Genomic DNA, 51865 nt, shown 5'->3' with positions numbered 1-51865 from the left:
TTGTGTGTGCCCGGCATGGGCGTCATCTCTAGGGTTCAAGTCCCGAGTGGCGAAGGCAGTAGTAGCCATTAGCTTGTGGCAAGGGTGTCGACCGTGAGGTCGAATCTGAAGGAAGCCGGCGGCAAACCTCCGGCCTGAGGAACACGAATCTCATATAAGGCCAGCGTTCGTTGGATGAGCCTGCACAACAAGGCGAAGTTCATACTGCCGAAGGCGAGCGAAGGTAAATGAGGCAGGTAGATGGAGGGGAAGATGGCGCTCTTACCCGGGGAGGTCTGTCTGATAAGCCGAGTATCCTCGGTAACCTCATTCGCGACAGAGGTCATAGTACATGCCATGTGACGACATGACATGGAAGGGCCGAACATTATGGAGAACGAAAGACCAGGCGTTCGAAGACACGCGATGAAGGCAGACAATCCGTATGGACTTATCCGAAGGAGGATGTGGTGAATTCCACGGGGGACTTCGGAAGGGCAGAGTGTGCCTTCGGCACAAAAGGAACCTTTCGCTCACGCAAGGATCCGTCGTTTCCTCCAATCTGGCATTATGGTGAACGGTGTAGTTCTTAATCCTACAGAGGGAACACCGCAAGGTGGCCCACTGAGTCCGCTTCTCTCCAATATTGTATTGGATGAATTGGATAAAGAACTTGAAAAGCGGGGACATAAATTTGTTCGCTACGCGGATGACTGTAATATCTACGTACGAACCCACAAAGCAGGTGAACGGGTGAAACAGTCTGTCACTGCCTTTATCAAAGGGAAGCTAAAATTGAAGGTCAATCAAGAAAAGAGTGCTGTTGACCGACCATGGAAACGCAAGTTTCTCGGTTTCAGCTTTACTTCTCTCCTTGAACCAAAGATTCGCATTGCAAAACAGTCACTACAGCGGGTGAAGCAGAAAATCCGTCAGATTACATCTCGACGCAGACCTATTCCTATACAATGGAGAATCGAGGAACTTAATGAATATCTGATGGGATGGATAGGATACTTTGCGCTGGCAGATACGCCAAATGTATTTCAAAATCTCGACGCATGGGTGCGCAGGCGACTGCGTATGTGTTTGTGGAAAGAGTGGAAACTTCCCCGAACAAAAGTGAAAAGGCTTCTCGCTTTAGGCGTGCCTAGAGGAAAAGCCTATGAGTGGGGAAATTCCCGTAAGGGATACTGGCGTATCGCCAAAAGCCCTGTTTTACATCGGACTCTTGATAAACGATTCTTCGAATCGTATCAACTTAAGAGTCTAAAAGGACGATATCACGCCTTGCGGCGTACATAATGAACCGCCGTATACCGAACGGTACGTACGGTGGTGTGAGAGGACGGGGGCTAGTCACCCCCTCCTACTCGATTTTATGCATCAATTTTTAATATAACTATAATAATTACCATATTTAACTTTAACATAGCACAGTGCACACGCGTTAGTGTAATCGTTTGCAACATTTCAAAAAACAATGTATCATTTCAATAGTCCAATAACTCATAAAAAAATAAATATTTATACTAAAATAATCAGTTATATGTAGGAGGGACTCTGATGGCTAAAGAACTGTTTGAAGTAAAAAAAGTAGAGAAAAAAGAGCTTTTTCCGGTTCAGGACATTCATCATGTAGAGATTTATGCGGGTAACGCCAAGCAGGCAGCTTATTATTATTGTCGCGCCTTCGGTTTTAAAGTAAAGGCTTACCGGGGGTTGGAAACAGGCTGTCGTGACCGTGTATCTTATATGCTGGAGCAAGGGAACATCCGCCTAGTAGTTACCGGGGCGTTGGATGATCAAACGGATGTTGCAGAGTTCGTAAAACTACACGGAGAAGGGGCGAAAGATATCGCCCTCAAAGTAGAAAACGTGGAAGAAGCGTATAGAGGAGCGTTGGAAAGGGGAGCGATCGCTGTCCGCGAACCGTGGACGGAAAGCGATGAAAACGGTATCGTAAAAAAAGCCGTTATTGGTACATACGGCGATACCGTACACACATTGATTGAAAAAGCAGACTACAATGGTATTTTCTTGCCAGGCTATGAACCGAATGATTTTGAAATTCCATCTGTTTCTACAGGACTTGTAGGTATTGATCATATCGTTGGAAACGTAGAACGTATGGATGAATGGACTGAATATTATGAAAAAGTGTTCGGATTCACTGTATTCAAGCATTTCGACGACGAGGATATCTCCACTGAATATTCGGCGTTAATGTCTAAAGTTATGACGAATGGAACAGGCCGAATTAAGTTCCCGATTAACGAACCGGCGGATGGAAAGCGCAAATCGCAAATTCAAGAATATCTGGATTTCTACAAAGGTCCTGGTGTCCAGCACTTAGCGTTTCTGACCAATGATATTGTCGCAACTGTGAGCGCGCTAAAAGCAAATGGAGTGGAGTTCCTTTATACACCGGACACATACTACGAGAATTTGACAAATCGTGTGGGTGAAATTGACGAAGATCTGAAGAAACTGCAAGAGCTGAACATTCTTGTAGACCGCGATGACGAAGGATACCTGTTGCAAATCTTTACAAAACCTGTTGTGGATCGTCCAACGCTCTTTATCGAAATCATTCAGCGTAAAGGTGCGCTCGGATTTGGCGACGGAAACTTTAAAGCACTGTTCGAATCAATTGAGCGCGAACAAGAACGTCGAGGAAATATCTAAATGAAGCTTATCAGTTATTATCTTAGGGACAACAAAACGGTGAGAGCAGGCTGGATTCACAACGGAAAAGTATACGACATGGAAGAAACATACCGCTATCTGGCAGAAACGAGAGGGGAAGCTATTTCCCCTCCCGTTTCTCTGCTTGACTATCTGAATCTTCCGCAAGATAAAAAAAAATGGCTTTATGTGCTGACAAGGGAAAAGGAAGCTAAGATACCTGAGGTATGTGAGGAAAAGGGGGTAAAGCTGGCCGCACCTATCCCACGTCCGCCGAGCTTTCGTGACTTTTACGCGTTTGAGGAACATGTCAAAACTGCGCGGAGAAAACGCGGACTTGATATGGTACCAGAATGGTATAAATTTCCTGTTTTTTATTTCTCGAATGCAAGCGCCATCAAAGGATCGGGAGAGCCGGTAGAAAAGCCGAGCTATACCGAATGGCTGGACTACGAGTTGGAAGTGGCCTGCGTTATTGGGAAGGAAGGCCGAAATATTAAGCGCGAACAGGCGCTGGATTATATTGAAGGCTTTATGATTCTTAACGATTGGAGTGCACGTGATGTCCAACGTGAAGAGGTAAAAGTTGGGCTCGGACCGGCGAAAGGAAAAGACTTTGCTACTTCGATGGGACCGTACCTTTTGACGAAGGACGAATTGGAGGATCGTCGCAACGGCGAACATTATGACCTGGAGATGAAAGCATTTGTTAACGGAAAATTGTTGTCCCAGGGAAATATGAAGACACTTTATTTCTCTTTCGCACAAATGATTGAACGTGCCTCACAGGATTGCACGCTGTATCCTGGCGATGTTATTGGCTCCGGAACGGTCGGAACCGGTTGTATCCTTGAGTTGGGTGCCGAAGTGCATCGTTGGCTGGAAAAAGGGGATACAATTGAACTTTCTATCGAAAGATTGGGCGTGCTTCGTAACGAAATCATTTAGAAGTAGAGTGGAGGAAGCGATATGACAGTGGCAGGACACCCAAAAATTACGGCAAAAAAGCAGCTGGAAGGACTTGGTGTCTATAAGCCGGGTAAACCGATTGAAGAGGTAAAGCGGGAACTAGGTTTAACCCAGATTATTAAATTGGCATCTAACGAAAATCCGCTAGGCTATTCGGAACGCGCTAAAGAAGCGATGATTCGCGAAATGGATAATATTACATTATATCCGGAAGGAACGGCACCAATGCTTGCGCAGAAGTTGGCTGAGCGGCTTCAGGTAAAACCGGAACAAATCATTGTAGGTAACGGTTCGGATGAAATTTTGCATTTGCTAACCCGTAGCTACATTCGCCAAGGAGACGAAGCAATCATGGCGGATGTCACCTTTCCCCGCTATGAAACAAATGTCAGAATCGAAGGTGGCGTTCCGATACATGTTCCTTTGGTAAACGGCGTACACGACCTTGATGGAATGCTGGCGGCCATTACTGAGAAAACTCGAATGATATTTGTATGTAATCCGAACAACCCAACTGGCACCATTGTTGGAAAGGCGGAAATGCAGTCGTTTATCGAAAAGGTTCCGGATCATATTCTGTTAGTTATTGACGAGGCATATTTCGAATATGTCACGGACGAAAATTACCTAGACTCCGTTTCACTTATTGGCTCACATCAGAACTTGGTTGTATTGCGTACTTTCTCCAAAATCTATGGACTGGCTGCGCTTCGTGTTGGGTATGGCGTCATGAATGAGGCATTCGTTCAGGAATTGATGAAGGTAAAAGAGCCTTTCAACACTAACCGGCTAGCGCAGGCTGCTGCACTTGCTTCGCTTGACGACGAACAGTTTTTGCAAAATTGTAAAAAGAAAAACGAGACAGGCCGACGTTACATAGAAAACGAGGTTGAAAAGCTCGGGTTAGGTTATTTCTCTTCTCAGGGAAACTTTGTAATGGTGAAACTTCCTTGCTCTGGCGATGACGTGTTTAAAGCGCTTCTGAAAAAAGGCATCATCGTCCGTTCTGGAACCGTGCTTGGCTATCCGGAAACCATTCGGGTTTCCGTAGGAACGGATGAAGAAAATCGGGCGTTTATCGCAGCTTTGCGTGAAATTATTGGATAAAAGGGGGAATATGAATGCCACATTACGTAAAAATGGGAAACATTCCGCACAAGCGTCATACGCAATTCCGCAAGCCGGATGGCGGACTGTATTATGAACAGCTTATGGGAACAAAAGGTTTTTCAGGAATCCAATCACTTATTTATCATATTAATCCACCAACCCAAGTACGAGAAGCAAAAAAGATTAAAGATATTCGATTTGAATTCGAGGAACAGAACACGCTTAGGCACCGTCATTTTCGTACGTGGAACGTAGAGGCGGGTGGCGATTTCTATGAAGCGAGAAAAATATTACTTGCCAATGATGACTTGGCAATCGGTATTGCCCGTCCGACAGAGCAGATGTCTTATTTCTATCGGAACGGGGAAGGTGATGAGCTTCTGTATGTTCATGAAGGAAAAGGGAAGATTGAAAGCCTTTTCGGTGAGCTTTCCTTTTATCCGGGAGATTATATCGTGATTCCAATTGGTACTACCTATCGTGTTCATCTGGAGACGGAGGAAGCACGTTTCCTTGTTGTGGAATCCAACTCAGCAATTGTGCCACCGAAGCGCTACCGCAACGAGCATGGGCAACTGCTGGAGCATTCCCCTTATTGTGAGCGTGATTTTCGAACGCCGGAGAAGCTGGAGCCCAAAGATGAGAAAGGCGAGTTTGAAGTGCGTGTGCGTGCGCATAGCATGCTGACGTCCTATTTGTTCGATTTCCATCCACTTGATGCGGTTGGCTGGGACGGTTATCTGTATCCGTACGCTTTCAGCATCCATGATTTTGAGCCGATTACGGGACGTATTCATCAGCCACCGCCTGTACACCAGACGTTTGAAGGGCACAATTATGTTGTTTGCTCGTTTGTACCGCGTCTGTATGATTATCATCCAGAAGCGATTCCGGCTCCGTATATTCACAGTAATGTGGAGAGCGATGAAGTGCTATATTACGCGGATGGGGATTTTATGAGCCGGCGCGGCATTGAAGAAGGGTCTATTACGTTGCATCCGAGCGGACTGCCGCACGGGCCGCATCCAGGCAAAATCGAAGAAAGCATTGGCAAGAAAGAAACAAAAGAACTGGCGGTTATGATCGATACATTCCGCCCGCTTTATGTCGTAAAGCAGGCGCATGTTTACGAAGACGAAGGATACATGTATAGCTGGCTACCGCAAGAATAAAGGAGGGCTCTATCATGAATATCGAACCGAGTACATTACGCTGGGATGAAGCATACAAATTGATGACCGGTTCCATTCTTCCACGCCCGATCGCGTTTGTATCAACGGTAAATGAAACCGGACAGGCCAATTTGGCTCCGTTTAGTTTTTTCACGGCGATCTGTGCTGATCCGATGATGATCTGCTTCGCTCCGATGCGCAGAGGAACAGACGGCGCGCGCAAAGATACATTGAACAATATCGAAGCTACGCGCGAGTTTGTTGTTAATATTGTTGGTGAGAAAATCGTCAAGCAGATGAACGATTGTGCAGTTGAATATTCGCCTGATGTAGACGAATTTGAAGAGGTCGGCTTGACGAAAGCATCGAGCCGTATCGTAAAACCGCCGCGCGTAGCAGAAAGCGACGTACAACTTGAATGCGTGCTTCATGATATACTGCACTTTGGAGACAAGCCGGGCGGCGGAAGTCTCGTAATCGGTCAGGTAGTTACTATTCATATTAAGGATGAATTATATTTTGACGGGAAAATTAACACAGAAAAGTTAAACCCAGTTGGCCGTCTGGCCGGTCCTGTATATACTCGGGCTGTTTCTGATACATTTGTGTTAGAGCGCAAAAAACAACCGGCTAAATAATTAATCCGCTTAAGGAGAGGACACTATGGATTTTTTTCGCAAAAAAAGTCTTTCTCAACAATTCACCAGAAAAAAAGATAGCGATTTAAAGAAGGCATTAGGTGCTTGGGACTTAACGATGTTAGGGCTTGGTTGCATTATTGGAACGGGAATTTTCGTAGTGACGGGGGTAGCGGCGGCGGAGCATGCGGGCCCTGCCCTCGTTCTCTCCTTTGTTCTTTCTGGACTTGCTTGTGTGTTTGCAGCTCTTTGTTATTCGGAATTTGCTTCTTCTATGCCTGTAACTGGGAGCGCTTACACTTACAGCTATGCAATATTTGGAGAAGTAATCGCCTGGATTATCGGCTGGGCGATGGTATTGGAATACGGGCTTGCCGCTTCGGCTGTAGCTAGCGGATGGTCCGGATATTTTCAGGGATTAATAAAAGGGTTTGGTGTCGAACTTCCAACTGCTATCACCAGTGCCTATAATCCAGAAAAAGGAACATATATTGACATCCCGGCAATTGCGATCGTGTTATTAATTACTTTTTTATTGACCCGTGGTATTCGTGAATCCGTGCGAGTAAACAATATTATGGTCATCGTAAAGGTAGCTGTCATTTTTTTGTTTATTGGAGTAGGTGTATGGTATGTCAAACCAGAAAACTGGACACCGTTTATGCCGTTCGGCTTCTCCGGTGTAGCTGCGGGTGCAGCGAGCGTATTTTTTGCGTACCTTGGCTTTGATGCAGTCGCTTCCGCCGCCGAAGAAGTAAGAAATCCACAGCGTAATATGCCCATTGGTATCATTGCTTCATTAACTATTTGTACGTTGCTGTATATCGTTGTTTCTATGGTTTTGACAGGGATTGTGCCTTTTACCCAACTAAACGTAAAGGAGCCGGTTGCTTTTGCGCTGAGATATATTCATCAAGACTGGGTGGCCGGGTTTATTTCTGTCGGTGCAATTGCAGGAATTACGACAGTATTGCTTGTTCTTTTGTACGCACAAACTCGTTTATTCTTTGCCATAAGTCGTGATGGTTTGCTGCCGAAAGTGATGTCAAGGGTTCATCCTTTCACACAAACACCTATCGCGAACACATGGATTACCGGCATAATTATAGCTGTATTTGGAGGGCTTGTCCCGCTGCATCGATTAGCTGAACTTGTTAATATTGGAACACTTTTTGCTTATATTGTTGTGTCTATTGGTGTTCTTGTGCTGCGTAGAGCACAGCCCGACTTGCCGCGTGCATTCAAGGTACCGTTTGTGCCGGTCATTCCGATTTTAGCGGTTTTGCTCTGCGGTTATTTGATTTTTAACCTCCCATCTCTTACATGGATAGGATTTGGTGTATGGTTAGTACTTGGCCTTATCATATATTTTGCATATGGATATCGAAATAGTGTACTAGCTAAGCAGAGCGTGTTATCGTCAGAAGAAGCTTTGGACGAGCCATATGAAGCAAAGAAAGGAGCACTGTAAATGAATGGATTCGGGCGGCGAATTGGCCCGAAAAATCAATAGGCTGTACGATAAATTTAAAGGACAAAAAAGGCCGCAGCCCTAAAGAGTAAGCGCTGCGGCATATTTATTTTAGCCATTGTGTAAGAATATTCCGTTGCTCTTCCGGGATGATAAAGTGAAACCCAAGATGGGCTAGCACAGCAGAAATTATTGTCCAAATGCTTAGACTAATTCCCATCCAGGCCAGAATACGCTGGCGGGAAGCGCCGAAAGAAATTCCCATCAGAGCGGTGAGATGGCTGCCAACCAGAATGGGTCCAAGCAGAGAAAGGCCGGGAATACCGTAGCGGTTCCATAGTTTTTTGGCGCGTAGTTTACGTTTAGAGTCTTTTTCTTCCCCTTCTGGGCCCCCTCTCTTTTTTTTCCACCAGAGCTTCAAACGTTCGATAAATACGATTAGCAAAAATACTGTGAGAGCGTTGCCCAGAAAGGCAACAATACTGACGGGAAAAGAAGGCAATCCAGCGAGGATTCCCAGCGGAACAACAGTAAAGACTTCGAACATTGGGGTGGCCGCCAGCACAAACACCAAAAGATAGATCCATAAATTGCTCAAAATTATTTCCTCCTCATAATAGTATATTTAAGCCTATTGAAATTATGAATTTCCGGTTGGATTTGAGACTAAGCAAAGAGGATATCATCGCTTTAATCATTTACAAATAAATACAAAAGTGATATCATTATGATATCAATATGATATCTAAAAATCAAGTAAAGGAGGAAGATAATATGACGGAAAAAAGGGCATGGGCAATTGATGGTTTTTTAGGATTGTTACTGCTTGTCGCATTATTTTTAGGCGGCGTATATTGTATTGGTAAAGCGGAGAATCCACTGCTGGGTATTCTGCTGATTTTGCTTGCGGCCATTGGAGCGAGCGGTATATTTATCGTACAGCCGAATCAGGCGGTGGTACTTATTTTCTTTGGCCATTATCTAGGTTCCGTACGGAAGAGTGGGCTGTGGCTTGGAATTCCGCTTACCGTACGTCGCAAAGTATCGCTAAAAGTGCGCAACTTTAACAGCAAGCGCCTAAAAGTGAATGATGTTCAGGGAAATCCGATTGAAATTGCGGCTGTGGTTGTATTTAAAGTGGTAGAATCAGCGAAAGCGATGTTTGATGTAGATAACTACGAACAGTTCGTGGAGATTCAAAGCGAGACAGCGCTTCGCTATGTAGCTAGCCGTTATCCATACGACAACTTTGATGAGGAAGGCTATTCTCTGCGTGGTAATCCAGAAGAAATTGCAGGTGAACTGGCGCGGGAGTTACAGGCCCGTCTTGAAGTGGCGGGAGTAGAGGTGTTGGAAGCACGTTTGACGCATTTGGCGTATGCTACGGAAATCGCAAACGCCATGCTTCAGCGCCAGCAGGCTTCCGCCATTGTGTCTGCAAGACAGCGCATTGTGGAAGGGGCTGTTGGTATGGTACAGATGGCAATTGAAGAGTTGCAGCGTGAAGGGTTTGAACTTGATGAAGAACGGAAGGCTGCCATGATTAATAATTTAATGGTGGCGATTGTGTCCGAACGCTCAGCCCAGCCGGTCATTAACTCGGGGTCTATTTATTAATCTTAGTCTATGTCGCAGAAGAAGAAGTTTCTCTTGCGCATCGATCCGAAGCTGTATGAAGCGCTGGAAGGCTGGGCGGCGGATGAGTTTCGGAGCGTAAACACGCATATTGAATTTCTGCTCCGGGAAGCGGTGCGGAAAGCGGGGCGCCTGCCTTCAAAAACGGGGGCGAAAAAGGAGAATCAAAATTCGGAAAAAGAGGAGGAATAGTGGATGTGGAGAATGGAGCGGACAATATTGTACCGCTCCATTTCTGTATCAGAAGCATTACTCAGCAAAGTATTCTTTTTGTAATTCTTTCAATTGTACAAGAGAGCGTTGTGCCCATTCGGACGTATCTTCTCTTAGTTTAGATATTTGTTCTTCAAGAGCTTTTTTTAACGAGGCTTTATATTCGGGAACTTCACCGTCATAAGGACGTACGGAAGCAAGTGGTGCTGACGCTTTCTCCCCATAGGCTAACGCGCGGCGTTGATGGAACAGCGGAACATTAGCTGCAAATGGATGGTGCAAATCCCCCTGTGTTGGATGGACCAATACGGCTAGTATTTTGACGACAGCTACGCGAGGTGGATACAGTTCTACTAACTCACCAACATACTCTCCCGATTTATAAGCAGCGGTTACCAAATCTCCAGACTTTAGCTGAAACTCGCTCATCGCAATCCCCTTTTCCATCAGATTTGGAAAAACGCGCGGAGTTGCGCCACGCCTTCGCTTCTACTGTATGAAGCGGGCGCAGTACGCGGGTTTTTCTTAATTCAGCATAGCATATCTCTAGGCTGTTTATGCAACGACATTAGCGTATATACATCTTTTTTTGATATTTATTCATTTGCCTGCTAACACGTCAAATGAATAAAAACACTAGCGGATCTACTTTGCTCCGCTGTTCCCTTCTATTTGTTCTATAAACTCGAAAAATCCAGGAGTAGCCTCCAGATCATAATTATATATAGCCTCTATGATTTTTAAAGTTAACTCTTGTGCTAAATCTTCACGCTCACCTATAGATGTTTGGTAAAGGGAAGACTTTAACTTTGGCTTAAATGTTTGGATGAAAAGTAACATAGCATCTAAGTTTTTATTTTGTGCTTCTTTAAGCAAAGAAGGTAAATCTCCTATTTTAAACGACATCTCTTTCCTCCATGTAGCTTCGAATTTTAGCAATAGCTCTTTTACGTGTTTTACTTACGGCTTGATGTGATATACATAATTTTTTGGCGATTGTACGATCTGACATAGCATGAACATAAGCAAGTTCTATTATTAATTTTTCTTTGGGTGTTAATCTTTTTATAGCTTTACTTAGGAGAGGATCACTTATGATTTCCTCTAAAACGTTATTTTTCTCGATAATTTGTCCATCAAAAGGTTGTTCATTAGAAGGAATCAAATCAACAATTGTGATTTCGTCGTCCTGTGATGCATTTTGAACCGGTTTATCCAGTATCAAAAGATACCTTTGATTATGTTTGCGAATCTTTTTATCGTAATCAATCGCACTGTAATAAAGGAGTTTAGACATAAAGTTAACTAATCGAATTTTCAGATAATAATTTTTAAATGATTTGTCCAATTTCTTTTTACTTTCTTTTGTAGAAGAACTTACCGCTTGAATAAAAAGGAGCAGATTTTTCTTTTCCTTAAGGAAATTTTTAAGGATGGGATTTGAAAGTAAAATTGGATGATCGTTGATAAATTGAACGACATCTTTTTTGAAATGAGAATCTTGTCTCAAAAATTTTGTGATAGACACTTCTCTTACCCCCTCTTTATGTATAAAGAGGAATTAAAATCCAAATTGGCAACCCTAAAATTAGTTTCAATATCATGTTTTATAAATAAAACGACTAAAGAGGGAGCGTTTTTATTGCCTATTATTATTTATTGAAGATAGTTGTGGTGGGTATGTTTCATTTTTTTTATTTGTCACACAAAAGAAGCTTGACACTCTTTACACGTCATACGAATGGCAGGAAGATGAAGAAATACGATATGCCCAAATGTTGAAAGGTGACGGATCTTTCATGTGTAGGTAACGTCGCATCATATTAAAAACAGAGTTTGGTGTGGAGCCGAAATTTTTATAAAGAAATTTTTCAATTCTGGTTGCCAAAAATAATCTGTCTTTCTCTTTATCATCATAGAACGAAACAGGGAAACAAGGTTAGGGGGAAATCTTGGGACTCTGTCCTCCTTTCGTTCTATAAAAGATATCTAAAGGAGAGAGTAGAAAATGGCAACCAAAACGTATAATGTGGATTTGAAAACGCAAAGCTGGAAACAAGGTGATTCTCAATGGGGATCTTTAAAAACGAGTTGTGGCGGTACGATGAGTGCAGAAGGGTGCATTATTACTTCCGTTGCTATGATTTTTAAAAGTTTTGGTGACAATGTTACTCCTAAAACCATGCTGGAAAAACTAAAGAAAAGTAAGGCTGACTGCCCCTTTAACTGGTTGTCCGCTGCTAAAGAATATAAGCATACGTATAAAGATAAAACTTTTGGAAGCTTTGATAAGCTAAAAAATAGTATCTTTAACCTTATCGTCAATAGTAAAATTCCGATTATGGTTCGTGTTCCGGGGCATACTGTAGTTGCAAGAGGCTTTAACGGAACGCTTCCTGTTGATGCAAAAGGAAATCCTGATTTATCCAAAATTACTTCTAACATGATCCTCGTTAATGACCCAGGTAGTTCTAAAAATAAAACATTGGCTGACGTGATTAATCAAAAAGGTGCCGTAGAGTATATCAATTACTACACGAAGTAAACATATAAAATCCCCCTGATTTTTTAGGGGGATTTGTTTAGTCTGTAATAGTATGATCGGAGATCTTTACTTTCTTGGGTAATAAATTTATTCCTTTGATTTGTTTCTTATCTACAAGTAGAATTTCTAATTTATCCGATTTAGTTAATGGCGTAACAGACTTTACCTTTGAACCGCGTATATCCAAGTTAGATTTTTTAATGCTTTACAGGGGGATATGTCTTTAATTTGATGATTACTTAGGACTAGGGTATCAAGTTTAGTTAAAAGTTTAAGGAAGTCAAGGGTGGAAATGTCATCTTTCATAAAATCATCTTTTCGAATTGCATTCGCTGGTTTATTAAGGGTCTGCCTCATGTCTTCCAAATTATCACTTCATTTATACACATTTTGGTAAGGATAAATTTGCCATATATATTTTGTAATGTTACTCCGAAAAATGAAGAAAATCAAATAGTATATTCTCGTTTTTATAAATTCAATGAAAAATTGGCTCATACAAAAAACCCGAACAACGGGCTGTTTTAAAGTGTCCATTATTCGGGTTATGGTTCAGGTTCTGTCCGGTAGTATTATTCTTCATGATTTAATGCATCTTGATGCCGGCGATCATTTGTATCTTGTTGGATTTGTGTGGCGTGGAAACTATTGACTTTAACTTGTTCAAGATCCTTGACCACATTCTGAAGATTTTTATCTGTTTTTAATCTTCCTTTATTTTTCATGTATAACCCCTCTTTCTTAGTTGCGAATTGGCTAGAGGATGAAGAGTTTGGGCGCATTCGTGAGTATTGCGCATATAATCTTTTGAGAGATCGTGGATATCCGGCGTCTGTTCAACCGAAAGTCCTTGCCGTTTAATGCTTAGTAATGTACATTCGACTTTGTCGGTCTTGTCAAAGGTGGAAGGTAAGGTTCGATTCCAGGCTTTCAGCAATTCGTCTTGGTTAACAAATATATGGGTTTGTTTGCTCGCTGTTAACATCTCCGCTTATCTTAGCGTGCGAAGAAGAGTATGCTTTTATACTGCATATTTTGACGAATCGAACGGGTGAATATAGGTACAGAGGGATAATATTTGAAATAATGAATGTTTATGCTAAAATGTGTGCAACATAGTTTGCGGAATGAGGTGTGAAAGGTCGTGAGCTTCTGCAACCAGAAGGTATTACCTGCTATTCGCCAGATGAAGGATTTTGAATTGCTGTTGCAAAGCCCCTTTGAATATATGGTATTGCTGGACAGTCACATTGGTCAGCTCAAAAGTATCGTGGAAACGGCCAGAAGGCATAACAAAAAGATGCTGGTGCATGTCGATTTAATCCAAGGACTGCGAAACGATGAATATGCCACGGAATTTTTGTGCCGGGAAATCAAACCGGCTGGCGTCATTTCCACGCGTAAAAGTGCCGTACTGACTGCAAAGAAAAATAAAGTGCTTGCTGTTCAGCGTTTCTTTCTCCTAGATACTACCGCGTTGGAAACAAGTTACCGATTGGTAGAACAGACGCAGCCCGATTATATTGAAGTATTGCCTGGCGTGATGCCTCATATTATTTCTGAAATTTATGAGAGGGTAAAAATTCCCGTACTAGCCGGAGGTCTAATCCGTACGATCCGAGATGCGGAATTGGCTTTAAGCGGAGGAGCTATTGCGGTCACTACATCGCGCAAAGAAATTTGGAATCACTTCCTAGCCAATCCACTTTAAAAGAATACAAAATTTGAAGAAAACGCATTCACAATTTTTTGTTGATATGATATATTGGACCTACAGACATAAAATCATTGCTAGAAGTTAATAGGCGAATTTGGTTGGAGATTTTGAGAAAAAAACCATAAAAAACATGAAGGTATTTCTTCCTTCTTATGTTTTTTATGGTTTTTTTTATTTTGTGATGCCGAAGACTATACCTTTGGCAATGAAAAGGAGGGATTCCCAAGAGATTTGCTTATTTTATTCATACTTTATTTGCAGATTATAAAAACTATAACAAGAGAAAGGAAGGGACAAGAATATGTGGCAGAAAATTGTTAACCTTTATCGTCCTGCTCCTCATATTGAGCGATTGCCAGCCGATAAAATTGATGCGACGTATCGTCGGCTTCGGCTGCAAGTATTTTTGGGAATTTTTATCGGGTATGCTGGTTATTATCTGGTAAGAAAAAACTTTTCATTGGCTATTCCGTACTTTACAGAACAGGGATTTTCCAAGGGTGAGCTTGGGCTTGTACTTTCGGCCGTATCTATTGCTTATGGTATCAGCAAATTTGTGATGGGAATTGTGTCTGACCGATGCAATCCGCGTTATTTTCTTGCAACGGGCCTTATTTTGTCCGGGGTGCTGAATATTTTGTTCGGTACGGTACCTTTTTTAACGTCAAGCATTGCTATTATGTTTGTTTTAATGTTTATTAATGGCTGGTTTCAGGGAATGGGATGGCCTCCAAGCGGACGAACGATGGTACACTGGTTCTCGATTAGCGAGCGGGGAACGAAGATGTCGATTTGGAATGTTGCCCACAATGTAGGGGGCGGTATTACAGGTCCGCTTGTCGGATTGGGCATTTTATTGTTTGCTACATGGAAAAGTATTTTCTTTTTCCCTGGCATTATTGCCGTTTTAATCGGTATATACGTTATTATGACGTTACGTGATACCCCGCAATCGGTTGGGTTGCCCCCGATTGAGGAATATAAAAATGAGTATCCTGATGATAAGGATAAAGTTCAGGATAGAGAAAAAGAGCTTACCGCTAAAGAAATTTTATTTAAGTATGTATTAAATAATAAATTTTTATGGTTTATTGCGCTGGCTAATGTGTTTGTGTACTTTGTTCGCTATGGGGTAGTGGACTGGGCTCCTACTTATCTCACTGAGGCTAAAGGATTCAGTCACGATAATTCTCGCTGGTCTTATTTTCTTTATGAGTATGCGGGCATACCCGGAACGCTGTTATGTGGCTGGATGAGTGACCGTCTGTTTAAAGGGCGCCGGGCGCCGGCAGGCATTTTGTTTATGGTGGGCGTATTGCTTGCGGTAATTGTTTATTGGGTAAACCCGCCGGGCAATCCGCTTATTGATAATATTGCTCTTATTAGTATAGGTTTTCTCATTTATGGTCCCGTGATGTTAATCGGACTCCATGCCCTTGACTTGGCTCCTAAAAAAGCGGCAGGTACCGCTGCAGGACTTACTGGGCTTTTCGGCTACTTGATAGGTGCCACTTTTGCAAATGCTGTAATGGGATATACCGTGGATTTGTTTGGCTGGGACGGAGGATTTATCATGCTTATCGCCGCATGCTTGCTTTCTATCTTCTTCTTGGCATTAACATGGAATACCGGAAAAGTAAAACACTAACGGAATAGAAAGACAAGCAAATCATCCGTTTTTCCACATGCAAGAAAAGCGGATGATTTATATTATGTGCATATTGACAGCGTTTTCTTTTTCTGTTTTAATAAAAACACAGGTTAATTATCGTGATGGAGAACAGGAGATCCACAGTAATTCCCTATAGCTTTATAGGGTTATTTACTGTGGATTTTTGTTTTCTGCCGTGAATTAAAGGAGGGAGAATAGAGGATGTCGCCTTTTTTAGGAGAAGTAATAGGTACCATGATTTTGATCATTTTAGGCAACGGTGTTGTAGGCGGAGTAGTGCTTAACAAATCAAAAGCGCACAACTCCGGCTGGATTGTTATTACATTGGGATGGGGATTGGCTGTCGCTATCGCCGCTTATGCGGTTGGTGGGATTAGCGGAGCGCATTTGAATCCAGCGCTGACTATTGCTTTGGCTATCATTGGGCAGTTTTCATGGTCAGATGTGCCGATGTACATTGCGGCTCAACTCATTGGCGCATTTTTGGGAGCGGTAGTAGTATGGCTGCATTATTTTCCGCACTGGAAAGCGACCGAAGACCCGGCGGCGAAACTGGGTGTTTTTGCGACGGACCCGGCCATTCCGCATCGGCTGTCGAATTTAATCAGTGAAATTATCGGAACATTCATACTTGTGCTGGGCATTTTAGCAATTGGTGCCAACAAGTTTGCTGATGGCCTGAATCCGCTTATCGTAGGATTTCTCATTGTTAGCATTGGTCTTTCACTTGGTGGAACAACAGGATACGCGATTAATCCAGCACGTGATTTTGGCCCGCGCTTGGCGCATTTCCTTTTGCCTATTGCTGGCAAAGGTAGCTCGAATTGGGGATATGCCTGGATTCCGGTTATAGGGCCTATTATTGGTGGGGGGCTCGGTGCATTGTTTTACAAGGTATTTTTTCTAACTTAGAATACAAAAAAACATTGGCATAACAGAAAAAGGAGCGATTGTTCATGAAAAAAAAATATGTATTAGCGCTAGATCAAGGAACAACTAGCTCGCGGGCGATTGTATTTAATAAACAGGGGAAAATTGTAACGGTTGCCCAACGAGAATTTTCACAGTATTTTCCGAAGCCGGGCTGGGTTGAGCATGATGCGTACGAAATTTGGGGCTCAATTTTGGCGGTGATTGCGGAAGCGCTTTCTACGGCGAATATCAGCGCGAAAGAAATCGCCGCAATTGGAATTACCAACCAGCGGGAGACGACGGTTGTGTGGGATAAGCATACGGGCAATCCGGTGTATAACGCTATCGTATGGCAATCACGCCAGACGGCCGATATTTGTGAGGAACTTAAAGCAAAAGGATATTCCGATATGGTGCGTGATAAGACGGGTTTATTAATTGACGCTTATTTTTCCGGAACAAAAGTAAAATGGATTCTCGACAATGTTGAAGGTGCACGTGAAAAAGCGGAAAAAGGCGATTTGCTGTTCGGGACTATCGACACTTGGCTTATTTGGCGTTTGTCCGGGGGAGAAGCTCATGTAACCGATTACTCTAATGCATCGCGCACGCTTATGTACAATATTTATGAGCAGAAATGGGACGAAGAATTGTTGGAAATGCTGAATATACCGAAAAGCATGCTGCCGGAAGTACGTCCGTCTTCTGAAATATACGCTCATACGGCAGAACAGCATTTCTTTGGCGAAAATGTTCCGCTTGCTGGAGCAGCTGGCGACCAGCAAGCAGCGTTGTTTGGTCAGGCCTGCTATGAAATGGGCATGGCGAAAAATACGTACGGTACAGGTTGCTTTATGCTTATGAATACAGGAGAGAAAGCTGTAAAGTCCAAACATGGTTTACTAACCACGCTGGCCTGGGGAATTGACGGCAAAGTTGAATATGCGCTAGAAGGTAGCATTTTTGTCGCTGGTTCAGCGATTCAGTGGCTTCGTGATGGTCTGCGTATGCTAAAGACGGCAGCTGATAGCGAACAGTACGCCGCCCGGGTCGAGTCAACGAACGGTGTCTATATGGTACCCGCTTTCGTCGGGCTAGGTACGCCATATTGGGATAGCGAGGTACGTGGTGCGATCTTCGGGTTGACCCGTGGAACAGAAAAAGAACATTTTGTCCGTGCGACGTTAGAATCGTTAGCTTATCAAACGAAAGATGTATTATCTGCAATGGAAGCCGATTCCGGCATTAAATTGAAAACGTTACGTGTGGACGGCGGCGCGGTGAAAAATAATTTCTTGATGCAATTCCAGAGCGATATTCTCGGAGTAGAGGTTGAACGGCCGACGATTAATGAGACGACAGCTTTAGGTGCAGCTTACCTCGCTGGTCTTGCGGTCGGCTTCTGGGAAAGTCGGGAAGAAATTGCGGCTAAGTGGCAGATGGAAAAGTGTTTCAAACCTAAGATGCTGGAAGAAGAGAGAATACATTTGTATACCGGATGGAAAAAAGCCGTTGAAGCTGCGATGGGCTTTAAGTTCAAGTGATCCTTTTACCTTTGGTTGCTGGAGAAGAAAAAGCGTGTTATACTAAATAATGTAGAGTTAACGTGGAAGTTAATATTGGTCGGAGAATAGGAGAAGACCACAGCAGATCCTTTGTTGAAAAAGGATCATGTTGTGGTTTTTTGTTTTATGGAAGAGATAAGCAAGTTGTTTTGCGTCCATACTATATACAGGAGAGTGAAACAAACATGAGCTATACGTTTTCGAGCATGAACCGTCAGGAAATTTTGCGCGATATGGAGGGACAGTCATTCGATGTGCTTGTCATCGGTGGCGGCATTACAGGAGCCGGCATTGCGCTGGATGCGCAAGCGCGCGGTATGAAAACAGCGCTTTTGGAAATGCAAGATTTCGCAGCTGGAACGTCCAGCCGTTCCACCAAGCTGGTACACGGGGGTCTGCGTTATTTGAAACAGCTGGAATTTAAGCTGGTGGCTGAAGTTGGTAAAGAGAGAGCCATCGTGTATGAGAATGCTCCGCATGTTACTACACCGGAGTGGATGCTTCTTCCGATGATTGAAGGAGGCACGTACGGTAAGTTTGCTACTTCCATTGGATTGCGTGTTTATGATACGTTAGCCGGTGTCAAAAAGAGCGAACGCCGCGTAATGCTGAGTAAAGAAGAAACATTGAAGAAAGAGCCGTTGCTCCGCACAGACAAACTCAAAGGCGGCGGGTACTATGTGGAGTATCGTACCGATGATGCACGCCTGACGATTGAAGTGATGAAAGAAGCGGTGCGTCTCGGTGCACAGGCTGTAAATTATGTTAAGGTACAGGATTTGTTATATGAAAATGGTAAGGTGGTAGGTGTTGTCGCTGTAGATCAAATAACCGGCACAAAGCACGATATTCGTGCGAAAAAAGTGGTGAATGCTGCCGGTCCGTGGGTGGACAAAGTTCGCGAAATTGATGGTTCGAAAAAAGGGAAGCGTCTGCACCTTACGAAAGGTGTTCACCTTGTTATCGATGGCAAGCGGTTCCCACTGCGCCAGGCGGTATACTTTGATACACCGGATGGGCGCATGGTATTTGCGATTCCGCGCGATGGAAAAACGTATGTAGGGACGACGGATACAGATTACCATGGCGATATTGCCAACCCGAAAATGACGACGGAAGATCGCGATTACATTTTGCGGGCCGCAAATTTTATGTTCCCAACGTTGAAGCTAACTAAGGAAGACGTGGAATCAAGCTGGGCTGGTTTGCGTCCGCTTATTCATGAAGAGGGCAAGTCCCCTTCTGAGCTTTCACGTAAAGATGAAATTTTTATTTCTGAATCTGGTCTTCTGTCCATTGCCGGCGGGAAGCTAACCGGATACCGTAAAATGGCGGAGCGCATTGTTGATTTGGTTGCGTCTCAGCTTAAAGAAGAAGGGTACGGCTCATATCCGGGGTGTACCACCGACAAAATTCGTCTGTCAGGAGGCGATGTGGGCGGCTCGGATAATTTTGGAGCGTTCGTACGTCAGAAAACCGGAGAAGGAGTTCAAGTGGGCTTATCGACGAAAGAAGCGGATAAGCTGACGCGTCGTTACGGTTCAAATATAGACTGTATTTATGAGATTATCCGTGAGCGTCAAGCAGAAGCGGAAGCTTCCGGTTTGCCAAAAGACGTTTTTGGTTCACTTGTGTATGCTATCGAAGCTGAAATGGCCACAACACCAGAAGATTACTTCGTTCGTCGTACCGGAGCGCTATACTTTGATATTCGTTGGGTAGAAAGGTGGAAAGAGCCGGTTATCGCTTACATGGCCCGGAAACTGGGCTGGACGGAAGAAGAGACGGCTCGTCACCGCGCACGTTTGGAACAACTTATGCATGATGCGGTAGTACCGCAGGAGAATGAAGCTTAGATTTCCACATAATAGCATAGTTATGACTAGTACGAAAGCCAAAGCGTGTTGTTGCTTTGGCTTTTTTTAGCCATTTTTTCATGTAAAAATATGATATAATAAAATGTAAAATACAATTATGTAATATATTGGATTTCACAGCTTTTGTTACCTAATTTTTTGTTTTTTCATGATATAATATAAAAAAGTGAGGTGAGCAGTATGGAGGGAATGCTTAAGGAAATCATATCTAAGCTAGAGTCGATTGAGAAAGGACAACAGCGGTTTGATCAAGAAGTAAAAGAAATTAAGCATGTTCAACAGCAGTTGAGCCAAGAAGTAAAAGAAATCAAGCATGTTCAACAGCAGTTAAGCCAAGAAGTAAAAGAAATCAAGCATGCTCAACAGCAGTTGAGCCAAGAAGTAAAAGAGATTAGACAAGAAGTAAAAGAAATTAGAAATGAACAACAACAGCTAGAACAAGAAATAAAAGAAATTAAGCATACTCAACGACAACATACTGATATGATTGTACAACTGATTAACAGTGTAGGCGTATTGAATGGGAATGTGGAAGAACTTAAAGAAGAAGTGATCTTAAGCAAAGAATATGCTACCTCAGCTTTTGAAGAAACGCTTCGCTTAAAGCCGAAAGTAAGAAAATTAGAAGAATCGTCAAATAAACAATAGTCCAGCCTAATGACCCCGGTCTAATGGCTGGTTTTTTGTTATACATTGATCATTATTATATATAATCTACTCCCATTTCTTAACATCAAAAATTTGGAAACTTTATCTCAGGAGATGTAGAACATTTCTAGTAATATGGAAGAGATGGAAGGATAACTCACTGGAATTGTTCGCGAAATTAAGCGGAGGATCAATCAGGTATGAAGTTGTAAAGAAAAACAGTCCTTGAACCATAAACAAGGACTGCTTTTTATATTTATATTTTCTTCTTTTCGTCAGCTATATCTGTGGACTCTTCGAGAATCCCTTTAGCTGAATGACGGAACTCGCGCAGCGCATCTCCGACTCCGCGGCCGATTTGCGGCAGTTTCTGCGGTCCGAAAACGATAAGCGCAATAATAAGGATAAGGATTAAACCGGGAATCCCGATGTTGTTGATCATACGACTGGCCCGCCTTTTTTGCTATATTTGAGGATCCCTTCTGCCGCGCGGTAGGACAGAGCCCCAACGGTTCCGGTAGGATTATAGCCGCTATTATGAGGGAATGCGGAAGCGCCTACTACGAATACGTTCTCGGCATCCCACATTTGCAGATAACTATTTACGGCGGAAGAATCTGGGCTGTCCCCCATGATGACTCCACCCGTATTGTGCGTAGACTGATAAGGCACAATATCATATGGCCCTAATTCCTTATTGGCATCGACGCGGTCTGCGCCCATTTGTTTCAAGATTTCTTCGCACTTTGTAGCGAGGAAGAGAGCCAATTGACGGTCCTGCTCTTCAAAGTCGAAGGTAATGCGAATTAGCGGATCACCGAATACGTCTTTGTATGTAGGATCAAGATCAAGAAAGTGATGCCTGAAAGGCATTGAAGCTCCCTGAGCGGCGACAGTTAAGGAACGATTGGCATACTTAATGGATTGCCTTTTAAATTCCTTCCCCCAGCTTGGTGTACCTTTAGGAACTGGATTGTTAGCGATAGGTCTTAACCCTGTTTGTGTTAAGCTTATACTTGCGCCATGAATAAACTTTAAGTCGGAATGGTCGAAGTTGTCTCCATTATAATCATCCAGCGTTACTCCAAGAGCGCCCGCTCCAGCAAACGTATTGAACTCTTTGTTTTCGAAAAATCCGATAGCATTTCCTCTCATTACTTGATAAGCGTAATTTTTGCCGATGACACCTCTGCCTGTTGCCGGGTCGTACGGACGCCCGAGTTTGGAATTCAACAATAAACGGACATTATTGAACACATAGCTCGCAATCACAACAATATCCGCTGGTTGTTCGATTTCTTCACCTGTCGTGACATCGGTATACATAACTCCTATTGCCTTGTTTCCTTTATGCAGAATACGCCTGACATAAGAGTGGGTACGGATTTCGAAATTTCCGGTTTTTTTGGCTACAGGAATGACGGTTACTACCGGATCGGCTTTTGCTCCGTATTCGCAGCCGAACCGTTCGCAAAATCCGCAATACTGGCAGGCAGAACGTGCTACTCCATCGGGGTTTGTATATGCCTGCGACAAATTTGCCGATGGCAGGATATAAGGATGAAGCTTCATCTTTTTAGCCGTTTCCATAAACATCTTCATAGCCGGAGATGATTTCATGGGAGGAGTTGGGTATTTGCTGGAACGTTTTCCGGCCAACGGGTTTTCCTCTCCCGAAATTCCGGCCATTTTTTCAAATTTGTCATAATACGGTTCCAGTTGGTCGTATGTAATACCCCAGTTTTGAATCGTCATGCCGTTGGGGATTTTGTTTTTACCGTAGCGCTCGATCGTTTTGCTTTTAATCTCGAAATCATAAGGAAGAAAACGGTATGTTTGTCCGTTCCAGTGAACGCCTGCGCCGCCGATACCGTTTCCAATTAAAAAAGAGCCGTACTGTCGCATTGGTAGCGCCCGGATTTTTTCGTTGCTGCGAAAGGTAATCGTTTCTTTTGAAAGATCTTGCATTAATTCATACCGGTAGGCATAACGCAATTCGTCATGCACCATGAAATAGTCTTCTGTTTTCCGCTCTTTTCCTCGTTCCAGACCAACTACTTTCAGTCCATTTTTTGCCAGTTCCGAAGCGATAATCCCCCCAGCCCAGCCTACTCCGACGATGACTACGTCAACTTTAGGCAATTTTCTCATTCCTTTTATTCACCTTTCTTTCTTTAAGTATGGAGGTGATCTTTCAAGCTTTTTGGCGGCATTTTAACAAATTCATCTTTTTCGATAATGTTGGTGTATGCCATCTGATTGCCGGGATAATTCTTCAATTTCCAGCCGCCCATATTTTTATTTCCACCGTATAGCGGATCGGCGTATACTCCTTCGATTGTGGCATTTCGCAATATGCGGAAAAATCCGCTTGGAGAAATGGTTGTTAGCTTTATTTCATCTTTTTCGAAAGCGCGCAATACCTCGTCCTGTTGTTCTTCTGTCAGATCGGCAAAATTTTTTTGATATTTTCTCTGGCTGTAGTTCTGCATTTCCTGAAGCGCGATATCAAAAATTTCTCTTCGGTTTAGCCTTCCTTGATAACCTTGAACTGTTTCACCTTTGAAGAAAGGACTTCGCATGTAATCGCGGGCATTGAATCCCCAATCCCCGGCCAATTGGTGATCGATAAAATAAGCGACACCCAAATCTTTGGCGCCAGGGCCATTCTCGTCAGCGGGGAAAATCCGCTCTGTAGCCGCTTCAACCATTCGGAATTGGTCGGGCCTAAAGTACATCAAAGCCTGGTTATAGTCGGTCGTTGATTGTGTTTGCGGCGCAGGAGATGGTGCCGCTTGTCTTTGGCCGACCGTCAGCAAGCTTCCGACAACACCGCCAACCAGCAAGCCTCCTAGTGCATATCCGGATTTTTTTAGAAAGTTCCGGCGGGATACATTTTCGTTCCCTTTTGTATCGTCCTGAGGAGACATACATTCACCTCCTGATAAGTTGTTTATTATTCTTTCTATACAAAAGAGGGCATCGTTAAACTGTGTATTCTAAAAATTTTGTCATAATGTTTTTTTGATTTATTTGTGTATTGTTCAGGAAAATAAAGGGAAGGATAAGAATGCGATTTATGAAGAATTCGTTCTAAAGCAATATGGAGGGAATCGAGTTGAGAAGAATAAAGATAAGTGTCGTGCTGTCGCTTGCTTTACTAGCTACTGCGTGCGGCAATCAGGCGGCACCGAAAGACAATGCCGCTCCACCCAGTGCCCAGCATGCAGAGCATGCACAGGAAATTCAAGGAACGATCAAAATACCTGGATATAATAATGAAACAGGGAAAATGGAAGGTTCAACCGTTAAAGCTACAAGTTATGAAGGAAAGGAAGCGCAGAACACAGGAATGTCTGTTTATAGTTTGATTGGCAGTTCCAGTCTTCATGAAGGAGGGATTTCCGCTCACTTGCAATCGAGATTGGCCAGTGGGGGAGTGGAAGGTGTCAAAGTATTGGTACTTGATGACACAGTGATTTTGGGAAGAACAGATAAAAAGATTGTATCGACGAGCTATGATCCGATGCAGAACAAACTGCTGAACGGGACTTCGGGAAATTCGGCCACAGGTATAGCCAATATGAGCCGCCCTCCAGAAAAACTTCCAGATAATAAAGCGGGTGGGGAAAAAGTCAATGGTACAGCAGGAACATCAGGGACGCCCAATGTAGCTTCCTCCGATAATATGGAAGAAGCCCGCCGTCAGATTGCTTCCATGTTTGACGGAAATGTTCGGATTTTGAAAGTAGAGCAGCGTGAAGCAGTAGCGGCGATGGATCGGATTAAAAAGGAAATGCAGGCCTCTTCTCCATCAGCGAAAAAGCTAGTAAAAGATATTTCTTTGATTATTAGAAATGCTTCGGAATAAAGAAAGAGGAAAGGCACATCCTGTTGTGAGGAAGTGCCTTCTCTTCATTATCGGCTATCCCGCATGCCGGTATCACGGTGATTTACGTCATCATGCTCAATCTCACTGCCGATATCCATATCTTCAGCAAGGTTGGAAGCCACCGTAGTTCGTTCCAATTCATTTACCATTGTTTTCATGTCTTCGTAGTCCTGCTTTTTCTTATTTTTATGTGCCATCATATTCATCCCCTATACGTCTGTTTTGGATTTTGCCATTTATCTGGTTGCATCTTTTTTTAACCTGTAGCATTTTGGCTAGATTTATACATGCTCATTCAAATTGTTGAAGAAAGTAACACGGTAAGGCTATACTTTACTTTCCGGAAGAACATCGTCTGAAAATGGAACAGGTGGTTGCTGATTTACGTGAAGGAGGGCTTGTGCCGCCCAACTGGAACGAATGAATGCAGCGTTATGATATTTCGGACGGATTGGCTGGTGATTTGAAAGCATACTTGCTTGATATCAGGCAGATGCTTGAACTTGCAGATAACCTCTATAATATAGGATGAAATGGAAAGAAAGCGTCGAAAAGCTGCGTCGGGAAACAGTAGTGGAGGAAATATTGACGCCGGGCGCCGCCAAGGAAGTACTGGGATTATCGCGCAAATGTTTGATGCCTTTTCTTGAATCGCTTGATTGACATAAAATCACTCGTGGTACGGAGGAAGGGCGTATTTGGCTCAAAAAAATAAACATCGTGTCTTGCTTTTTAAATAGGGATACGATAGAATATTCAAGGTCTGGGTCATTACATAAATAATGATGCAGAGAGAGAAAAACCTTGCATTCAACCTATGCTTTTAATATAATGTTGAATGTTGGTTTGATGAATGCGATGATGCGGGAGGTTGCTGACACACCAGGCTCCGATGCCATGGCCTGGGATCAGGTTTTTCCGCTGAGAATTGTCTGTTTTTCAAAATAGGCGACAAAGGAGGGACTAAAATGGCAGCAAAACAAAAAATTCGTATTCGCTTGAAAGCATACGATCACAGAATTCTTGATCAGTCCGCAGAGAAGATTGTTGATACTGCGAAGCGTTCCGGTGCGGAGGTTTCCGGTCCGATTCCGCTTCCGACAGAGCGCAATGTCTTCACAATCCTGCGTGCGGTTCATAAGTACAAAGACTCTCGTGAACAATTCGAAATGCGTACGCACAAGCGTCTGATTGATATCGTAAATCCGACGCCGCAAACGGTTGATTCGCTCATGCGTCTTGATCTGCCGTCAGGTGTTGATATCGAAATTAAACTGTAAGCAAACACAAACCAACGAAACGAAAATAATTGAACGATAAATACATGGATTTTTGATTACACAATAGGAGGTGGCTACCATGACCAAAGGAATCTTAGGTAGAAAAATTGGGATGACCCAAATTTTCAATGCTGATGGCGTAGTGGTTCCGGTAACTGTTGTTGAAGCGGGTCCTTGCGTTGTTTTGCAGAAGAAGGATCAAGCGACTGATGGATATGAAGCGATCCAGTTGGGCTTCGCTGACAAGAAAGAAGTTCGTGCTAACAAGCCGGAAAAAGGCCATGCAGCAAAAGCTAATACAACGCCTAAGCGCTTCGTTCGTGAACTTCGTAATGTTGATTTGTCCCAATACGAAGTTGGTCAGGAAATTAAAGCTGATATTTTTGCAGAGGGAGACATCGTTGATGTAACCGGTACTTCCAAAGGGAAAGGGTTTGCCGGTTCTATCAAGCGTCATGGTCAAGCTCGCGGACCGATGGCTCACGGTTCCCGTTACCATCGTGGTCCTGGTTCGATGGGTCCGATCGCTCCGAACCGTGTAGTAAAAGGTAAACCGCTGCCGGGTCGTATGGGCGGAGAAAAAGTTACGATCCAAAATCTTGAAGTTGTATCTGTTGACGCAGAACGCAACCTACTATTGATCAAAGGTGCCATTCCGGGCGCTAAAAATAGTTTCGTAGTTGTAAAATCTGCCGTGAAAGGCAGCAAATAATCAGGAAAGGAGGACTCGCAATGCCTAAAGTAACTCTTTTTAATCAAGCTGGCAAACAAGTAGGTGAAATCGAGCTTTCCGATGCTGTATTCGGAATCGAACCGAACGAAGCGGTGCTTGCTGACTATGTTATTATGCAACAAGCTTCCCGTCGCGCCGGCACTCACGCTACAAAAAATCGTTCCGCAGTAAGCGGTGGTGGCCGCAAGCCGTGGAGACAAAAAGGGACAGGACGCGCTCGCCAAGGTAGCATCCGCGCGCCACAATGGGTAGGCGGTGGTACTGTATTCGGACCGACGCCACGCAGCTATGCTTACAAACTTCCTAAGAAGGTTCGTCGTCTGGCAATGAAATCCGCACTGTCTTCCAAGGTGAAAAACGATGAAATCGTAGTATTGGATTCTCTGAGCTTTGAAGCACCGAAAACAAAAGAAATGGTGAAAGTGCTCGGAAATCTGAAAGTAGATAACAAAGTTCTTGTTGTTACTGGCGAATACAATGACAACGTCGCGCTGTCCGCTCGTAACATCCCTGGAGTAAAATTTGTTTCTGCCAGCGGAATCAACGTTCTTGATGTTTTGCATCATGACAAGTTGCTGATTACGCAGGATGCAGTCGCAAAAGTTGAGGAGGTGCTTGCATAATGAAAGATCCTCGCGATATTATCAAGCGCCCGGTTATTACCGAACGTACTGCTGACATGATGGCCAGCAACAAATACGTATTCGAAGTTGATTTACGTGCAAACAAAACAGAAATCAAAGATGCAATCCAACGCATCTTCGACGTAAAAGTTGTGAGCGTAAATACAATGCGTGTTAAAGGTAAGCCGAAGCGCGTAGGTAGATATTTTGGAAAACGTTCTGACTGGAAAAAAGCGATTGTCCAACTGAGCGAAGACAGTAAATCGCTTGATTTTTTTGAAGGTGTATAATTCTAGCGACGTAAGCGAAGGAGGGAAAATAAATGGCAATCAAAAAGTATAAACCGACTTCTCCTGGTCGCCGTCAAATGACTGTGTCTACTTTTGAAGAGATTACAACTTCCAAACCGGAAAAATCTCTACTTGCGCCGAAACATAAAAAAGCCGGTCGCAACAACCAAGGTAAAATCACAGTTCGTCATCATGGTGGCGGTCATAAGCAGAAGTATCGTATTATTGACTTCAAACGCAATAAAGATGGTATTCCGGGCCGCGTTGCTACAATCGAGTACGACCCGAACCGTTCTGCAAATATCGCGCTGATCAACTACGCTGATGGTGAAAAGCGTTATATCCTGGCACCGCATGGTTTGCAAGTAGGCATGATCATCGAATCTGGTCCGGATGCTGATATCAAAATCGGTAACGCGTTGCCTTTGGAAAAAATCCCGGTAGGTACGGTTATCCACAATATTGAATTGAAAGCAGGCAAGGGCGGTCAGCTTGTTCGTTCTGCTGGTGCTGAAGCGCAGTTGCTGGGCCGTGACGGTGATTATGCAATCGTGCGCCTGACTTCCGGTGAAACCCGCATGATTCGCAAAGAATGCCGTGCGACAATTGGTCAGGTTGGTAACCTTGATCATGAGCTTATCAATATCGGTAAAGCTGGCCGTTCCCGCTGGTTAGGCAAGCGCCCAACGGTTCGTGGTTCTGTAATGAACCCGGTTGACCATCCGCACGGTGGTGGTGAAGGTCGTGCTCCGATCGGCCGTAGCGGTCCGCTTACTCCTTGGGGCAAACCGACTCTTGGTGCGAAAACTCGTAAGAAAAACAAGCACTCTAATAAATATATTATTCGTAGCCGTAAAAAATAATGCTGTTTGCAAGGTGCGGTCGCAGGTCACCGCACTTCTATCACGAAGGGAGGTTCGTTCATGGGACGCAGCTTAAAAAAGGGACCTTTTGTTGATGATCATCTTATGAAAAAGGTCATTGAGCAAAATGAAAAAGGCGAGAAGAAAGTAATCAAAACTTGGTCTCGTCGCTCCACAATCTTCCCGGAATTCGTTGGTCATACATTTGCAGTGTACGATGGACGTAAACATGTGCCTGTATATGTAACCGAGGATATGGTCGGACATAAGCTTGGAGAATTTGCTCCAACACGTACCTTCAAGGGTCACGTAGATACTGACAAAAAGACAAAGCGGTAATAACTTATAGGTTGAAGGAAGAGAGGAGGTTACTCACATGGAAGCGAAAGCGGTAGCTCGTTATGTTCGCATTGCTCCTCGTAAAATGCGTCTGGTAGTTGACTTAATTCGCGGTAAAGAAGTAGGTGAAGCGATTGCTATCTTGAAGCATACGCCGAAAGCTGCTTCTCCGGTTATCGAAAAAGTGTTAATGTCAGCTGTTGCCAATGCGGAGCACAACCTGAACATGGACTCTAACAATCTGGTTATTAGCAAAATTTTCGTAGACGAAGGCCCGACACTGAAACGTTTCCGTCCTCGTGCAATGGGTCGTGCGAGCCGGATTAACAAGCGCACAAGTCACGTAACGGTCATTCTGTCTGAAAAGAAGTAATAAGGAGGGATAGCGAGTGGGTCAAAAAGTTAGCCCGGTAGGACTTCGGGTTGGCATTATCCGTGACTGGGAGTCTAAATGGTTCGCGGAGAAAGATTATGCTGATCTGTTACATGAAGACCTGAAGGTCCGTCAATATATTAAAGACCAGTTGAAAGACGCTTCTGTTTCTACAATTGAAATTGAGCGTGCTGCCAACCGTTTGAATGTTACTATCCACACTGCGAAGCCAGGTATGGTTATTGGGAAAGGCGGAAGTGAAGTAGAAAAGCTTCGCAAAGCTTTGTCTAACCTGACTGGCAAGAAAGTTCATATCAACATCAACGAAATCAAAAATCCTGATATGGATGCAACGCTTGTTGCACAAAGCATTGCACGTCAGTTGGAAAACCGTATTTCTTTCCGTCGTGCGCAAAAACAAGCGCTGCAACGCACAATGCGCGCAGGTGCTCAAGGAATCAAAACGATGGTAAGCGGCCGTTTGGGCGGCGCAGACATCGCTCGTTCCGAAGGATACAGCGAAGGTACGGTTCCGCTGCACACACTGCGTGCTGACATCGACTATGGTACTGCTGAAGCTGATACTACGTACGGAAAAATCGGCGTAAAAGTATGGATTTATCGTGGAGAAGTTCTTCCTCAAGCGAAGAAGAGAACTGAAGAGGAAGGAGGCCAATAATTATGTTAATTCCTAAGCGCGTAAAACACCGCAAACAGCACCGTCCGAACCTGAGAGGGCAAGCAAAAGGCGGTACAACTGTTACTTTCGGTGAATACGGTCTGCAAGCTTTGGAAGCTTCTTGGGTTACAAACCGTCAGATCGAGGCCGCTCGTCGTGCGATGACTCGTTATATTAAACGTGGCGGTAAAGTATGGATTAAAATCTTCCCAGATAAGCCGATCACGGCGAAGCCGTTGGAAGTACGGATGGGTTCTGGTAAAGGTTCTGTAGAACACTGGGTAGCGGTTGTAAAACCAGGAAAAGTAATGTTTGAGCTGGCTGGTGTGTCCGAAGAGGTAGCTCGTGAAGCAATGCGTCTGGCCATGCACAAACTTCCGATTAAATGCAAGTTTGTAAAACGGGAAGAAACGGGTGGTGACGCAAATGAAAGCTAATGAAATTCGTAATTTGACCACTGCCGAAATTGAACAAAAGTTAACTTCCCTGAAGGAAGAACTTTTCAACCTCCGTTTTCAATTAGCGACTGGTCAGCTGGATAACACTGCACGTATTCGTCAGGTACGCAAAGACATCGCGAGAGCAAAAACTATCCTTCGCGAACGTGAATTAGGTATTAGCTAATAAGAGAGGAGGTCGCAAACATGGCAGAAACACGCAATGGGCGTAAAGTTGTTCTTGGAAAAGTTGTTTCCGACAAGATGGATAAAACGATCGTGGTTCTTGTCGAAACATACAAAAAGCATCCGCTTTACGGAAAGCGCGTGAAATACTCCAAGAAATTCAAAGCTCATGATGAGCAAAATACTGCAAAAATCGGCGATCTAGTAAAAATCATGGAAACCCGTCCGCTGTCTAAAGACAAGCGTTGGAGACTGGTTGAAGTGGTTGAGAAAGCCGTTATTATCTAATCATTTGGACGTTTCAGTAACATCTGAAGGGAGGGACTCTCCGTGATTCAAACTCAAACTCGTTTACGTGTAGCCGATAACTCCGGAGCGAAAGAATTAATGTGCATTAAAGTTCTGGGCGGTTCTGGTCGTAAGTTCGCTAACATTGGTGATGTGATCGTTTGCTCAGTAAAACAAGCAACACCAGGTGGCGTTGTTAAGAAAGGCGATGTAGTAAAAGCCGTAATCGTGCGTTCTAAGAGCGGCGTTCGCCGTAACGACGGTTCTTACATCCGTTTTGATGAGAACGCGGCAGTTATCGTGCGTGAAGATAAGAGCCCGCGTGGAACACGTATCTTCGGACCAGTTGCCCGCGAACTTCGTGACAAAGACTTCATGAAAATCGTTTCACTGGCTCCTGAAGTACTGTAAAACCTGAACGAGGCATGCTAAGTAAACATAAGGAGGTGCCGTCATGTCCGGGAAAGTAAAAATGCACGTAAAAACCGGTGATAACGTAATGGTTATTAGCGGTAAAGATAAAGGCAAAAAAGGACGTATTCTTGCAGCTTACCCGAAAACGGGCCGTGTGCTTGTAGAGGGCGTAAACATGGTGAAAAAGCACACGCGTGCAAATGCTAGCAATCCTCAGGGCGGTATCGTTACACAGGAAGCTCCGATTCATGCTTCCAACGTAATGATTATTGACCCGAAAACTGGCGAGCCGACTCGTATCGGTCATAAAATTGTAGACGGAAAGAAAGTACGCGTTGCAAAAAAATCTGGCGAAGTATTGGATTAAGTAGTCAGGTCGGAAAGGAGGTCTTTTAAATGGCTGCTAGATTATTAGAAGCTTACAAAGAAAAAATCACACCGGCCCTGATGCAGAAGTTCGGATATAAGTCTGTCATGCAGGTGCCGAAAGTTGAAAAAGTTATTATCAACATGGGTCTGGGTGAAGCTGTTTCCAACCCGAAAATTCTGGACGGAGCGGTTCGCGACCTCGAGACGATCGCGGGTCAAAAACCGGTTATCACTCGTGCAAAAAAATCCATCGCAGGCTTCCGCCTTCGCGAAGGTATGCCGATCGGATGCAAAGTGACATTGCGCGGTGAGCGTATGTATCACTTCTTGGATAAATTGTTCAACATTGCTCTTCCCCGCGTGCGTGATTTTCGAGGCATTTCCACAAAAGCGTTCGATGGACGCGGAAACTACACACTCGGTTTAAAAGAGCAATTGATTTTCCCTGAGATCGAGTACGATAAAGTGGATGCAATCCGCGGAATGGATATCGTAATCGTAACGACAGCGAAAACGGACGAAGAAAGCCGCGAACTGTTGACACAATTGGGCGCTCCTTTCGCCAAGTAGTTTCGGATTTTTATACGATAAGGAGGAAAGCACGTGGCTAAAAAATCAATGATCGCGAAGCAAAAGCGCAAGCCGAAGTTTAAAGTACGTGCCTACACACGTTGCGAACGCTGCGGTCGTCCGCATTCCGTGTATCGTAAATTTAAACTGTGCCGGATTTGTATTCGCGAATTAGCATACCAAGGCCAATTGCCTGGAGTGAAGAAAGCAAGCTGGTAATCCCTTAAGATGGGAAGGAGGTTAAACATATGGTAATGACAGATCCAATTGCAGATATGCTTACTCGCATTCGCAATGCCAATATGGTGCGTCACGAGAAGTTAGAAGTGCCTGCTTCCAAAATTAAGCTGGCAATCGCTAACCTTCTGAAAGAAGAAGGATTTATCCGTGATGTTGAATATGTAGAAGATAACAAACAAGGCATTCTTCGTATTTTCCTGAAATACGGCGCGAATAACGAACGTGTAATTAATGGTCTGAAGCGCATCAGCAAGCCTGGCTTGCGTGTATACGCGAAGAAAGGAGAGATTCCGCGCGTTCTAGGAGGACTTGGAATCGCGATTCTTTCTACTTCTAAAGGCGTTATGACTGATAAACAAGCTCGTCAACAGCAAGTGGGCGGCGAAGTATTAGCATACATTTGGTAATACATTCGATAGCGAATGGAGGTGTAACGAATGTCCCGTATTGGTAAAAAACCGGTCGCTATTCCTGCGGGGGTAGATGTGAAACTTGATGGTACGACATTGACTGTTAAAGGCCCAAAGGGTACGCTGACCCGTACGCTTCATGATGATATCACAGTAAAGGTAGAAGGCAACGAAATTATCGTTGAGCGTCCTTCTGATAATAAAATGCACCGCGCACTGCATGGTACGACTCGTAGCGTTATCGCCAACATGGTGGAAGGTGTAACGAACGGATTTTCTAAAACACTGGAACTGGTTGGTGTAGGTTACCGTGCTTCCAAGAGCGGCAAAAACCTGACATTGAATGTTGGATACTCTCATCCAGTGGAAATCACTCCGGAAGAAGGCATTGAATTCGAAGTGCCGGCGCAAACGCAAATCATCGTAAAAGGTATCGATAAAGAGCGCGTAGGCCAGGTTGCTGCCGAAATTCGTGCCGTGCGCAAACCTGAACCTTACAAAGGTAAAGGTATTCGTTATCAGGGTGAACACGTACGTCGTAAAGAAGGTAAGACTGGTAAGAAGTAATCGCTAAGGCGTATGTAAGAAAGGAGTGAAATTGACGTGATTTCGAAACAAGACAAAAATAAAGCACGGAAGAAAAGACATCTGCGTGTGCGTAAGAAAGTTTCTGGTACGGCACAAGCTCCTCGCTTGAACGTATACCGTTCTTCCAAGCACATGTATGCTCAATTGATTGACGACGTAGCAGGCGTAACGTTGGCTTCCGCTTCTACGCTTGATCCTGAGCTGAAAGATAAAATTACTCATGGCGGCAACCAGGAAGCCGCTGCAAAAGTCGGCGAACTGATTGCAAAGCGCGGTCTTGAAAAAGGTATCAAAGAAGTTGTATTTGACCGTGGCGGATATTTGTATCATGGGCGTGTAAAAACTCTTGCAGACGCTGCGCGCGAAGCCGGCCTGCAATTCTAATTGAACGAAAATCCTTACACAAGGAGGGAACTTCATGCGTATTGACGCTTCTAACCTGGAGCTGGAAGAGAAAGTTGTCGCCATTAACCGCGTTGCGAAAGTTGTAAAAGGCGGACGTCGTTTCAGCTTCAGCGCTTTAGTAGTCGTTGGCGATAAGAACGGACATGTAGGCGCTGGAATGGGTAAAGCTCAAGAGGTGCCGGACGCGATCCGCAAAGCCATCGAAGATGCAAAGAAAAATTTGATCAAAGTTCCGCTTGTAGGAACTACACTTCCTCATGAAGTAAATGGACGTTTTGGCGCAGGCCGCGTATTCATGAAGCCTGCTGCGGAAGGTACTGGAGTTATCGCCGGCGGTCCGGTTCGTGCGGTACTCGAACTTGCCGGTGTAGGTGACGTATTGAGCAAATCTTTGGGTTCTAACAACCCGATTAACATGGTACATGCAACATTGGAAGGTTTAAGCCGTCTGAAAACTGTTGAGCAGGTTGCAAAGCTCCGCGGAAAAACTCCGGAAGAGCTTTTAGGTTAGGAGGGACTTAAACATGGCAAAACTGCAAATTACCCTCAAAAGAAGTCTGATTGGTCGTACGCAAAATCAAAAAGCTACGGTTGCGGCTCTTGGACTTCGTAAAATCCACCAAACAGTAATCAAACCGGATAACGCAGCGATGCGCGGCATGGTGGAAAAAGTAAAGCACATGGTTGAAGTTAAGGAAATCGCTGAGTAATAAAAAATTTGACACAAGGAGGAGGTGCGACAATGAAATTACATGAGATCAAACCTGCTGAAGGTTCCCGTCACACTCGTAAGCGTGTAGGTCGTGGTATCGGTTCTGGCAACGGAAAAACAGCTGGTCGCGGACATAAGGGACAAAACGCTCGTTCGGGCGGCGGCGTACGTCCTGGCTTCGAGGGTGGTCAAAATCCGCTGTATCGTCGTCTGCCAAAACGCGGTTTCACAAATCCGAACCGCAAAGTGTACGCTGTAATTAACCTCGAAAAACTGAACAAGTTTGAAGAAGGTACAGTTGTAACACCGGAACTGCTTCTCGAAACAGGGATTATCAAACATACACGCGATGGCGTTAAGATTTTAGGGGATGGAGAACTTAACGTTAAGCTGACGGTTCAAGCTCAGAAATTTTCTCAATCTGCGGTTGAGAAAATTGAGGCTCTCGGCGGAAAAGCCGAGGTGATCTAATGTTCTCCATGATCACCAACATTTTTAAGATTGCCGACTTGCGTCGAAAGGTGATGTTTACCCTTTTGATGCTTGTCGTCTTTCGGATTGGCAGCTTTGTTCCAGTGCCGAACATTAATGTTTCGGTACTAGAACAGCTGTCAAATCAAAGCAGCGTCTTCGGATTCTTTAACACATTCACGGGTGGTGCCTTACAGAACTTCTCCATTTTTGCGATGGGGATTATGCCGTATATTACCGCCTCGATTATCATGCAGCTGTTGTCGATGGATGTTGTTCCGACATTCACTCAGTGGTCAAAAGAAGGAGATATCGGGCGGCGCAAGATTGCCCAGGTTACCCGCTATTTGACGATCATTCTCGGGTTGATTCAAGCGGTTGGGCTTTCTATCGGATTTAACCGGATGATACCGGGCCTCGTGATAGACCCTTCTTTTACGACATATGCGCTAATTGCGCTCGTACTGACTGCCGGTACAGCCTTTCTTATGTGGCTAGGTGAACAAATCACCGAGAAGGGCATCGGAAACGGCATTTCCATTATTATTTTTGCGGGTATCGTAGCTGGAATTCCGAACGGTGTAAAACAAATCTATGCCTCAGAGTTTATTGGCGCTGAGGATCAAATGTTTTTAAATGTTGTTAAAGTGTTATTAATTCTGCTGGCTGTTATTCTCGTTATCGTGGGAATAGTTTTCATCCAGCAGGGAGCGCGCAAAGTTCCCGTGCAGTATGCAAAACGCGTAGTCGGCAGAAAAATGTACGGTGGTCAATCCACCCACATCCCGTTAAAAGTAAACAGTGCTGGAGTAATTCCTGTAATCTTTGCTCTGTCATTGATTATCTTTCCGCCTACGATTGCTCAATTCTGGCCAGGGCATCCTGTTTCCAACTGGGTGATTCAAACGTTTAACATCCAGACGTTTAGCTCGCAGAATTGGATCGGCATGGTGCTGTATGTACTGCTGATCATCGGGTTCACGTATTTCTACGTGTTTGTGCAGGTTAATCCAACGCAGATGGCTGACAACATGAAAAAGAACGGCGGATACATCCCAGGCATACGTCCAGGAAATGAGACAGCCCAATATATTACGAGAACGCTAAACCGAATTACTTTGGCAGGAGCAATCTTTTTGGCAGCCGTATCCATTCTGCCCATCTTCTTTACGAAGCTGAGCGGGTTGCCGGCTTCGGTTCAGATCGGCGGCACAGCGCTGTTGATTGTTATCGGGGTCGCGCTGGATACGATGAAGCAAATTGAAAGCCAGCTTGTGAAACGCCATTACAAAGGGTTTATTAAGTAAAAGTAATATAGGTGACGAAGTATTTGGCTGTGAATTCACTGACGTATGGAGGGGTAAAGATGAATATTATCTTAATGGGATTACCTGGTGCGGGAAAAGGAACACAAGGCGAAAAAATTGTTGCCGAGTTTGGCATCCCGCATATTTCCACCGGCGACATGTTTCGTGCAGCCATCAAAGAAGAAACCGAGATGGGGAAACAAGCAAAGTCTTATATGGATCAGGGGCTCTTGGTACCGGATGAAGTTGTCATCGGTATTGTTAAAGAACGTTTAGGTAAACCTGATTGTGAGACAGGGTTTATGTTGGACGGCTTTCCGCGTACGATGGCACAGGCGGAAGCTTTGGACAGGACGCTTGAAGAAATGGAACGTACAATCGATCATGTCATCAATATTGATGTGGATCGCAGCATTTTGTTGGAACGACTGACCGGTCGCCGAATCTGCAAAAATTGCGGTGCTACGTATCATGTAATATTCAACCCTCCTTCCCGGGAAGGAATTTGTGATAAATGCGGCGGAGAATTGTATCAGCGGGACGACGACAATGCGGCGACTGTCGCGACTCGCCTCGATGTAAACATCGAACAATCCGCTCCGATCTTGAGCTATTACAAAGCAAAAGGATTGCTTCGTAACATTAACGGGCAACAAGATATAGACAAGGTGTTTGAGGATATTGCAAACGTGTTGAGAGGTCAGGCTCAATGATTATATGCAAATCCAAAACAGAGATCGACATCATGAGGGAGGCGGGACGCATCGTCGCCCTCACACACAAAGAACTGAAAAAAGCTATTCGTCCTGGTATCACTACTGGTGATCTGGATGAGATTGCTGAAGCGTTCATTCGCAAACATGGAGCGAAACCTTCTTTCAAAGGCTATGGAGGCTTTGCAGGCAGTATTTGTACTTCAGTGAACGAAGAACTTGTTCATGGCATCCCGGGCAAGCGCAAACTGAAGGAAGGAGATATCATCAGTTTGGATATTGGCGCCGAAGTGGACGGCTATCATGGTGATTCTGCTTGGACCTATGCGGTAGGCAAGATTTCTCCGGAGAACCAGCGCTTGTTGGACGTTACCGAGAAATCTCTTTATGAAGGATTAGCACAAGCGAAGCCGGATGCGCGCCTGACAGATATCTCTCATGCCATTCAAGTTTACGTGGAGGCAGCCGGATATTCCATTGTCCGTGAATACGTGGGGCATGGCATCGGACGGAGTTTGCATGAAGATCCGCAAATTCCTAACTTTGGACCTCCGGGCCGCGGACCAAGGCTGAAGCCGGGAATGGTACTTGCGATTGAGCCGATGGTAAATGCGGGCAAACGTTATGTGCGCACCCTTGCTGATAATTGGACAGTTGTTACCGTGGACGGTTCAATGTGCGCTCACTTTGAGCATACAATTGCGATTACTGAAGATGGTTATGAAATCTTAACGAAAGAATAAAACTGGAATTGCCATTTCCCTTCGAGATAGACAATGTGATATGATTGCCGATGGGGATATTGTAGGTTTAATCGGCTTGCGTTAAGAGGGCTAAGCAAAAGCAGCCATGCTGAAGAAAGGAGAGTGGCTTTATGGCGAAAGAAGATGTAATTGAAGTAGAAGGTACCGTGATTGAGCCTCTGCCAAACGCTATGTTTCGCGTAGAGCTAGAGAACGGGCATAAAGTGCTCGCTCACGTATCCGGTAAAATCCGCATGCATTTCATTCGTATATTGCCGGGTGACAAAGTTACCGTCGAATTATCGCCGTATGATTTAACCCGTGGACGGATCACATATCGTTACAAATAGAGCAGGAAACGACAGGAGTTAGAGGTTTATCTAACCTCCAACCTCTAATAGTTCCACTCTAGAAATGATGGGAGGTTATCCGAATGAAAGTAAGACCATCTGTAAAGCCGATTTGCGAGAAATGCAAAATTATTCGCCGTAAAGGCAAAGTCATGGTAATTTGTGAAAATCCGAAGCATAAGCAAAGACAAGGTTAATTTATAAGGAGGTGCACGATACATGGCACGTATTGCTGGGGTTGACTTACCTCGTGATAAACGCGTTGTTATTGCGTTAACTTACATCTTTGGCATTGGCCGTTCTACTGCTAGCAAAATTTTGAGCGAAACCGGTATCGATGAAAATACTCGCGTTCGTGATCTGACTGAAGATGAAGCAACAAAGCTTCGTGACTATATTGACAAGAATATCAAAGTTGAAGGGGATCTTCGTCGTGAGGTTTCTCTCAACATCAAGCGTTTGATTGAAATTGGCTGCTATCGTGGTGTTCGTCATCGTCGTGGCTTGCCGGTTCGTGGTCAACGTACGAAAACCAATGCACGTACTCGCAAAGGTCCGCGCCGTACCGTTGCGAACAAGAAGAAGTAAAGGGGGTAAATGAAGTTGGCAAAAAGAAAAGTAGCTGCGACTCGCACTCGTCGTCGCGATCGCAAAAACGTTGAAGCTGGTGTCGCGCATATTCGTTCTACATTCAACAACACGATCGTTACTATTACTGACCCGCATGGAAATGCAATTTCTTGGGCAAGTGCGGGTGGCCTTGGTTTCAAAGGTTCTCGTAAAAGCACTCCGTTCGCGGCGCAAATGGCTGCTGAGCAGGCTGCTAAAGCTGCGATGGAACACGGTATGAAAACTGTTGAAGTTATGGTTAAAGGACCAGGTTCCGGACGTGAAGCTGCAATTCGTTCCCTGCAGGCTACAGGACTTGAAGTCAGCATGATTAAAGACGTTACACCTATTCCTCACAATGGTTGCCGTCCACCAAAACGTCGCCGTGTATAATTTGGCAGCAAGTCGCATAAACTAGCAGTTTAAAAAGTTATACACCTGTGCATACTATCTTAATATGGAACGAACAGGTCTGTGCTTTGGTTGCGATTTACTGGTAACCGCCAAAGGGGAATTCCGGTCGTGGACCTTATGACCCGTCCGGAATTTTCGACGTTTTGAAGGAGGGATTGTTTGATGATCGAAATCGAAAAGCCAAAGATCGAAGTGGTAGAAGTAAGCGAAGACTCTACCTATGGCAAGTTTGTGGTAGAGCCTCTTGAACGAGGATACGGCACAACGCTTGGAAACTCCTTACGTCGTATTTTGCTGTCTTCCCTGCCGGGTGCCGCCATTATCAGTGTTGAAATCGATGGGGTTCTCCACGAGTTCTCCACGATCGAAGGCGTCGTAGAAGACACTACCCAGATCATCTTGAATTTAAAAACACTTTCTTTGAAAATTCATTCGGATGAAGAGAAAGTGCTTGAAATTGATGCGGAAGGCGCCGGTGTCGTAACAGCTGCCGACATTCGCGCAGACAGCGATGTAGAAATTTTGAATCCGGACCTGGTTATTGCAACGATGGAAGAGGGGGCTCGTCTCCACATTCGTATGGTTGCCAACCGCGGACGCGGCTATGTGCCTGCCGATCAGAACAAACGCCCGGATATGCCAATTGGCGTGATTCCAATTGATTCAATCTACACACCAATTACCCGTGTGAACTATCAAGTGGAAAACACACGTGTAGGCCAAGTGACTAACTATGATAAGCTCACGCTTGAAGTATGGACGGATGGCAGTATCCGCCCGGAGGAAGCGGTAAGTTTAGGCGCAAAGATCATGACGGAACATCTGAATCTGTTTGTAGGGCTAACTGATGAGGCGAAAGAAGCCGAAATCATGGTAGAAAAAGAAGAAGATAAGAAAGAAAAAGTACTTGAGATGACAATCGAGGAACTTGATCTTTCTGTCCGTTCCTACAACTGCTTGAAGCGTGCAGGTATCAATACTGTGCAAGAGCTGACGCAGAAAACAGAAGAAGATATGATGAAAGTCCGCAATCTTGGCCGCAAATCTCTGGAAGAAGTTCAAGAAAAGCTCGAAGAACTCGGACTTGGACTTCGCAAAGATGATTAAGATTGACCAACTGTTCGTTTTAAGGAGGGAAAAAATATGGCATATGCTAAATTAGGCCGTAATAGCGCCGCTCGTAAAGCTTTATTCCGCGATCTGGTAACGGACCTGATTATCAACGAGCGCATCGAAACAACGGAAAGCAAAGCGAAAGAAGTACGTTCTATCGCTGAAAAAATGATCACATTAGCTAAACGCGGTGACCTGCACGCTCGTCGTCAAGTAGCCGCTTTTGTGCGTAAAGAAACAGCTAACAATGAAACCAACCAGGATGCAATTCAAAAGTTGTTTGATACGATTGCACCTCGCTTTTCTGAGCGTCAAGGTGGTTACACTCGCATCTTGAAAATTGGTCCTCGCCGCGGCGACGGCGCACCAATGGTATACCTTGAGTTAGTTGAATAGTTAGCACTGGCGCAAGAAAGGGTGAGGATGAAATCACCCTTTTTTTGCATAGGAAAAACAATGTCTATTCTTTTCTTTACAGAAGTTTTTTATACCTATCCCCTTGTTTCGAAGAAAGCCCGCTAACAAAACATTTGTTTTTATTTCTTTTTTTCTTAAGTAAGGGGAACGGAAGAAAGCGGTGTGGTGGATTTGACTGAAACAATCATACGCCTCAACCAAGTTTCTTTTGCGTATGAAGGCGCTGAAGAGAAGGCAGTGAAGGGCGTTTCGTGTGAAGTGAGGAAAGGGGAGTTCCTTTCGATTATCGGTCATAACGGTTCCGGTAAATCCACGCTGGCAAAATTGCTGAATGGTCTGCTTTTGCCAACTGAAGGGAGCGTGGAAGTTGCCGGTGTTGTTACATCGGATGAAGAGCAGATTTGGCAAGTGCGTCAAACGGTAGGCATGGTTTTTCAAAATCCGGACAATCAATTTGTGGCGCCGACAGTAGAGGATGACATCGCCTTTGGTATGGAGAACATCGGCATCCCTCCTTCAGAGATGGAAGCGCGTATCATAGATGCGCTGCAAAAAGTGAATATGTCGGAATTTCGGACGGCTGAGCCAAATCGACTTTCTGGGGGACAGAAACAGCGTGTGGCTATTGCCGGCGCTCTGGCCGTCCGTCCGGCTGTGCTTGTGCTGGACGAAGCGACAGCGATGCTTGATCCCCGGGGACGAAAAGAAGTCTTGGAAGTTGTGCGGCGGATGAACCTTGAACAAGGTATGACGGTCATCCAGATTACTCATTACCTTGAAGAGACGCTGGAAAGCGACCGTATTCTTGTGATGGACGGAGGCGCTCTTGTAGGCGAAGGAACACCGGAAACAATCTATCAAAAAGTGGATTGGCTGCGCAAGCTTGGCCTTGACGTGCCGTTTGCCTGCGATTTGCAGTACCGGTTACGAAAGAAAGGCTTTCGTTTTCCTGTGCTGAATATAACCGGTGAAGGAGTGCTCGATAGCTTATGGATATCCGATTAGAAAACGTGAGTTATACGTATTCGCCGGGCACCCCGTTTGCTTATCAGGCGCTTAGAGACGTGTCGCTTTATATTCCGCATGGTCGTTATGTCGCCATTATTGGCCATACAGGCTCGGGCAAGTCTACGTTCATTCAGTTGTTGAACGGCTTACTGCAGCCTACGGAAGGTACGATGCAGATCGGCGAATTTACATTGCCTGCCAAGAAGAAAAAAGGTCTTGAGAAGCTACGACAACAGGTAGGGCTAGCGTTTCAATATCCGGAATATCAGCTGTTTGAGGAAACGGTACGCAAAGATGTTGCGTTCGGTCTTGTCAATATGGGCGTCCCGCCTGAGATGATTGTAGCGCGTGTGGATGCTGCTTTGCGCCTTGTGGGCCTTGATCCGGAGAAGTATGGAGAGAAATCTCCTTTCGCCTTGAGCGGGGGCCAGATGAGACGAGCAGCACTTGCCGGCGTGCTTGTTATGAATCCAAAAGTACTGATACTGGATGAACCGACCGCAGGATTGGATCCTGCCGGGCATCGTGCGATTCTGGAGATGATTGCCCGTGTTCATCGTGAAGAGAAACGGACGACGATTCTCGTTACGCATAGCATGGAGGACGCTGCGCTATATGCTGATTATCTTTATGTGATGAATCAAGGACGCGTATGGATGGAAGGAACACCACAGCAGGTGTTCCAGGAGCCGGAGAAGATTCAGCAAGCGGGCCTGGATTTACCGGAAATTACTCGTTTTATCGTGCAGTTTAACGAGCGCGTGCGTACGGCTGGGAGCTCGGTGCCGCCTCTTCCGCTTGATATTTTCGATTCAGAACAGCTGGCTGACGAGCTGGCCCGTCGCTTTTCGCGTAGAGGAGGGAAGCGACGATGAGTTTTTTGAATTCCATTCCGATTGGCCAGTTTGTGCCGCGTCAGTCGTTTCTTCACCAGTGCGACCCACGCAGCAAACTTTTATTCGTACTTTTTTTTATCATTTTTATTTTTATGGCGAACACGCTGGCCGCTTTCTTGTTTGTGGCAGCGGTCACGCTTCTGGGAATCGCGGTTTCGCGCATTCCGGTTATCTACGTTCTGCGTGGATTAAAGCCCGCTCTCTGGATTATCGTATTAACGGTGATTTTACAAGTTTTCACGAATAAGGAAGGCGCACTTTTATTTTCATGGAAGTTCATTGAAATTCACGAAAAAGGGCTGCAGGACGCGGCCTTTGTGTCAGCACGCATTATTCTGCTGATGCTATCGGCTTCTTTATTAACACTGACAACTTCTCCGATTCAGCTAACGGATGGGCTGGAGAGTTTGTTTTCCCCTTTCCGGAAATTTGGTTTTCCAGCACATGAGCTGGCACTGATGATGTCGATTTCGCTACGCTTTATTCCGACACTGCTTGAGGAGACGGATAAAATCGCCAAAGCGCAAATGTCACGCGGGGCTTCTTTTTCCAGCGGTTCGATTATAAAACGGATTAACGGCATCCTTCCTTTAATTGTTCCGTTGTTCGTACAATCGTTTCGTCGGGCGGAAGAGCTGGCGTTTGCGATGGAAGCGAGAGGATACCGCGGTGGAGAAGGACGGACAAAGTACCGGCAGTTGCGCTTCGGCAAGCGGGATGCGATGCTTCTTCTCATTACAATAGGGATAGCGGTCACTGTCTGGCTGCTGCGGGCGTAAGCGGCGGCTTTGGCATTGACTGGTTTTGTCCGGCAATGAAAGGATGAATACAACACAGATGGAAGAGCGTAAGATTAAGCTTACGTTTGGCTATCAGGGAACGGCTTATTATGGCTTTCAGCGGCAGAACAACGGTCCCAGCATACAGGCCGAAATTGAAAAAGTGCTGAAACATATTCTCCGACATGAGACAAAAATCGTGGCATCCGGGCGCACGGATTCGGGTGTTCATGCGAGGGAACAGGTCGCCCATTTTGTTACGACTAGCCGTATACCTGCAGATAGGCTGGTGCCAGCGATGAATACGTTTTTGCCGGACGATATTGTTGTACTGCATGCTGTAGATGTGCCAATGGATTTTCATGCTCGGTATGATGTCACGGAGAAAACCTATAAATACCGGATTCTTAATCAAGATACTCCTGATCCTTTTATTCGCGACTGGGCTTATCATGTAAAAGCGCCGCTTGATATTGAGAAGATGCGTGCGGCCGCCGCTTATTTTTTGGGAACGCATGACTTTACCTCGTTTTGTTCGATGCGCACGCAGGTGGAAGACAAGGTGCGGACGATATATGAAGTAACGATCGAGGTTACGCAGCGTGACAAATTCGTGCCCGGGCAGGGGCTTGACATTTGGCTTACGTTTCGTGGCAACGGATTTTTGTATAACATGGTTCGTATGATGACAGGAGCGCTTGTAGAAGTCGGCAAGGGCCGCTGGGAAGTCGATTACGTGAAATGGATGCTTGAAGCGAAGAATGGTACGATCGCTAAGGCCAACGTCCCCCCGCAGGGCCTGTATTTATGGAAAGTAGAGTATAGGAAGTCAACGCCACCTGGTGTATAATTTTTTCTTGACTTTAATACCAAAATTGTAGTAATATCAAATTCGGTATTTTAAAACCCACTAACGCCCCGAAAATGTGTTGGTTTTTAAAATATAAAGGTTAACGGAACTTTTTGAAATGCAAGTTACAGGAGGGAAAACAATGCGCACCACATACATGGCCAAGCCACTCGAAGTAGAGCGTAAATGGTATGTTGTTGATGCTGAAGGACAGACGCTCGGACGTCTGGCCAGCGAAGTAGCGGCTATTCTTCGCGGAAAATTCAAACCTGAATTCACACCGCACGTTGACACTGGCGATTTCGTTATCGTTATCAATGCTGATAAAATCAAACTGACTGGTAAGAAAATGACGGATAAGCTGTATTATCGTCACTCCGGTTATCCGGGCGGCTTGAAAATCACTACGGCTGGCCAAATGTTGGCTACCAAGCCTGAGCGCATGATCGAGCTTGCTGTTAAAGGCATGCTGCCGAAGAACCGCCTTGGTCGTCGATTGGTTACAAAACTGCATGTATATGCTGGTTCTGAGCATCCACATCAAGCGCAAAAACCAGAAAAATGGGAACTGCGCGGATAGTAAAAGGAGGGTAATTTCGTGGCACAAGTTCAATACTACGGAACAGGTCGTCGCAAGCATTCCGTTGCACGCGTTCGCTTAGTACCTGGCGATGGTCAAATCATCATCAACAAGCGTCCAATGGATGAATATTTTGGTCTTGAAACTTTGAAACTTATCGTAAAGCAACCGCTCGTTCTTACTGAAACGGAAGGCAAGTACGATGTGCTTGTAAATGTGAATGGCGGCGGTACAACCGGTCAAGCGGGTGCGATCCGCCATGGCATCTCCCGCGCGTTGCTGCAAGCTGACCCGGATCTTCGTGGCGCTTTGAAAGCAGCTGGATTCTTGACTCGCGATCCACGGATGAAAGAACGTAAGAAATACGGTCTTAAAGCTGCTCGTCGCGCACCTCAATTCTCCAAACGCTAATTTGGACGATATTTATATTCAGAAAAAGCCCAATCCTTTTGGATTGGGCTTTTTGTTACACGTTTTGCTGACTGCTTTCGTTTAAGATAATCAGATTTTCAAACAAGGTATGAAACAATAAACGAAAAGGCCATCCTAAGAGTAACATTCATACGATAAAACAGGGTGATCGCATGGACAGCAATATAGTATCGTTTGAAGAACGTGCTAGGATACGGAACGAAAATATGCGTAAGAAAATTAAGGATGGCATCGACATCCAAGAGGTGCGCCGCTACTACTATAACACTGTCGAAGTTTCCATTCGTCATCTCCCTTTGCTGCAACGCTACCTTGTCGAAGAATATCTGGCCGAAATTATTTACGAATTCTTTTTCCAAGGCGTTGCAGCTAGTAAGTTATATAAAGCGGGGCGTACGGCGGAAGAAATTGAACGCAGCTACTCCCAGCAACATCTTCTGAGTATTTACACATTAGCTAATGATTTTAACCTTATGAGTCGCCTTGGCGAATGGGACTTTTATTCAGTATCCATTATAGCGGAAGATTTGGCGGCAAAGTGGTTTCGCCACGGCCTTGTCTATGGAAAAAAACAGCGAAAACTTAAATTGCTTTGAAGCGATTTAGAGCGGGCTTATGACAAAAGCTCGCTTTTTTATTTGAACGAAACCAGGGGATATATGTTCCGCGAATAAACAGGAAGGTTGTACATATGTTTTATATATAAGAGCTAGAGATGTACTTTGCTCTATTAAACAATGTCAATCGATCAAGTCAAATGTATATAGTAATTAGAATAGGGGGGGGAGTATACTTTGCAAAAAAAAAGAAACGTAATACTGTGGTTAGGAGCACTGATGTTCCTTATAACACTTTTGACATATAATATGCCGATGGATGATGAGTCATGGTCCGTTTGGTCGCTGCCGCTTTCCGGAAAAATTATTGTCGTGGATGCTGGGCATGGCGGACCAGACGGCGGAGCCAAAAGCAAAGGTGGAATAATTGAGAAAGACATCACTTTGCCTATTAGTATGTATTTACGCGATTTTCTACAGGAGGCGGGCGCTTTGGTTATTATGACACGCGAAACGGATACAGATTTGGCCGCTCCTGGCACAAAAGGGTTGAGTAAACGTAAAACCGAAGATTTACTGCGGCGTGTCCGGTTAATTAAAGATAATCAGGCTGATTTGCTGATAAGCATTCATCTGAATGCCATTCCATCTCCGCGCTGGTCAGGGGCACAAACATTCTATTCGCCTGCGTTAAAGCAATCCGGCCAGATGGCTCATCTTATTCAGGATGAAATTAAACGTGTCATAAGCAATACAGACAGAGTGGCAAAAAAAACAGATGATATTTTCATCCTTCGCACAGCGGAATGTCCATCCGTACTGGTGGAAGTCGGGTTTCTATCCAACGAGCAAGAGGCTAAACTTATGGCGACTTCCCGTTATCAAAAACAAATGGCCAATGCGATTTACCAGGGGATTTTACGTTATTATTCAGGGGAAACTGTTGAAGAAGTGCAATAAGCTTTGTAGGAAAAAATAACAGAGTGGTATAATGAAAAAAGTACGCCATTTTGAGAGGTGAAAGACAAGTGATTACAGAAGAGAAAGTGTTAGAGGCGCTGAAAGGGGTTCAAGATCCGGAGATCCACCGCAGTGTAGTGGAACTGGGCATGGTACGTAATATCAAGATTGATGACGATAGAGTAGAATTGGATGTTATTCTTACCATTCAGGGCTGTCCGTTAAAGGTGAAGATTCAGGAAGATGTGGAAAATGCGATTAAAGCGCTTGGTGCGAAAGAAGTTGTTGTTCACTTTGGAGCGATGACAGATGAGGAAAGAGCGCGTGTCGCTGCGATAATTCGTGGCGGTAGTGCAGATGGTTCGCCTTCCGCGCCAAACAATGGCGCGGTACAGGGACACGGCGCGGGCTTAAGCCAAATCTCCCCTCTTCTTGCACCGGATTCGAAAACGCAATTTATTGCAGTAGCAAGCGGAAAAGGCGGCGTCGGAAAATCCACGGTAACAGTTAACCTAGCGGTTGCGTTGGCACGTATGGGCAAGAAAGTCGGTGTCATTGATGCGGATATTTACGGTTTTAGCGTACCGGACATGATGGGCATTACGCAACGGCCGGTTGTAATTGACAATATGGTTATGCCCGTGCAACGTTTCGGCGTAAAAGTGATCTCCATGGGATTCTTCGTAGAGGACAATTCGCCGATTATTTGGCGCGGGCCGATGCTGGGAAAAATGTTGCGTAACTTCTTTAGTGAAATTCATTGGGGTGAACTAGATTACATGATTCTCGATCTGCCGCCAGGAACGGGTGATGTAGCGCTTGATGTGCACCAGATGATTCCGCAGAGCAAGGAAATTATCGTAACGACTCCGCATCCCACAGCGGCGTTCGTAGCAGCGCGTGCCGGTGCGATGGCCCTCCGCACAAACCACGAAATTCTTGGGGTAGTAGAAAACATGTCTTACTATATAAACAAGAACGGCGAAAAAGACCCGATCTTCGGAAGCGGCGGAGGTCAGAAGCTCGCGGAGGAGCTGAAGACAGAATTGCTGGCGCAAATTCCGCTAGGACAGCCGGAGCCGATGCGCGACGAAGATCGTTACGCACCTTCTGTATATCAAGAACATGAAGAAATCGGCAAAATCTATGCGGAACTAGCGCGGAAAGTTGATGAGAAAGCTGGTATTTCCGTATAAGCAAAATACGGCGAAAACGGAAGATGAGGAACTCCTCACTTCCGTTTTTTTTTCGTATTAAGAAAGTATATGTTGCTTTATAGTGATAAAGCAATATACACTTTCTTTCCATAAGTAAATGAAGAAAAACTCGTGAGGTGTGTGCCAAACGTTTTCTTTTTCCATGTGGCATGTGGAGCGTGTGGCACGGAGGGAGAGAAAGACTGGCAAATGTCTCCCTCCTCGAGGGCTCCAGATGTTTTGTCAGTCCGGCCGACGTACCACAAGGTGGCCGGTTTTCTTCTATGTGGAAAAAGGACCAGGCATAAGCCAGCGAGTTTTTCTTGTACAAGCGGTTTTAGCTTTGGAAGGAAGGAGAATTACTTTTTACCTCCACCGCCCTCTTGTTTTCCTCCGCCTTCTTTTCCTTTTTCTTTACCTTTGCCTTGCTCAGGCTTTATCATTTGTTCCTGAGCTTTCTGGGCAAGCTGAATCATTTCCAGACGGAACATTGGACTTTGTAGCGCATCTTTCATTACACTCATTGTCTGTTGGCGGTACGCGGGACTTTTCATTGTTTCTAGCACCAGCTTTTGATATTCAGGGTCTTTCATAATATCGAGCATCATTTTCTGGTACTCAGGTTCTTTCATGAGATCTTTTAGTAATTTTTTGTTTTGCTCCTGCATCGCTTTAGCCATAGAAACTGCAAATTTCGGGTCTTGCATCATTTCATGGGCTTGAATTTTCATCTCTTCGCCGCCCCCTTGCCCTGCTCTCTGGACGCTTTGTGTAGATGAGCGTTCGTTCATGGCTTCATGAATTGCTTTTTGCCCCTCTTTTGTTTTTAAAATGTCGACAACCATTTGCTTTGTTTCTTTATAGTCGGAAGAGGCGGATTTTTCTTTTTGTTGACCTCCGCTACAACCCGTGACCAGAACAGCAGCGAGTAGAATGGAAGAAAGCACATATTTTATGGAAATGGTAAAATGGTTCATCACTTTGCTTCCCTCATTTCTCAATTTGTATAGCTATGATTTAGCATGTCAAACGATGATGCTGTTTATCCTTATTGACCGGGCCTTGCGCGTGGTGAATTATGGAGGAAATGGAGGATGTGACGAATGGGCGAAATTACTGGTTTTTTACTGGGGCTGTTGGTACAATCAAGAAAGGGAAACGAGGAAGCATGGGGGTATGTTGGTGACATTACGAAAGTGGTCTTTTTTGTTTTATACGACGCTTCTTATGGGAGCCTTGGGAGCGGTAATTACTGGTGCTTTTATTGGCATGGAATCGCTTGGCGGCGGATTCGGGAATTTTGGTATGGGTATTTTTGGAAGATTAATTATGGGTCTTATGTTTAGTATAATTAGCCAGATGGGTTTTTTCGCCTATTTAATGTTGAATTATTTAGCGCTTAGCGTACTCAGAAGAAAAAGTCTTTGGCTGGGAGTACAGGTGCTCTTGATTCTGTTTGTATTTGTTGATTTGGTCGTTTTACGACATGATCTGTTCGCAAAAGAAGAACCGATTCTCGGATATGTATGGCTGCCGTTTAGCCTGCTCGTTTATGCGGTGGTGGTTGCTTATTTTAAAGTCAAGGCGACGAATGCTTCTGCTTGGATTCCGACCGTTTTTTTTATGTTTGTTGTTACGGTTCTTGAGTGGCTTCCGGCGCTCAAAGAAAACAATCCGAAAGCAATGATTATGATGATTGTGCCGTTGTTATTATGCAATACGTGGCAAATTATGCAGTTGCATCGTGTTCTGCAAAAAAACGAAAGCCTGGCGAAGTAACCGCCCGGCTTTTTCTCATTTATTGAACCTCGTTTGTATTTATTTTTGCGTTAGCGATAAGTTCAGAAACGGTGACAAATTCGTAACCTTTGGAGCGCAATTGTTCGATGATGGCCGGAAGGGCCAGATGGGTCTGCTTGCATGAATCGCTTGCGTGCATCAAAATAATATCACCGGGATGTGCACTGTCCACGACATTTTTAATGATTTGCTCTGTTCCAGGATTCAGCCAGTCTTTCGAATCCGTATCCCATTGGACGACTGTATACCCCATTTTGTCGGCGATTTTAAGTACGCGTTTATCGAAATCGCCATTCGGAGTACGGATAAGATTAGGTGGAGTTCCAGTTAATTCCTTTAAAATTTCGTGGGCTTTTGTGATTTCCGCTTGAATTTCTTCGTCGTTTAGGCTGCTGTAGTTAGTGTATTTATGTCCATGAGAACCGATTTCAAATCCCATGTCTTTAATGCGTTTTACGATGTCAGGGTGGCTTTTGCTCCAGGGCGAGGAAAGGAAGAACGTTGCTTTTTTCACACCTTTTTGCTCAAGAATGTCAAGAATTGGGCCTACACGTTCTTCGCCCCAGCTAATATCAAAGGTGAGAGCGAGCTTTTTTTCCCGCGTGTCCACTTTGTAAATAGCGTTCGGCCCATTTTTTCCTGACGTGAAGATTGAAATATTATCCCTTTCGGCCCAGGCGATGCCAATGGCGAATAAAGCGGCAGTAAGAATGATAAGATACTGTTTAAGACGTCTGGCGTTTACAATCCAAAACAAAAATCACACCTCCTTATTAGTTTAACCCTTGTCCATTACATATGTATGCCTGTGAGTCAAGGATATGCCTTTTTGAAAATAAGGAATACGGAAGAAAGAATCGCGGTATTATCAAGAAGAGGAAAGTACAGGAAAGGGGAGCAGATATGCAATGGTAAAAAGACTGGCAAGCATTGTCTGTGAGAATAAACGATACATATGGCTCGGTGTTGCGCTGATGTTGATAGGTGTGTTCTTCGGATATACGAATGCGGAAGAAATTAAACAATTTGCCAAGCAGATGATAGACAACATTCAACGAATTGGAAGTGATATTAGAAAAGCCAATAACCCGTTATATACATTTGGGGTTATTTTTAAAAATAATGTAATGGTCGCGTTTAGCATGGTGGGGCTTGGCATCTTTTTCTTTGGGCTGTATCCCGCCCTGGGGCTAGTGACAAACGGTATTTTGCTCGGTTTCTTGTTAAAAGTATATGCAAGCGGAGGCATAAGTCCGCTAAAGATTTTGCTCGCTGGAATTTTGCCGCATGGGATTATTGAACTGAGTGCCATCATTTTCGCAGCAGCCATCGGTATTAAGTTGGGTGTATTGACGTATGACTGGGTTGTTAGTCTGTTTGTAAGAGAGAAACGGACAACTGTGAGGAAAAAGTTCAGTGATATGCTGAGAGATCTCCCTTTGGCTGTTGGCACTATTGTAGTTATGCTATTTGTGGCAGCTGTTGTTGAGACTACCATCACTCCCCTGTTGATTCAGAGCTTCGTGGGACAGGAAATAGATATTATGAAGCAAATGCTTAAATTAAAGGGCTGAAAGGGCTTTGTTTCCCCTGAGACTCTTTATTTTTGATGTGGTATAATTCGCAGTGAAAACTGGAAACATAATTCCAAAATAAAAAATACAAATATAAAGATATAATAAATGTGTTGACAATAGTGATTAGTATATGATACATTTTCAATTGTCGCTGTTAAAACAGTGATAAATCCTTGAGATAAAACAGGGTTATTTTTAAAAAAGATATTGCAATTTAGTCTAATATTTGATAAAATGTAAAAGTCGTCAACAGAATGCGACAGAGAAAAAGAAGTCCCTTGAAAACTGAACAGTGAAACTCGTTTGTGTGCGAGTTAAATATCCCATGAAAGTGAAGGTCAGCTTCAAAGTTGATTTCAGGCACTTTTATGGGGCCCGAAAAACATTCTTTACTTTATGAGCTAGCTTACGAGCTTGCGTATCAATCTTCATCTTTTTTGGAGAGTTTGATCCTGGCTCAGGACGAACGCTGGCGGCGTGCCTAATACATGCAAGTCGAGCGAACCGATGGAGTGCTTGCATTCCTGAGGTTAGCGGCGGACGGGTGAGTAACACGTAGGCAACCTGCCTGTACGACCGGGATAACTCCGG

The 51865-nt window shown here is 44.5% G+C and carries 70 protein-coding genes, 1 rRNA gene and 1 pseudogene; 61 read left to right on the top strand and 11 right to left on the bottom strand.

Annotated elements, in window-relative coordinates; translation table 11 throughout:
- The first annotated feature begins 227 nt into the window (after positions 1-227).
- The 8 genes and pseudogenes from BLR88_RS20400 (at position 228) to BLR88_RS12125 (ending at position 8027) form a co-directional block, all read left to right on the top strand.
- Complete coding sequence (locus BLR88_RS20400; protein ID WP_302846667.1) at positions 228-350, top strand: hypothetical protein; 123 nt, start codon at positions 228-230, stop codon at positions 348-350.
- 172 nt (positions 351-522) lie between these two features.
- Positions 523-1284: pseudogene (locus tag BLR88_RS12155) on the top strand (group II intron maturase-specific domain-containing protein); the annotation flags it as partial.
- A 261-nt stretch (positions 1285-1545) separates the two neighbouring features.
- On the top strand, positions 1546-2667 hold the full coding sequence (gene hppD / locus BLR88_RS12150) for a 4-hydroxyphenylpyruvate dioxygenase (RefSeq protein WP_057900173.1): 1122 nt from the start codon (positions 1546-1548) through the stop codon (positions 2665-2667).
- Positions 2668-3615, top strand: coding sequence for a fumarylacetoacetate hydrolase family protein (locus BLR88_RS12145; RefSeq protein ID WP_091260763.1), 948 nt, complete (start codon positions 2668-2670; stop codon positions 3613-3615).
- Positions 3616-3636: 21 nt separating this feature from the next.
- Complete coding sequence (gene hisC, locus BLR88_RS12140; protein ID WP_057900171.1) at positions 3637-4743, top strand: histidinol-phosphate transaminase; 1107 nt, start codon at positions 3637-3639, stop codon at positions 4741-4743.
- A 14-nt stretch (positions 4744-4757) separates the two neighbouring features.
- Entirely contained in the window at positions 4758-5918 is a 1161-nt protein-coding gene (locus tag BLR88_RS12135) for a homogentisate 1,2-dioxygenase (protein ID WP_057900170.1), read from the top strand.
- Positions 5919-5932: 14 nt separating this feature from the next.
- Positions 5933-6556: a flavin reductase family protein gene (locus BLR88_RS12130; protein WP_057900169.1), complete on the top strand. Its 624-nt coding sequence runs from the start codon at positions 5933-5935 to the stop codon at positions 6554-6556.
- 25 nt (positions 6557-6581) lie between these two features.
- Positions 6582-8027 carry an amino acid permease gene (locus BLR88_RS12125; protein WP_091260762.1) on the top strand — a complete coding sequence of 482 codons (1446 nt, stop codon included), beginning with the start codon at positions 6582-6584 and terminating at the stop codon, positions 8025-8027.
- Positions 8028-8133: 106 nt separating this feature from the next.
- On the opposite strand, the gene BLR88_RS12120 is transcribed toward BLR88_RS12125, so the two are convergent.
- Positions 8134-8625: a small multi-drug export protein gene (locus tag BLR88_RS12120; RefSeq protein WP_091260761.1), complete on the bottom strand. Its 492-nt coding sequence runs from the start codon at positions 8623-8625 to the stop codon at positions 8134-8136.
- Positions 8626-8801: 176 nt separating this feature from the next.
- Here BLR88_RS12120 and BLR88_RS12115 point away from each other — a divergent pair, with 176 nt between their 5' ends.
- Both BLR88_RS12115 and BLR88_RS12110 read left to right on the top strand, forming a co-directional pair.
- On the top strand, positions 8802-9644 hold the full coding sequence (locus BLR88_RS12115) for an SPFH domain-containing protein (RefSeq protein WP_057900167.1): 843 nt from the start codon (positions 8802-8804) through the stop codon (positions 9642-9644).
- 9 nt (positions 9645-9653) lie between these two features.
- Positions 9654-9854 (top strand): type II toxin-antitoxin system antitoxin, encoded by a 201-nt coding sequence (locus BLR88_RS12110; RefSeq protein WP_057900166.1) that lies wholly within the window; start codon positions 9654-9656, stop codon positions 9852-9854.
- Positions 9855-9911: 57 nt separating this feature from the next.
- Here the strand turns inward: BLR88_RS12110 and BLR88_RS12105 are convergent, their stop codons facing one another.
- The 3 genes from BLR88_RS12105 to BLR88_RS12095 all read right to left on the bottom strand — a co-directional run bounded on the left by BLR88_RS12105 (position 9912) and on the right by BLR88_RS12095 (position 11403).
- Complete coding sequence (locus tag BLR88_RS12105) at positions 9912-10304, bottom strand: kinase-associated lipoprotein B (protein ID WP_091260760.1); 393 nt, start codon at positions 10302-10304, stop codon at positions 9912-9914.
- Positions 10305-10520: 216 nt separating this feature from the next.
- Positions 10521-10781 carry a helix-turn-helix domain-containing protein gene (locus BLR88_RS12100; protein ID WP_057900164.1) on the bottom strand — a complete coding sequence of 87 codons (261 nt, stop codon included), beginning with the start codon at positions 10779-10781 and terminating at the stop codon, positions 10521-10523.
- The gene (locus tag BLR88_RS12095) at positions 10771-11403 is read right to left on the bottom strand and encodes a sigma-70 family RNA polymerase sigma factor (protein ID WP_057900163.1); all 633 of its coding nucleotides are present in this window, start codon (positions 11401-11403) and stop codon (positions 10771-10773) included. The genes BLR88_RS12100 and BLR88_RS12095 overlap by 11 nt, the downstream gene beginning before the upstream one ends.
- Before the next feature lie 480 nt (positions 11404-11883).
- Between BLR88_RS12095 and BLR88_RS12090 the strand changes: the two genes are divergently transcribed.
- Positions 11884-12420 carry a C39 family peptidase gene (locus BLR88_RS12090; protein WP_057900162.1) on the top strand — a complete coding sequence of 179 codons (537 nt, stop codon included), beginning with the start codon at positions 11884-11886 and terminating at the stop codon, positions 12418-12420.
- 572 nt (positions 12421-12992) lie between these two features.
- Here the strand turns inward: BLR88_RS12090 and BLR88_RS19580 are convergent.
- Entirely contained in the window at positions 12993-13145 is a 153-nt protein-coding gene (locus BLR88_RS19580) for a hypothetical protein (protein WP_175493614.1), read from the bottom strand.
- A 419-nt stretch (positions 13146-13564) separates the two neighbouring features.
- On the opposite strand from BLR88_RS19580, the gene BLR88_RS12075 reads away from it, so the two are divergent.
- From BLR88_RS12075 to BLR88_RS12050, 6 genes are all read left to right on the top strand, one after another.
- A complete protein-coding gene (locus BLR88_RS12075; protein ID WP_057900159.1) occupies positions 13565-14131 on the top strand; it encodes a glycerol-3-phosphate responsive antiterminator in 567 nt (188 codons plus the stop codon).
- A 307-nt stretch (positions 14132-14438) separates the two neighbouring features.
- Positions 14439-15785: a glycerol-3-phosphate transporter gene (glpT, locus tag BLR88_RS12070; RefSeq protein WP_057900158.1), complete on the top strand. Its 1347-nt coding sequence runs from the start codon at positions 14439-14441 to the stop codon at positions 15783-15785.
- A gap of 225 nt (positions 15786-16010) precedes the next feature.
- Positions 16011-16721 (top strand): MIP/aquaporin family protein, encoded by a 711-nt coding sequence (locus BLR88_RS12065; protein WP_057900157.1) that lies wholly within the window; start codon positions 16011-16013, stop codon positions 16719-16721.
- Positions 16722-16765: 44 nt separating this feature from the next.
- Positions 16766-18265, top strand: a complete 1500-nt coding sequence (gene glpK / locus BLR88_RS12060) for a glycerol kinase GlpK (RefSeq protein ID WP_057900156.1) — start codon at positions 16766-16768, stop codon at positions 18263-18265.
- Between the two features lie 206 nt (positions 18266-18471).
- Complete coding sequence (locus tag BLR88_RS12055) at positions 18472-20142, top strand: glycerol-3-phosphate dehydrogenase/oxidase (protein ID WP_091260757.1); 1671 nt, start codon at positions 18472-18474, stop codon at positions 20140-20142.
- Positions 20143-20343: 201 nt separating this feature from the next.
- Positions 20344-20811, top strand: coding sequence for a hypothetical protein (locus tag BLR88_RS12050; RefSeq protein WP_057900154.1), 468 nt, complete (start codon positions 20344-20346; stop codon positions 20809-20811).
- Between the two features lie 256 nt (positions 20812-21067).
- Here BLR88_RS12050 and tatA read toward each other — a convergent pair whose 3' ends face one another.
- The 3 genes from tatA to BLR88_RS12035 are packed head-to-tail and all read right to left on the bottom strand — an operon-like array spanning position 21068 to position 23741.
- A complete protein-coding gene (gene tatA, locus BLR88_RS12045) occupies positions 21068-21253 on the bottom strand; it encodes a twin-arginine translocase TatA/TatE family subunit (RefSeq protein WP_057900153.1) in 186 nt (61 codons plus the stop codon).
- Positions 21250-22962, bottom strand: a complete 1713-nt coding sequence (locus BLR88_RS12040; protein WP_091260755.1) for a GMC family oxidoreductase — start codon at positions 22960-22962, stop codon at positions 21250-21252. The genes tatA and BLR88_RS12040 overlap by 4 nt, the downstream gene beginning before the upstream one ends.
- A 23-nt stretch (positions 22963-22985) precedes the next feature.
- Entirely contained in the window at positions 22986-23741 is a 756-nt protein-coding gene (locus BLR88_RS12035; protein WP_057900151.1) for a gluconate 2-dehydrogenase subunit 3 family protein, read from the bottom strand.
- Between the two features lie 188 nt (positions 23742-23929).
- Here BLR88_RS12035 and BLR88_RS12030 point away from each other — a divergent pair, with 188 nt between their 5' ends.
- The gene (locus BLR88_RS12030) at positions 23930-24682 is read left to right on the top strand and encodes a hypothetical protein (RefSeq protein ID WP_091260753.1); all 753 of its coding nucleotides are present in this window, start codon (positions 23930-23932) and stop codon (positions 24680-24682) included.
- Between the two features lie 47 nt (positions 24683-24729).
- Here the strand turns inward: BLR88_RS12030 and BLR88_RS19575 are convergent, their stop codons facing one another.
- A complete protein-coding gene (locus tag BLR88_RS19575; RefSeq protein ID WP_175493613.1) occupies positions 24730-24900 on the bottom strand; it encodes a hypothetical protein in 171 nt (56 codons plus the stop codon).
- A 331-nt stretch (positions 24901-25231) separates the two neighbouring features.
- Between BLR88_RS19575 and BLR88_RS19050 the strand changes: the two genes are divergently transcribed.
- From BLR88_RS19050 to BLR88_RS11835, 40 genes are all read left to right on the top strand, one after another.
- Complete coding sequence (locus BLR88_RS19050) at positions 25232-25366, top strand: SelB domain-containing protein (protein WP_139184967.1); 135 nt, start codon at positions 25232-25234, stop codon at positions 25364-25366.
- Between the two features lie 305 nt (positions 25367-25671).
- On the top strand, positions 25672-25983 hold the full coding sequence (gene rpsJ, locus BLR88_RS12025; protein ID WP_057900149.1) for a 30S ribosomal protein S10: 312 nt from the start codon (positions 25672-25674) through the stop codon (positions 25981-25983).
- A 79-nt stretch (positions 25984-26062) separates the two neighbouring features.
- Positions 26063-26695 (top strand): 50S ribosomal protein L3, encoded by a 633-nt coding sequence (gene rplC, locus BLR88_RS12020; RefSeq protein ID WP_057900148.1) that lies wholly within the window; start codon positions 26063-26065, stop codon positions 26693-26695.
- A 20-nt stretch (positions 26696-26715) separates the two neighbouring features.
- Positions 26716-27339, top strand: a complete 624-nt coding sequence (rplD, locus tag BLR88_RS12015) for a 50S ribosomal protein L4 (RefSeq protein WP_057900147.1) — start codon at positions 26716-26718, stop codon at positions 27337-27339.
- Positions 27339-27629, top strand: a complete 291-nt coding sequence (rplW, locus tag BLR88_RS12010) for a 50S ribosomal protein L23 (protein ID WP_057900146.1) — start codon at positions 27339-27341, stop codon at positions 27627-27629. The genes rplD and rplW overlap by 1 nt, the downstream gene beginning before the upstream one ends.
- A 32-nt stretch (positions 27630-27661) precedes the next feature.
- Positions 27662-28492, top strand: coding sequence for a 50S ribosomal protein L2 (rplB, locus tag BLR88_RS12005; protein ID WP_057900145.1), 831 nt, complete (start codon positions 27662-27664; stop codon positions 28490-28492).
- A gap of 60 nt (positions 28493-28552) precedes the next feature.
- Positions 28553-28831: a 30S ribosomal protein S19 gene (gene rpsS, locus BLR88_RS12000; protein WP_057900144.1), complete on the top strand. Its 279-nt coding sequence runs from the start codon at positions 28553-28555 to the stop codon at positions 28829-28831.
- A gap of 37 nt (positions 28832-28868) precedes the next feature.
- Positions 28869-29204: a 50S ribosomal protein L22 gene (rplV, locus tag BLR88_RS11995; protein ID WP_057900143.1), complete on the top strand. Its 336-nt coding sequence runs from the start codon at positions 28869-28871 to the stop codon at positions 29202-29204.
- 16 nt (positions 29205-29220) lie between these two features.
- Positions 29221-29883, top strand: coding sequence for a 30S ribosomal protein S3 (rpsC, locus tag BLR88_RS11990; RefSeq protein WP_057900142.1), 663 nt, complete (start codon positions 29221-29223; stop codon positions 29881-29883).
- Between the two features lie 2 nt (positions 29884-29885).
- Positions 29886-30320 carry a 50S ribosomal protein L16 gene (gene rplP, locus BLR88_RS11985; protein WP_057900141.1) on the top strand — a complete coding sequence of 145 codons (435 nt, stop codon included), beginning with the start codon at positions 29886-29888 and terminating at the stop codon, positions 30318-30320.
- Positions 30310-30507 (top strand): 50S ribosomal protein L29, encoded by a 198-nt coding sequence (gene rpmC, locus BLR88_RS11980; protein WP_057900140.1) that lies wholly within the window; start codon positions 30310-30312, stop codon positions 30505-30507. The genes rplP and rpmC overlap by 11 nt, the downstream gene beginning before the upstream one ends.
- A gap of 20 nt (positions 30508-30527) precedes the next feature.
- A complete protein-coding gene (gene rpsQ / locus BLR88_RS11975; RefSeq protein WP_057900139.1) occupies positions 30528-30794 on the top strand; it encodes a 30S ribosomal protein S17 in 267 nt (88 codons plus the stop codon).
- A gap of 42 nt (positions 30795-30836) precedes the next feature.
- Complete coding sequence (rplN, locus tag BLR88_RS11970; protein ID WP_057900138.1) at positions 30837-31205, top strand: 50S ribosomal protein L14; 369 nt, start codon at positions 30837-30839, stop codon at positions 31203-31205.
- 61 nt (positions 31206-31266) lie between these two features.
- Complete coding sequence (rplX, locus tag BLR88_RS11965) at positions 31267-31575, top strand: 50S ribosomal protein L24 (RefSeq protein ID WP_057900455.1); 309 nt, start codon at positions 31267-31269, stop codon at positions 31573-31575.
- 29 nt (positions 31576-31604) lie between these two features.
- On the top strand, positions 31605-32147 hold the full coding sequence (rplE, locus tag BLR88_RS11960) for a 50S ribosomal protein L5 (protein WP_091260751.1): 543 nt from the start codon (positions 31605-31607) through the stop codon (positions 32145-32147).
- Between the two features lie 33 nt (positions 32148-32180).
- Positions 32181-32366, top strand: coding sequence for a type Z 30S ribosomal protein S14 (locus tag BLR88_RS11955; RefSeq protein ID WP_057900136.1), 186 nt, complete (start codon positions 32181-32183; stop codon positions 32364-32366).
- A gap of 29 nt (positions 32367-32395) precedes the next feature.
- Positions 32396-32794, top strand: a complete 399-nt coding sequence (gene rpsH, locus BLR88_RS11950) for a 30S ribosomal protein S8 (protein WP_057900135.1) — start codon at positions 32396-32398, stop codon at positions 32792-32794.
- A gap of 30 nt (positions 32795-32824) precedes the next feature.
- Positions 32825-33364: a 50S ribosomal protein L6 gene (rplF, locus tag BLR88_RS11945; RefSeq protein ID WP_057900134.1), complete on the top strand. Its 540-nt coding sequence runs from the start codon at positions 32825-32827 to the stop codon at positions 33362-33364.
- Positions 33365-33400: 36 nt separating this feature from the next.
- Positions 33401-33769, top strand: a complete 369-nt coding sequence (rplR, locus tag BLR88_RS11940; protein WP_057900133.1) for a 50S ribosomal protein L18 — start codon at positions 33401-33403, stop codon at positions 33767-33769.
- A gap of 34 nt (positions 33770-33803) precedes the next feature.
- The gene (rpsE, locus tag BLR88_RS11935) at positions 33804-34301 is read left to right on the top strand and encodes a 30S ribosomal protein S5 (protein WP_057900132.1); all 498 of its coding nucleotides are present in this window, start codon (positions 33804-33806) and stop codon (positions 34299-34301) included.
- A 13-nt stretch (positions 34302-34314) separates the two neighbouring features.
- Positions 34315-34500, top strand: a complete 186-nt coding sequence (gene rpmD, locus BLR88_RS11930) for a 50S ribosomal protein L30 (RefSeq protein WP_057900131.1) — start codon at positions 34315-34317, stop codon at positions 34498-34500.
- Positions 34501-34532: 32 nt separating this feature from the next.
- Positions 34533-34973 carry a 50S ribosomal protein L15 gene (rplO, locus tag BLR88_RS11925; RefSeq protein WP_057900130.1) on the top strand — a complete coding sequence of 147 codons (441 nt, stop codon included), beginning with the start codon at positions 34533-34535 and terminating at the stop codon, positions 34971-34973.
- Positions 34973-36280: a preprotein translocase subunit SecY gene (gene secY, locus BLR88_RS11920; protein WP_057900129.1), complete on the top strand. Its 1308-nt coding sequence runs from the start codon at positions 34973-34975 to the stop codon at positions 36278-36280. The genes rplO and secY overlap by 1 nt, the downstream gene beginning before the upstream one ends.
- A gap of 59 nt (positions 36281-36339) precedes the next feature.
- Positions 36340-36993 carry an adenylate kinase gene (locus tag BLR88_RS11915; RefSeq protein ID WP_057900128.1) on the top strand — a complete coding sequence of 218 codons (654 nt, stop codon included), beginning with the start codon at positions 36340-36342 and terminating at the stop codon, positions 36991-36993.
- Positions 36990-37736, top strand: coding sequence for a type I methionyl aminopeptidase (gene map / locus BLR88_RS11910; RefSeq protein ID WP_057900127.1), 747 nt, complete (start codon positions 36990-36992; stop codon positions 37734-37736). Before BLR88_RS11915 ends, map begins: the two co-directional genes overlap by 4 nt.
- 131 nt (positions 37737-37867) lie before the next feature.
- The gene (infA, locus tag BLR88_RS11905) at positions 37868-38086 is read left to right on the top strand and encodes a translation initiation factor IF-1 (protein ID WP_003322635.1); all 219 of its coding nucleotides are present in this window, start codon (positions 37868-37870) and stop codon (positions 38084-38086) included.
- Positions 38087-38169: 83 nt separating this feature from the next.
- Complete coding sequence (rpmJ, locus tag BLR88_RS11900) at positions 38170-38283, top strand: 50S ribosomal protein L36 (protein WP_057900126.1); 114 nt, start codon at positions 38170-38172, stop codon at positions 38281-38283.
- 22 nt (positions 38284-38305) lie between these two features.
- On the top strand, positions 38306-38674 hold the full coding sequence (rpsM, locus tag BLR88_RS11895; protein ID WP_057900125.1) for a 30S ribosomal protein S13: 369 nt from the start codon (positions 38306-38308) through the stop codon (positions 38672-38674).
- 15 nt (positions 38675-38689) lie between these two features.
- Positions 38690-39088, top strand: a complete 399-nt coding sequence (rpsK, locus tag BLR88_RS11890; protein ID WP_082706214.1) for a 30S ribosomal protein S11 — start codon at positions 38690-38692, stop codon at positions 39086-39088.
- 183 nt (positions 39089-39271) lie between these two features.
- Complete coding sequence (locus tag BLR88_RS11885; RefSeq protein WP_057900123.1) at positions 39272-40216, top strand: DNA-directed RNA polymerase subunit alpha; 945 nt, start codon at positions 39272-39274, stop codon at positions 40214-40216.
- A gap of 36 nt (positions 40217-40252) precedes the next feature.
- The gene (rplQ, locus tag BLR88_RS11880) at positions 40253-40618 is read left to right on the top strand and encodes a 50S ribosomal protein L17 (RefSeq protein ID WP_057900122.1); all 366 of its coding nucleotides are present in this window, start codon (positions 40253-40255) and stop codon (positions 40616-40618) included.
- Between the two features lie 186 nt (positions 40619-40804).
- Positions 40805-41644 (top strand): energy-coupling factor transporter ATPase, encoded by an 840-nt coding sequence (locus BLR88_RS11875; RefSeq protein ID WP_409359899.1) that lies wholly within the window; start codon positions 40805-40807, stop codon positions 41642-41644.
- Positions 41629-42522 (top strand): energy-coupling factor transporter ATPase, encoded by an 894-nt coding sequence (locus BLR88_RS11870; RefSeq protein ID WP_057900121.1) that lies wholly within the window; start codon positions 41629-41631, stop codon positions 42520-42522. Before BLR88_RS11875 ends, BLR88_RS11870 begins: the two co-directional genes overlap by 16 nt.
- Positions 42519-43322 (top strand): energy-coupling factor transporter transmembrane component T family protein, encoded by an 804-nt coding sequence (locus BLR88_RS11865; RefSeq protein ID WP_057900120.1) that lies wholly within the window; start codon positions 42519-42521, stop codon positions 43320-43322. Before BLR88_RS11870 ends, BLR88_RS11865 begins: the two co-directional genes overlap by 4 nt.
- Positions 43323-43380: 58 nt before the next feature.
- Positions 43381-44172 (top strand): tRNA pseudouridine(38-40) synthase TruA, encoded by a 792-nt coding sequence (truA, locus tag BLR88_RS11860; protein ID WP_057900119.1) that lies wholly within the window; start codon positions 43381-43383, stop codon positions 44170-44172.
- 142 nt (positions 44173-44314) lie between these two features.
- Positions 44315-44752: a 50S ribosomal protein L13 gene (gene rplM / locus BLR88_RS11855; protein ID WP_057900118.1), complete on the top strand. Its 438-nt coding sequence runs from the start codon at positions 44315-44317 to the stop codon at positions 44750-44752.
- Between the two features lie 18 nt (positions 44753-44770).
- Complete coding sequence (rpsI, locus tag BLR88_RS11850; protein WP_057900117.1) at positions 44771-45163, top strand: 30S ribosomal protein S9; 393 nt, start codon at positions 44771-44773, stop codon at positions 45161-45163.
- Positions 45164-45336: 173 nt separating this feature from the next.
- The gene (locus BLR88_RS11845; protein ID WP_057900116.1) at positions 45337-45780 is read left to right on the top strand and encodes a DUF2521 family protein; all 444 of its coding nucleotides are present in this window, start codon (positions 45337-45339) and stop codon (positions 45778-45780) included.
- Positions 45781-46020: 240 nt separating this feature from the next.
- Positions 46021-46701, top strand: a complete 681-nt coding sequence (gene cwlD / locus BLR88_RS11840; protein ID WP_091260766.1) for an N-acetylmuramoyl-L-alanine amidase CwlD — start codon at positions 46021-46023, stop codon at positions 46699-46701.
- Between the two features lie 68 nt (positions 46702-46769).
- Positions 46770-47897, top strand: a complete 1128-nt coding sequence (locus BLR88_RS11835) for an Mrp/NBP35 family ATP-binding protein (RefSeq protein ID WP_091260749.1) — start codon at positions 46770-46772, stop codon at positions 47895-47897.
- Positions 47898-48256: 359 nt separating this feature from the next.
- Here the strand turns inward: BLR88_RS11835 and gerD are convergent, their stop codons facing one another.
- Positions 48257-48874, bottom strand: a complete 618-nt coding sequence (gerD, locus tag BLR88_RS11830) for a spore germination lipoprotein GerD (protein ID WP_091260747.1) — start codon at positions 48872-48874, stop codon at positions 48257-48259.
- Here gerD and BLR88_RS11825 point away from each other — a divergent pair.
- The gene (locus BLR88_RS11825) at positions 48858-49676 is read left to right on the top strand and encodes a KinB-signaling pathway activation protein (RefSeq protein ID WP_254778307.1); all 819 of its coding nucleotides are present in this window, start codon (positions 48858-48860) and stop codon (positions 49674-49676) included. The genes gerD and BLR88_RS11825 overlap by 17 nt on opposite strands.
- 19 nt (positions 49677-49695) lie before the next feature.
- Here BLR88_RS11825 and pdaB read toward each other — a convergent pair whose 3' ends face one another.
- Positions 49696-50454: a polysaccharide deacetylase family sporulation protein PdaB gene (pdaB, locus tag BLR88_RS11820; RefSeq protein WP_057900113.1), complete on the bottom strand. Its 759-nt coding sequence runs from the start codon at positions 50452-50454 to the stop codon at positions 49696-49698.
- 151 nt (positions 50455-50605) lie between these two features.
- Between pdaB and BLR88_RS11815 the strand changes: the two genes are divergently transcribed.
- Both BLR88_RS11815 and BLR88_RS11810 read left to right on the top strand, forming a co-directional pair.
- Positions 50606-51271, top strand: coding sequence for a stage II sporulation protein M (locus BLR88_RS11815; RefSeq protein ID WP_091260745.1), 666 nt, complete (start codon positions 50606-50608; stop codon positions 51269-51271).
- A 437-nt stretch (positions 51272-51708) separates the two neighbouring features.
- Positions 51709-51865 (top strand): 16S ribosomal RNA (locus BLR88_RS11810); the annotation flags it as partial.

The organism is Aneurinibacillus thermoaerophilus, from assembly GCF_900099925.1.
GTDB lineage: Bacteria > Bacillota > Bacilli > Aneurinibacillales > Aneurinibacillaceae > Aneurinibacillus > Aneurinibacillus thermoaerophilus.
Note: the sequence above shows the minus strand (reverse complement) of the source record. Positions and strands in the feature narration are given on the sequence as shown.

What these genes read in the sequence shown, in the direction of transcription:
- BLR88_RS20400 (WP_302846667.1), top strand. Translation starts at nt 228, where the DNA reads ATGAGGCAGGTAGATGGAGGGGAAGATGGCGCTCTTACCCGGGGAGGT.
- hppD (WP_057900173.1), top strand. Translation starts at nt 1,546, where the DNA reads ATGGCTAAAGAACTGTTTGAAGTAAAAAAAGTAGAGAAAAAAGAGCTT.
- BLR88_RS12145 (WP_091260763.1), top strand. Translation starts at nt 2,668, where the DNA reads ATGAAGCTTATCAGTTATTATCTTAGGGACAACAAAACGGTGAGAGCA.
- hisC (WP_057900171.1), top strand. Translation starts at nt 3,637, where the DNA reads ATGACAGTGGCAGGACACCCAAAAATTACGGCAAAAAAGCAGCTGGAA.
- BLR88_RS12135 (WP_057900170.1), top strand. Translation starts at nt 4,758, where the DNA reads ATGCCACATTACGTAAAAATGGGAAACATTCCGCACAAGCGTCATACG.
- BLR88_RS12130 (WP_057900169.1), top strand. Translation starts at nt 5,933, where the DNA reads ATGAATATCGAACCGAGTACATTACGCTGGGATGAAGCATACAAATTG.
- BLR88_RS12125 (WP_091260762.1), top strand. Translation starts at nt 6,582, where the DNA reads ATGGATTTTTTTCGCAAAAAAAGTCTTTCTCAACAATTCACCAGAAAA.
- BLR88_RS12115 (WP_057900167.1), top strand. Translation starts at nt 8,802, where the DNA reads ATGACGGAAAAAAGGGCATGGGCAATTGATGGTTTTTTAGGATTGTTA.
- BLR88_RS12110 (WP_057900166.1), top strand. Translation starts at nt 9,654, where the DNA reads ATGTCGCAGAAGAAGAAGTTTCTCTTGCGCATCGATCCGAAGCTGTAT.
- BLR88_RS12105 (WP_091260760.1), bottom strand. Translation starts at nt 10,304, where the DNA reads ATGAGCGAGTTTCAGCTAAAGTCTGGAGATTTGGTAACCGCTGCTTAT.
- BLR88_RS12100 (WP_057900164.1), bottom strand. Translation starts at nt 10,781, where the DNA reads ATGTCGTTTAAAATAGGAGATTTACCTTCTTTGCTTAAAGAAGCACAA.
- BLR88_RS12090 (WP_057900162.1), top strand. Translation starts at nt 11,884, where the DNA reads ATGGCAACCAAAACGTATAATGTGGATTTGAAAACGCAAAGCTGGAAA.
- BLR88_RS19580 (WP_175493614.1), bottom strand. Translation starts at nt 13,145, where the DNA reads ATGAAAAATAAAGGAAGATTAAAAACAGATAAAAATCTTCAGAATGTG.
- glpT (WP_057900158.1), top strand. Translation starts at nt 14,439, where the DNA reads ATGTGGCAGAAAATTGTTAACCTTTATCGTCCTGCTCCTCATATTGAG.
- BLR88_RS12065 (WP_057900157.1), top strand. Translation starts at nt 16,011, where the DNA reads ATGTCGCCTTTTTTAGGAGAAGTAATAGGTACCATGATTTTGATCATT.
- glpK (WP_057900156.1), top strand. Translation starts at nt 16,766, where the DNA reads ATGAAAAAAAAATATGTATTAGCGCTAGATCAAGGAACAACTAGCTCG.
- BLR88_RS12055 (WP_091260757.1), top strand. Translation starts at nt 18,472, where the DNA reads ATGAGCTATACGTTTTCGAGCATGAACCGTCAGGAAATTTTGCGCGAT.
- BLR88_RS12050 (WP_057900154.1), top strand. Translation starts at nt 20,344, where the DNA reads ATGGAGGGAATGCTTAAGGAAATCATATCTAAGCTAGAGTCGATTGAG.
- tatA (WP_057900153.1), bottom strand. Translation starts at nt 21,253, where the DNA reads ATGATCAACAACATCGGGATTCCCGGTTTAATCCTTATCCTTATTATT.
- BLR88_RS12040 (WP_091260755.1), bottom strand. Translation starts at nt 22,962, where the DNA reads ATGAGAAAATTGCCTAAAGTTGACGTAGTCATCGTCGGAGTAGGCTGG.
- BLR88_RS12035 (WP_057900151.1), bottom strand. Translation starts at nt 23,741, where the DNA reads ATGTCTCCTCAGGACGATACAAAAGGGAACGAAAATGTATCCCGCCGG.
- BLR88_RS19575 (WP_175493613.1), bottom strand. Translation starts at nt 24,900, where the DNA reads ATGGCACATAAAAATAAGAAAAAGCAGGACTACGAAGACATGAAAACA.
- BLR88_RS19050 (WP_139184967.1), top strand. Translation starts at nt 25,232, where the DNA reads ATGAAATGGAAAGAAAGCGTCGAAAAGCTGCGTCGGGAAACAGTAGTG.
- rpsJ (WP_057900149.1), top strand. Translation starts at nt 25,672, where the DNA reads ATGGCAGCAAAACAAAAAATTCGTATTCGCTTGAAAGCATACGATCAC.
- rplC (WP_057900148.1), top strand. Translation starts at nt 26,063, where the DNA reads ATGACCAAAGGAATCTTAGGTAGAAAAATTGGGATGACCCAAATTTTC.
- rplD (WP_057900147.1), top strand. Translation starts at nt 26,716, where the DNA reads ATGCCTAAAGTAACTCTTTTTAATCAAGCTGGCAAACAAGTAGGTGAA.
- rplW (WP_057900146.1), top strand. Translation starts at nt 27,339, where the DNA reads ATGAAAGATCCTCGCGATATTATCAAGCGCCCGGTTATTACCGAACGT.
- rplB (WP_057900145.1), top strand. Translation starts at nt 27,662, where the DNA reads ATGGCAATCAAAAAGTATAAACCGACTTCTCCTGGTCGCCGTCAAATG.
- rpsS (WP_057900144.1), top strand. Translation starts at nt 28,553, where the DNA reads ATGGGACGCAGCTTAAAAAAGGGACCTTTTGTTGATGATCATCTTATG.
- rplV (WP_057900143.1), top strand. Translation starts at nt 28,869, where the DNA reads ATGGAAGCGAAAGCGGTAGCTCGTTATGTTCGCATTGCTCCTCGTAAA.
- rplP (WP_057900141.1), top strand. Translation starts at nt 29,886, where the DNA reads ATGTTAATTCCTAAGCGCGTAAAACACCGCAAACAGCACCGTCCGAAC.
- rpmC (WP_057900140.1), top strand. Translation starts at nt 30,310, where the DNA reads ATGAAAGCTAATGAAATTCGTAATTTGACCACTGCCGAAATTGAACAA.
- rpsQ (WP_057900139.1), top strand. Translation starts at nt 30,528, where the DNA reads ATGGCAGAAACACGCAATGGGCGTAAAGTTGTTCTTGGAAAAGTTGTT.
- rplX (WP_057900455.1), top strand. Translation starts at nt 31,267, where the DNA reads ATGCACGTAAAAACCGGTGATAACGTAATGGTTATTAGCGGTAAAGAT.
- rplE (WP_091260751.1), top strand. Translation starts at nt 31,605, where the DNA reads ATGGCTGCTAGATTATTAGAAGCTTACAAAGAAAAAATCACACCGGCC.
- rpsH (WP_057900135.1), top strand. Translation starts at nt 32,396, where the DNA reads ATGGTAATGACAGATCCAATTGCAGATATGCTTACTCGCATTCGCAAT.
- rplF (WP_057900134.1), top strand. Translation starts at nt 32,825, where the DNA reads ATGTCCCGTATTGGTAAAAAACCGGTCGCTATTCCTGCGGGGGTAGAT.
- rpsE (WP_057900132.1), top strand. Translation starts at nt 33,804, where the DNA reads ATGCGTATTGACGCTTCTAACCTGGAGCTGGAAGAGAAAGTTGTCGCC.
- rpmD (WP_057900131.1), top strand. Translation starts at nt 34,315, where the DNA reads ATGGCAAAACTGCAAATTACCCTCAAAAGAAGTCTGATTGGTCGTACG.
- rplO (WP_057900130.1), top strand. Translation starts at nt 34,533, where the DNA reads ATGAAATTACATGAGATCAAACCTGCTGAAGGTTCCCGTCACACTCGT.
- secY (WP_057900129.1), top strand. Translation starts at nt 34,973, where the DNA reads ATGTTCTCCATGATCACCAACATTTTTAAGATTGCCGACTTGCGTCGA.
- BLR88_RS11915 (WP_057900128.1), top strand. Translation starts at nt 36,340, where the DNA reads ATGAATATTATCTTAATGGGATTACCTGGTGCGGGAAAAGGAACACAA.
- map (WP_057900127.1), top strand. Translation starts at nt 36,990, where the DNA reads ATGATTATATGCAAATCCAAAACAGAGATCGACATCATGAGGGAGGCG.
- infA (WP_003322635.1), top strand. Translation starts at nt 37,868, where the DNA reads ATGGCGAAAGAAGATGTAATTGAAGTAGAAGGTACCGTGATTGAGCCT.
- rpmJ (WP_057900126.1), top strand. Translation starts at nt 38,170, where the DNA reads ATGAAAGTAAGACCATCTGTAAAGCCGATTTGCGAGAAATGCAAAATT.
- rpsM (WP_057900125.1), top strand. Translation starts at nt 38,306, where the DNA reads ATGGCACGTATTGCTGGGGTTGACTTACCTCGTGATAAACGCGTTGTT.
- BLR88_RS11885 (WP_057900123.1), top strand. Translation starts at nt 39,272, where the DNA reads ATGATCGAAATCGAAAAGCCAAAGATCGAAGTGGTAGAAGTAAGCGAA.
- rplQ (WP_057900122.1), top strand. Translation starts at nt 40,253, where the DNA reads ATGGCATATGCTAAATTAGGCCGTAATAGCGCCGCTCGTAAAGCTTTA.
- BLR88_RS11870 (WP_057900121.1), top strand. Translation starts at nt 41,629, where the DNA reads ATGGATATCCGATTAGAAAACGTGAGTTATACGTATTCGCCGGGCACC.
- BLR88_RS11865 (WP_057900120.1), top strand. Translation starts at nt 42,519, where the DNA reads ATGAGTTTTTTGAATTCCATTCCGATTGGCCAGTTTGTGCCGCGTCAG.
- truA (WP_057900119.1), top strand. Translation starts at nt 43,381, where the DNA reads ATGGAAGAGCGTAAGATTAAGCTTACGTTTGGCTATCAGGGAACGGCT.
- rplM (WP_057900118.1), top strand. Translation starts at nt 44,315, where the DNA reads ATGCGCACCACATACATGGCCAAGCCACTCGAAGTAGAGCGTAAATGG.
- BLR88_RS11845 (WP_057900116.1), top strand. Translation starts at nt 45,337, where the DNA reads ATGGACAGCAATATAGTATCGTTTGAAGAACGTGCTAGGATACGGAAC.
- cwlD (WP_091260766.1), top strand. Translation starts at nt 46,021, where the DNA reads ATGTTCCTTATAACACTTTTGACATATAATATGCCGATGGATGATGAG.
- BLR88_RS11825 (WP_254778307.1), top strand. Translation starts at nt 48,858, where the DNA reads ATGGTAAAATGGTTCATCACTTTGCTTCCCTCATTTCTCAATTTGTAT.
- gerD (WP_091260747.1), bottom strand. Translation starts at nt 48,874, where the DNA reads ATGAACCATTTTACCATTTCCATAAAATATGTGCTTTCTTCCATTCTA.
- BLR88_RS11815 (WP_091260745.1), top strand. Translation starts at nt 50,606, where the DNA reads ATGGTAAAAAGACTGGCAAGCATTGTCTGTGAGAATAAACGATACATA.